Origin of the sequence: Rhizobium sp. WYCCWR 11152, from assembly GCF_013087615.1 — a bacterium.
Taxonomy (GTDB): Bacteria; Pseudomonadota; Alphaproteobacteria; order Rhizobiales; family Rhizobiaceae; genus Rhizobium; species Rhizobium indicum.
Genome location: NZ_JABFCP010000019.1, coordinates 1 through 42,699, shown reverse-complemented (window position 1 = coordinate 42,699; position 42,699 = coordinate 1). Strand labels below are relative to the sequence as shown.

The 42,699-nt window shown below is 61.5% G+C and carries 42 protein-coding genes and 1 tRNA gene; 24 read left to right on the top strand and 19 right to left on the bottom strand.

From position 1 onward, the window contains the following. The 5 genes from G9X67_RS27460 to G9X67_RS27440 all read right to left on the bottom strand — a co-directional run. A partial coding sequence (locus G9X67_RS27460) for an electron transfer flavoprotein subunit beta/FixA family protein (protein ID WP_171600141.1) occupies window positions 1-539 on the bottom strand: 539 nt, incomplete at its 3' end. Window positions 540-725: 186 nt separating this feature from the next. Then, window positions 726-1,511, bottom strand: a complete 786-nt coding sequence (locus tag G9X67_RS27455) for a rhomboid family intramembrane serine protease (protein ID WP_138331687.1) — start codon at window positions 1,509-1,511, stop codon at window positions 726-728. 33 nt (window positions 1,512-1,544) lie between these two features. Further along, complete coding sequence (locus G9X67_RS27450) at window positions 1,545-2,123, bottom strand: cob(I)yrinic acid a,c-diamide adenosyltransferase (RefSeq protein ID WP_138331686.1); 579 nt, start codon at window positions 2,121-2,123, stop codon at window positions 1,545-1,547. A 21-nt stretch (window positions 2,124-2,144) separates the two neighbouring features. Further along, on the bottom strand, window positions 2,145-2,348 hold the full coding sequence (locus tag G9X67_RS27445; RefSeq protein WP_138331685.1) for a twin transmembrane helix small protein: 204 nt from the start codon (window positions 2,346-2,348) through the stop codon (window positions 2,145-2,147). Between the two features lie 18 nt (window positions 2,349-2,366). Beyond that, window positions 2,367-3,200, bottom strand: coding sequence for an SDR family oxidoreductase (locus G9X67_RS27440; protein WP_138331684.1), 834 nt, complete (start codon window positions 3,198-3,200; stop codon window positions 2,367-2,369). A 76-nt stretch (window positions 3,201-3,276) separates the two neighbouring features. On the opposite strand from G9X67_RS27440, the gene G9X67_RS27435 reads away from it, so the two are divergent. Beyond that, window positions 3,277-4,200 carry a YihY/virulence factor BrkB family protein gene (locus tag G9X67_RS27435; RefSeq protein WP_029871104.1) on the top strand — a complete coding sequence of 308 codons (924 nt, stop codon included), beginning with the start codon at window positions 3,277-3,279 and terminating at the stop codon, window positions 4,198-4,200. On the opposite strand, the gene gluQRS is transcribed toward G9X67_RS27435, so the two are convergent. Further along, complete coding sequence (gene gluQRS / locus G9X67_RS27430) at window positions 4,165-5,046, bottom strand: tRNA glutamyl-Q(34) synthetase GluQRS (protein ID WP_138331683.1); 882 nt, start codon at window positions 5,044-5,046, stop codon at window positions 4,165-4,167. The genes G9X67_RS27435 and gluQRS overlap by 36 nt on opposite strands. On the opposite strand from gluQRS, the gene G9X67_RS27425 reads away from it, so the two are divergent. Together G9X67_RS27425 and G9X67_RS27420 are read left to right on the top strand one after the other, a co-directional pair. Continuing rightward, window positions 5,045-5,737: a DNA-3-methyladenine glycosylase gene (locus G9X67_RS27425; RefSeq protein WP_138332021.1), complete on the top strand. Its 693-nt coding sequence runs from the start codon at window positions 5,045-5,047 to the stop codon at window positions 5,735-5,737. The genes gluQRS and G9X67_RS27425 overlap by 2 nt on opposite strands. Window positions 5,738-5,848: 111 nt before the next feature. Then, window positions 5,849-6,406, top strand: coding sequence for an HNH endonuclease (locus tag G9X67_RS27420; RefSeq protein ID WP_012759160.1), 558 nt, complete (start codon window positions 5,849-5,851; stop codon window positions 6,404-6,406). A gap of 74 nt (window positions 6,407-6,480) precedes the next feature. Here the strand turns inward: G9X67_RS27420 and G9X67_RS27415 are convergent, their stop codons facing one another. Then, window positions 6,481-6,996: a disulfide bond formation protein B gene (locus G9X67_RS27415; protein ID WP_138331682.1), complete on the bottom strand. Its 516-nt coding sequence runs from the start codon at window positions 6,994-6,996 to the stop codon at window positions 6,481-6,483. Window positions 6,997-7,074: 78 nt separating this feature from the next. Continuing rightward, entirely contained in the window at window positions 7,075-7,665 is a 591-nt protein-coding gene (locus G9X67_RS27410) for a YqaA family protein (protein ID WP_017995313.1), read from the bottom strand. A gap of 197 nt (window positions 7,666-7,862) precedes the next feature. Between G9X67_RS27410 and G9X67_RS27405 the strand changes: the two genes are divergently transcribed. Continuing rightward, window positions 7,863-8,153: a hypothetical protein gene (locus G9X67_RS27405; RefSeq protein ID WP_138331681.1), complete on the top strand. Its 291-nt coding sequence runs from the start codon at window positions 7,863-7,865 to the stop codon at window positions 8,151-8,153. A gap of 37 nt (window positions 8,154-8,190) precedes the next feature. Here the strand turns inward: G9X67_RS27405 and G9X67_RS27400 are convergent, their stop codons facing one another. Beyond that, window positions 8,191-9,939, bottom strand: a complete 1,749-nt coding sequence (locus tag G9X67_RS27400) for a cation:proton antiporter (protein WP_138331680.1) — start codon at window positions 9,937-9,939, stop codon at window positions 8,191-8,193. A 212-nt stretch (window positions 9,940-10,151) separates the two neighbouring features. Here G9X67_RS27400 and G9X67_RS27395 point away from each other — a divergent pair, with 212 nt between their 5' ends. Together G9X67_RS27395 and G9X67_RS27390 are read left to right on the top strand one after the other, a co-directional pair. Beyond that, the gene (locus G9X67_RS27395; RefSeq protein WP_105007503.1) at window positions 10,152-10,436 is read left to right on the top strand and encodes a hypothetical protein; all 285 of its coding nucleotides are present in this window, start codon (window positions 10,152-10,154) and stop codon (window positions 10,434-10,436) included. Window positions 10,437-10,605: 169 nt separating this feature from the next. Beyond that, the gene (locus tag G9X67_RS27390) at window positions 10,606-10,893 is read left to right on the top strand and encodes a hypothetical protein (RefSeq protein ID WP_003543268.1); all 288 of its coding nucleotides are present in this window, start codon (window positions 10,606-10,608) and stop codon (window positions 10,891-10,893) included. A 195-nt stretch (window positions 10,894-11,088) separates the two neighbouring features. On the opposite strand, the gene G9X67_RS27385 is transcribed toward G9X67_RS27390, so the two are convergent. Then, window positions 11,089-11,173: transfer RNA gene (locus tag G9X67_RS27385), tRNA-Leu, on the bottom strand. A gap of 124 nt (window positions 11,174-11,297) precedes the next feature. Further along, window positions 11,298-12,593 (bottom strand): MFS transporter, encoded by a 1,296-nt coding sequence (locus tag G9X67_RS27380; protein ID WP_138331679.1) that lies wholly within the window; start codon window positions 12,591-12,593, stop codon window positions 11,298-11,300. 129 nt (window positions 12,594-12,722) lie between these two features. Between G9X67_RS27380 and G9X67_RS27375 the strand changes: the two genes are divergently transcribed. Then, the gene (locus G9X67_RS27375; RefSeq protein WP_138331678.1) at window positions 12,723-13,301 is read left to right on the top strand and encodes a TetR/AcrR family transcriptional regulator; all 579 of its coding nucleotides are present in this window, start codon (window positions 12,723-12,725) and stop codon (window positions 13,299-13,301) included. 90 nt (window positions 13,302-13,391) lie between these two features. On the opposite strand, the gene G9X67_RS27370 is transcribed toward G9X67_RS27375, so the two are convergent. Continuing rightward, window positions 13,392-14,372 carry an aldo/keto reductase gene (locus G9X67_RS27370; protein ID WP_138331677.1) on the bottom strand — a complete coding sequence of 327 codons (981 nt, stop codon included), beginning with the start codon at window positions 14,370-14,372 and terminating at the stop codon, window positions 13,392-13,394. A 224-nt stretch (window positions 14,373-14,596) separates the two neighbouring features. Between G9X67_RS27370 and G9X67_RS27365 the strand changes: the two genes are divergently transcribed. Then, window positions 14,597-16,225, top strand: a complete 1,629-nt coding sequence (locus G9X67_RS27365) for an AMP-binding protein (RefSeq protein ID WP_171600140.1) — start codon at window positions 14,597-14,599, stop codon at window positions 16,223-16,225. Between the two features lie 44 nt (window positions 16,226-16,269). Here G9X67_RS27365 and G9X67_RS27360 read toward each other — a convergent pair whose 3' ends face one another. From G9X67_RS27360 to secA, 3 genes are all read right to left on the bottom strand, one after another. After that, entirely contained in the window at window positions 16,270-17,547 is a 1,278-nt protein-coding gene (locus G9X67_RS27360) for a GNAT family N-acetyltransferase (RefSeq protein WP_138331675.1), read from the bottom strand. Between the two features lie 11 nt (window positions 17,548-17,558). After that, a complete protein-coding gene (locus G9X67_RS27355) occupies window positions 17,559-18,962 on the bottom strand; it encodes a lipopolysaccharide biosynthesis protein (protein WP_171600139.1) in 1,404 nt (467 codons plus the stop codon). Window positions 18,963-19,143: 181 nt separating this feature from the next. Continuing rightward, window positions 19,144-21,861, bottom strand: a complete 2,718-nt coding sequence (gene secA / locus G9X67_RS27350; protein WP_171600138.1) for a preprotein translocase subunit SecA — start codon at window positions 21,859-21,861, stop codon at window positions 19,144-19,146. A 246-nt stretch (window positions 21,862-22,107) separates the two neighbouring features. Between secA and G9X67_RS27345 the strand changes: the two genes are divergently transcribed. From G9X67_RS27345 to G9X67_RS27320, 6 genes are all read left to right on the top strand, one after another. After that, on the top strand, window positions 22,108-22,989 hold the full coding sequence (locus G9X67_RS27345; RefSeq protein WP_072640438.1) for a peptidylprolyl isomerase: 882 nt from the start codon (window positions 22,108-22,110) through the stop codon (window positions 22,987-22,989). 112 nt (window positions 22,990-23,101) lie between these two features. Beyond that, window positions 23,102-24,343 (top strand): bifunctional glutamate N-acetyltransferase/amino-acid acetyltransferase ArgJ, encoded by a 1,242-nt coding sequence (gene argJ, locus G9X67_RS27340; protein WP_171600142.1) that lies wholly within the window; start codon window positions 23,102-23,104, stop codon window positions 24,341-24,343. Further along, entirely contained in the window at window positions 24,324-25,130 is an 807-nt protein-coding gene (locus G9X67_RS27335) for a GNAT family N-acetyltransferase (protein ID WP_171600137.1), read from the top strand. Before argJ ends, G9X67_RS27335 begins: the two co-directional genes overlap by 20 nt. Further along, window positions 25,127-25,540: an 8-oxo-dGTP diphosphatase MutT gene (gene mutT, locus G9X67_RS27330; RefSeq protein ID WP_012759141.1), complete on the top strand. Its 414-nt coding sequence runs from the start codon at window positions 25,127-25,129 to the stop codon at window positions 25,538-25,540. The genes G9X67_RS27335 and mutT overlap by 4 nt, the downstream gene beginning before the upstream one ends. Before the next feature lie 126 nt (window positions 25,541-25,666). Continuing rightward, window positions 25,667-25,984, top strand: a complete 318-nt coding sequence (locus tag G9X67_RS27325) for a hypothetical protein (protein WP_003543245.1) — start codon at window positions 25,667-25,669, stop codon at window positions 25,982-25,984. 74 nt (window positions 25,985-26,058) lie between these two features. After that, window positions 26,059-26,226 (top strand): Flp family type IVb pilin, encoded by a 168-nt coding sequence (locus tag G9X67_RS27320; RefSeq protein ID WP_138332020.1) that lies wholly within the window; start codon window positions 26,059-26,061, stop codon window positions 26,224-26,226. A 15-nt stretch (window positions 26,227-26,241) separates the two neighbouring features. Here G9X67_RS27320 and G9X67_RS27315 read toward each other — a convergent pair whose 3' ends face one another. After that, window positions 26,242-27,126 (bottom strand): methyltransferase domain-containing protein, encoded by an 885-nt coding sequence (locus G9X67_RS27315; protein ID WP_171600136.1) that lies wholly within the window; start codon window positions 27,124-27,126, stop codon window positions 26,242-26,244. A 77-nt stretch (window positions 27,127-27,203) separates the two neighbouring features. Here G9X67_RS27315 and G9X67_RS27310 point away from each other — a divergent pair, with 77 nt between their 5' ends. The 4 genes from G9X67_RS27310 to G9X67_RS27295 are packed head-to-tail and all read left to right on the top strand — an operon-like array spanning window position 27,204 to window position 29,562. Further along, entirely contained in the window at window positions 27,204-27,980 is a 777-nt protein-coding gene (locus tag G9X67_RS27310; protein WP_171600135.1) for a ComF family protein, read from the top strand. Window positions 27,981-28,011: 31 nt separating this feature from the next. Then, window positions 28,012-28,269, top strand: a complete 258-nt coding sequence (gene grxC, locus G9X67_RS27305) for a glutaredoxin 3 (protein ID WP_171600134.1) — start codon at window positions 28,012-28,014, stop codon at window positions 28,267-28,269. A 10-nt stretch (window positions 28,270-28,279) separates the two neighbouring features. Beyond that, window positions 28,280-29,137, top strand: a complete 858-nt coding sequence (locus G9X67_RS27300; RefSeq protein WP_171600133.1) for a carbon-nitrogen hydrolase family protein — start codon at window positions 28,280-28,282, stop codon at window positions 29,135-29,137. After that, complete coding sequence (locus G9X67_RS27295; protein WP_171600132.1) at window positions 29,134-29,562, top strand: DUF1178 family protein; 429 nt, start codon at window positions 29,134-29,136, stop codon at window positions 29,560-29,562. Before G9X67_RS27300 ends, G9X67_RS27295 begins: the two co-directional genes overlap by 4 nt. An 82-nt stretch (window positions 29,563-29,644) precedes the next feature. Here G9X67_RS27295 and ubiG read toward each other — a convergent pair whose 3' ends face one another. After that, entirely contained in the window at window positions 29,645-30,391 is a 747-nt protein-coding gene (ubiG, locus tag G9X67_RS27290) for a bifunctional 2-polyprenyl-6-hydroxyphenol methylase/3-demethylubiquinol 3-O-methyltransferase UbiG (RefSeq protein WP_171600131.1), read from the bottom strand. Between the two features lie 298 nt (window positions 30,392-30,689). On the opposite strand from ubiG, the gene G9X67_RS27285 reads away from it, so the two are divergent. From G9X67_RS27285 to clpB, 6 genes are all read left to right on the top strand, one after another. After that, on the top strand, window positions 30,690-31,964 hold the full coding sequence (locus G9X67_RS27285) for an aspartate kinase (RefSeq protein ID WP_011653679.1): 1,275 nt from the start codon (window positions 30,690-30,692) through the stop codon (window positions 31,962-31,964). An 88-nt stretch (window positions 31,965-32,052) separates the two neighbouring features. Further along, window positions 32,053-34,320 carry a phosphoenolpyruvate--protein phosphotransferase gene (ptsP, locus tag G9X67_RS27280; RefSeq protein ID WP_138331665.1) on the top strand — a complete coding sequence of 756 codons (2,268 nt, stop codon included), beginning with the start codon at window positions 32,053-32,055 and terminating at the stop codon, window positions 34,318-34,320. Between the two features lie 29 nt (window positions 34,321-34,349). Then, a complete protein-coding gene (prfA, locus tag G9X67_RS27275; RefSeq protein WP_138331664.1) occupies window positions 34,350-35,429 on the top strand; it encodes a peptide chain release factor 1 in 1,080 nt (359 codons plus the stop codon). Further along, window positions 35,426-36,286 (top strand): peptide chain release factor N(5)-glutamine methyltransferase, encoded by an 861-nt coding sequence (gene prmC / locus G9X67_RS27270; RefSeq protein WP_138331663.1) that lies wholly within the window; start codon window positions 35,426-35,428, stop codon window positions 36,284-36,286. Before prfA ends, prmC begins: the two co-directional genes overlap by 4 nt. 342 nt (window positions 36,287-36,628) lie before the next feature. Continuing rightward, window positions 36,629-37,396, top strand: a complete 768-nt coding sequence (locus tag G9X67_RS27265) for a DUF4167 domain-containing protein (RefSeq protein ID WP_171600130.1) — start codon at window positions 36,629-36,631, stop codon at window positions 37,394-37,396. Between the two features lie 252 nt (window positions 37,397-37,648). After that, window positions 37,649-40,249, top strand: a complete 2,601-nt coding sequence (gene clpB, locus G9X67_RS27260; protein ID WP_171600129.1) for an ATP-dependent chaperone ClpB — start codon at window positions 37,649-37,651, stop codon at window positions 40,247-40,249. 98 nt (window positions 40,250-40,347) lie between these two features. On the opposite strand, the gene G9X67_RS27255 is transcribed toward clpB, so the two are convergent. Further along, the gene (locus G9X67_RS27255; RefSeq protein WP_033182109.1) at window positions 40,348-42,288 is read right to left on the bottom strand and encodes a M23 family metallopeptidase; all 1,941 of its coding nucleotides are present in this window, start codon (window positions 42,286-42,288) and stop codon (window positions 40,348-40,350) included. Between the two features lie 231 nt (window positions 42,289-42,519). After that, window positions 42,520-42,699, bottom strand: a 180-nt coding sequence (locus tag G9X67_RS34760) for a hypothetical protein (RefSeq protein WP_210259006.1), incomplete at its 5' end; no start/stop codon positions are given.

The window sequence follows — 42,699 nt, the reverse complement described above, 5'->3', positions numbered from 1 at the left end:
AGACGCAGATCGGTGGTCACAACAGCCGGCAGCTTGATCTCGATCGTCTGCAGGCCGCCATCGACTTCACGGGTGACTTGAGCTTTGCCATCCCCGATCTCGATCTTCGAGGCGAAGGTCGCTTGGGCCGAGCCCAGAAGGGCCGCCAGCATCTGGCCGGTCTGGTTTGAATCGTCATCGATCGCCTGCTTGCCGACGATGATGAGGCCCGGCTGTTCGGCGTCAGCCACAGCCTTGAGGATCTTGGCGACAGTTAGCGGCTCGACCGCATCGTCGGTCTCGACCAGGATCGCCCGGTCGGCGCCCATGGCAAGTGCGGTGCGCAGCGTCTCTTCGGCCTTGGCCGGACCGATCGACACCACCACCACTTCCTCGGCCTTGCCGGCTTCCTTCAGCCGCAACGCCTCCTCCACCGAGATCTCGTCGAACGGGTTCATCGACATCTTCACATTGGCAAGCTCGACACCCGTGCCGTCCGGCTTCACCCGGATCTTCACGTTGTAGTCGACAACCCGTTTGACTGGCACGAGTATCTTCATGGGGTCCTTCCTTCAGGAGAAACTGGCTTCGGAGACTTTTTTAGAAAATGCGCGTTCGGACGCCGCTCCGATTGTCGAATGGCGACATGGATACGCGCTTTTCCTCCAAATTCAACGCTTCGATGACGCCGGGAGGCGATTTGCCTCGGCAATATATGGACGTTTACGTTCACGTCAATGTCGTCGTTAGCGTCGACCCCAGGGAAAGCGCTGCGCCGTCCGCCCGTCCGTGCCGGCCGCAATGGCCGGGCCGCCGCCTGCGTCGTTTCTCACGGCGCGGGGCGTGACGATCTGCCGGTCGAAGAGCGGCACACCAGGCCGGCGCAACAGCAGGATCAGTAAAGCGCCGGCAAGGATGCCGCCAACATGCGCGCCCCAGGAAACGTCGCCGTCAGGTGCAATCGCCAGCATGAAGAACTGCTGCCCGATCCACAAAAGCAGCGGCACGAAGGCCGGCAAGGGCAACGGCACACGGAAAAACACCAGCACCCAGACCCTGACGCGCGGATGAAGCATGACATAGGCGGCAACGACGCCGGAGACCGCCCCCGATGCGCCGACCAGCGGCGCTTCCGAGGTCATGGTCAGCAGGCCGTGGCAGAGCGCGCCGGCGGCCGCGCAAACGAGATAGAAGATCAGGAAGCGCAGATGCCCCATCGCATCCTCGACATTGTCGCCAAAGACCCAGAGGAAGATCATGTTGCCGGCCAAATGCCAAAACCCGGTATGGACGAAGGCGTAGGTGAGGTAGGTCAGCGGTTCCGGCACGATTTCGAGCCCCTGCGCTAGCATCGCATGGCCGAAGGCAATCGCCGGGATGTAGCCGAGCCCGACAGTCGTCGCCTGGGCTGCCTGTTCGCTCTCCAGGCTGGTCAAAAGCCAGACCGCGATATTCAGCGCGATCAGTGCGAGCGTCACCCACTGAACCTTGATATGTTTCAGCGTATTGGCATCGTGAAGTGGTATGAACATAAAGGCCCCCCGGCGATCGTGAACGCGGCAAGCCTATCTGTTTTTTCCCGGAACCCAAAGTACATCCGCATGGCCCTGGTCATTTGCATGACGCGCGGCGACGAAGAGGAAATCGGAGAGCCGGTTGACATATTTCATCGCCGGCTCGCCGACGATTTCGCCGTCGGTGCGGGCAAGCGCCACCATCAAACGCTCGGCTCGGCGCGCAATCGTGCGGGCAAGATGCAGATGGGCGGCGGCCGGACTGCCGCCTGGCAGGATGAAGGATTTCAGCGGCTCCAGGCCGGCGTTCAACTGGTCGATATCACGCTCGACGCGGTCGACCTGCGTCTCGATGATCCGCAGGGGCTCGTAGGCCGGCGGCTCACCAGTGTCGGGGGTAGCGAGATCGGCGCCGAGATCGAAGAGATCGTTCTGGATCGACATCAGCATGGCGTCGAGTTCGGGCAAGCCTGATGTGTGCAGCCGCGCCAGGCCGATCGCGGAATTGGCCTCGTCGATCGTACCGTAGGCCTCGACGCGCAGATCGTCTTTGAGCCGGCGCGGGCCGGACACCAGCCCGGTCGTGCCGTCATCGCCTGTTTTCGTGTAGATCTTGTTGAGCTTGACCACGGTTTCCCCCTTGAAGTCCGGTCACGTCGGACGGCCGCCGCCGGTCCACCAGAGCGTTATCATGATCAGGATGACGGCGATCGCCTGCAACAGCACACGAAGCTGCATCAGCTTGTTGGAACGGTTGGGATCGCCGCCCTTCATCATGTTGAAGAGGCCGCGGATCAGGACGAGGGCGACGAGGCCCATGACAATGATCGCGAGGATATAGGTGACCGTGGACATGGCGTTCAACTTTCTCAGTCAGTCCGTCCAGCGCATCAGGCGGTAGAAGAGGTCTGCCGGAAGCAGCCGCTTCAGGAACATGCCCTGCTTAGCCGGAGTCGTTACAGGATAATGTGGCCTCGGATTTTTCGAGTTCAATGCGTGTTTCAACACGGAATAGACCGCTTCCGGGCCGAGTTTATGGCGGTTGACCGGCCCCGATCCGTCGAGTCTCGCCAATTGTCTGATGTAATCGACCGCGTGCGGCGAATTCTCGAGGTCGATATGCTCCTTGATCTTTGCGAGCGCATTGGCGGTGAACCGCGTAGTGATCGGTCCCGGCTCGATCAGACTGACATGGATGCCGCTGCCCTGCAGCTCCATGCGCAGCGTAACGCTGAGGCCTTCCAGCGCGAACTTGGACGCGGTGTAGGCGCCACGATAGCGATAGGGGACGACGCCGAGGATCGACGAGCATTGCACGATCCTCCCCTCTCCGCGCTTGCGCATCGGCGGAATGACCTGCCGCGTCAGTTCATGCCAGCCGAAGAAATTCGCCTCGAACTGCGCGCGCAGCGTTGCCGTCGACAGATCTTCGACGGCGCCCGGCTGGCCATAGGCGCCGTTATTGAAGAGTGCGTCGATGCGACCGCCGCTGCGTTCCAGAACCGCGCCGACCAGGTCGGAAATCGTCTCGGTCCTGGCATAGTCCATCAGGAAGGCTTCGATGCCGTCTGCTTCCAGCCCCGAAAGATCGTCCGGCTTGCGCACCGTTGCGAAGACACGCCAGCCATCGGCTTTCAGCGCCCGCGCGCAATGAGCGCCGATACCGGACGAACATCCGGTCACGACGATGGTGCGCTCTCCCGCCATGGAATGATTCCTGTACAAAATGGGACTCGTTTCCCATATTCGGCCAGAGGATACAATCTGGAAAGCCGGAGACGGAATGCCGAAGGTGCTGCGCACGATCTACGACGTGGTCTATGACGCGATCTGTCACATGGTCGAGGACGACGGCTTTGCCATGGCAAGCCATGTGGCGCTGTCGAGCCTGCTTGCGGTTTTCCCCTTCCTGATCTTCGGCACGGCGCTTGCGAGCTTCCTCGGCGCCGATCAGTTTTCCTCGACCGCCATCCACCTGATCTTCGACACATGGCCCGAAGCGATCGCCAAACCGCTCGCCGACCAGGTGCTGCAGGTGCTGACCATTCCGCGCGGCGGGCTGCTGACGATCTCGGTGCTGGCGGCCGCATATTTCGCCTCGAACGGTGTCGAGGCGCTGCGTATTTCGCTCAACCGCGCCTACCGGGTACAGGAAACACGGCCTTGGTATTTCACGCGTCTCGCCAGCCTGGGCTACGTGCTGATCGCGGTCATCATCTTTACGGCCATCAGCATCCTGCTGGTCGCCCTGCCGCTGGCGCTCGACTATTCGAGGAAGTGGTTTCCGCTGTTTGCCGATACGCTCGACATCGTCTTCAGCTGGCGCATCTACGGCACGCTGGTGGTTCTGACTGTCGGACTGCTGGTCATGCATCTCTGGCTGCCGGCCGGCAAGCGGCGGGTCTTCGACGTCATTCCCGGCGTGCTGCTGACGCTGCTTCTCTGGCTCGCCGGCGCGCTGATCTTTGCCTATTATCTCGCGACCTTCGCCAATTATACGGCAACCTATGCCGGTCTCGCCTCTGTCATGATCGTGCTGATCTTCCTCTACATGGTCGGCGTCATCTTCATCATCGGGGCGGAGATCAATGCAGCGCTGATCAAGTTCCGCGTCTTCCGGATGTTCTCCCACACGCTGTCGATCGTCGGCAGAGAGCGTGTCGAAAGGCAATCAGAGCCCGACAAGGCGGCGAATATCCGCCCCTGACATGCCCTGGGCGCGCAATTCGCCAAGCCCGGTGTCGCCTTGGCTTTTCGAAAGCTTGCGGCCATCGGCGCCGAGAATGAGACGATGATGGTGATAGACCGGCTGCGGCAGGCCGAGCAGCACCTGCAACAGCCGGTGCACCGATGTGGCGTGGAAGAGGTCGAGCCCGCGCACGACATGGGTGACGCCCTGCAGCGCATCGTCGACGACCACGGAAAGATGATAGCTCGATGGCGCATCCGAGCGCGACAGGATGACGTCGCCCCAGACGTCGGGTTCTGCGGCAATCTCGCCTGTCCTGCCGTCGCCGGTTTCCGTCCAGAACAGCAGTTCGCCGATCAGGTCGAGCGCTTTGCGCATATCGAGCCGCCAGGCATGTTTCTTCCCCGAGGTCAGTATGTCCCGCCATTCGTCTGCCGGACGCTCGCGATCACTTGCGGGATAATGCGGGGTGCCGTCGGGATCGCGCGGCCAGAGTTCACCCGCCGCCTCGTAGGCGACGACGCGGGCCTTCACCTCGCCGCGCGTCAGAAAGGCCGGATAGACCAGCCCGCGCTCGATCAGCGTGTGCAGTGCCGCCTGATATTCGGGAAAATGTTCCGACTGGCGCCGCACCGGGCTTTCCCAGCCGATATCAAGCCATTCGAGATCCCTGAGAATGCCGGCCTCGAACTCCGGCGTGCAGCGTGTCTGGTCGATATCCTCGATGCGCAGCAGCAAGCGCGCTTGTTCGGCCTGCGCCATGTCGCGGTTCATGAGGGCCGAGAGGGCATGTCCGAGATGCAACGGTCCGTTGGGGCTCGGCGCAAAACGAAAGACAGGTTTTTGACGCTCACTCGTGGTCATGCTTTCTTCTGCCATGGATTCGGTTTTTGAACCACTGCGAGGCAAAGTGCAGATCATCCGCAACGAAGATGACGTCAAACAGGGGCTCGAAGCGCTGCTTCGCCTCGATCCGCGTCTTGCGACGATCGTTGCGGAGGCCGGGCCCATTCCGCTCAGGTTGCGCGAACCCGGCTTTGCCGGCCTTGCCCATATCATCGTCTCGCAGATGGTGTCGCGCGCCAGCGCCGAGGCGATCTGGCGGCGCATGCTGCCGGAGGACGGTTCGCTGACGGCCCAAGGCTACACGCTGCTTCACGCCGATGCGTGGCGCGAATTCGGTCTGTCGCGCGCCAAGGCCGAGACGCTGTCGCGGATTGCCGAAGCGGTCGCCTCCGGCCGTCTCGATCTCTCCGGGCTCTGCCTGAAGCCGCCGGGCGAGGCGCTTGGCGAACTGACCGCGTTGAAGGGCGTCGGGCCGTGGACGGCAGAGGTCTATCTGATGTTTTGCGGCGGCCACGCCGATGTTTTCCCGGCCGGCGATGTCGCGCTGCAGAATGCCGTCGGGGCGGCATTCGGTCTCGCTGCACGGCCGCAGGCGAAGACGCTTGCTGAGCTTTCGGCAGTCTGGTCGCCGTGGCGCTCGGTAGCGGCACGGCTTTTCTGGGCCTACTACGCCACGAAGATGCGCCGTGACATGGTGCCGATCGGCTGATCGGCAACACTCTTCAAATTGCCTTTATCCTCTGAATTTATTGGACTTCACAATCCTGTAACAACCGGCCTAATATACAGGTGCAGATGCCGAATCGATCAGGAGAGTCCCTTGACGATTGCAGTCTCCCCACAGGCCCTGCCGGCGCTCGTCCTGAACGCTGACTACCGGCCGCTGAGTTATTACCCCTTGTCGTTGTGGTCCTGGCAGGACGCGATCAAGGCGGTATTTCTCGACCGTGTGAACATCATTGCAGAATATGAACATTCGGTTTCCTCGCCGAGCTTTTCGATGCGGCTTCCGAGTGTCGTGTGCCTGAAGACTTACGTTCAGCCGTCCCGCAATCCCGCTTTCACCCGGTTCAACGTCTTCCTGCGCGACCGGTTCGAATGCCAGTATTGCGGCGCCCATGACGACCTGACCTTCGACCACGTCATCCCGCGCGCCCATGGCGGCGAGACCACGTGGGAGAATGTCGTGGCAGCCTGCTCGCCTTGCAATCTGCGCAAGGGCAGCAAGCTTCCGAAGCAGGCAAGCATGTTCCCGGCGCAGAAGCCCTATCAGCCGACGGTGCAGGATCTGCACAATAACGGCCGGCTGTTCCCGCCGAACTATCTGCATGAAAGCTGGCTCGACTATCTCTATTGGGATACCGAACTGCAGCCCTGATCGAACGGCCTGCAGCGCCGCGCATCTTTTCAGAGGCGGCAAGGACGCTGCAGCACTTCGAATGCTGCATAATTTTATGAGGCGGCCTTGCGAACGCCGACAAAGGCGAAGGCTGCGAGCAGGATTCCGGCAATCACGTTCCAGCCCGCAAAAGACAGGCCGAGCACGCGCAGTGCCGCGTCGGTGCAGGACGGGCCCTTGATGGTGTTGAGCTCACCGAGCAGATCGCCGGCATTGGTCGTCATGCTGCTTGCCGTCGTTGAGCAGGTGGCCGGGCCGGGCCAGAAGTGCCATTCGACGCCGGCGTGATAGACGCCCATGCCTGCCGTCACCAGCATCAGGATGCCGGCCGCGAGAATGAGCGCCCGGGTGATCCAGTTCGGAAGTCCGACGAGCTCGGAGATGGCGGCCAGGATCGCGATCGGGATGGCGTAATAATAGGGCTGCCGTTGCAACAGGCAGAGGGCACAGGGAATATAACCGCCGATATACTGGAAGCCGAGCGCGGTGCCGACCGCCGCAGCCATGCCGATGGCGAGCAACATGGAATAGACAAAGCCGGGGCGGGCGAGCGGCGAGGAAATAGTCATGGCGGAGCTCCGCGAGTTTAGTAGAGCATGAGATGCAGATTGAGATTTTAGGCCTGCGCGGCCGAAAATCATCCTCGCCTAGTGAGCGAAAGAGCGGTAGCCGACATATAGCACGATCACGGTAGCGGCACCGATGCCAACGATTTGGCCGAGGCGCTTCTCGATGAAGTCACGGATCGGCTCGCCGTAGCGGCGCAGCAGCCAAGCGAGGAAGAGGAAACGCGCGCCGCGTGCAATAATCGCCGAAACAATGAAAAGGCCCAGATTGACGTGGATGACGCCAGACAGAATCGTCACGATCTTGATCGGCGGCAGATGCGCAAGACCTGATGTGACAAGCAGCAGCAGGATCCACTCGTAGGTGACATAGGCCTTCATCTGCTCAAAGGCATCGAGCTTGCCATAGAATTCGAGAACCGGCCGCGCGACCGTCTCATAGGCGTAAAAGCCGAGCGCCCAGCCGGCGATGCCGCCGAGTACGGATGCGACGGTCGCGACCAGCGCGTAGCGATAGGAGCGTTCCGGCCTGGCAAGCGCCATCGGCAGGAAGAGCACATCGGCGGGGACGAGAAAGATGGAGCTTTCGACGAAGGCGATGACGGCGAGCCAGATTTCGGCCGATTTGCGCGCGGCCAGAGACATGGTCCAGTCGTAAAGTCTGCGGAGCATTCCGTTTCCTTCCTGTTGCAGTGCAAAAGAGCTTTAGGGGCCGTGCGCGGCGCTGTAAATGCTCGCCCGTGTCCTTCCTGCCACCGCCGTCGAAAAATTTTCGTGATGACGGGTGTCAGCGCCTCTCCCAAGATTTCGCAGGATTGCGAATCGGCCATTCTGCGGCAAGCTGATTTAGGGTCGACGTGCAAGGTGGCATGAGAATGTTCAAAGTGATCGAAGGCGGCCGTGGGCGGGCCGTGCAAATGGATGACTGGTCCGAAGAGGGGCGCGGACCAAGCAAAGAGGACGTGCGCCGGGAGGCTGCGCGACGGATCAGCGAGAGCGGTTATCATCTGTCCCGCATCCGGGAATTCGCGACCGGTGTGCCAATGCTGGCGTCTCTCAAACACTTGTCGCTGCAGATCGATTTCGCAGCCGAGACGTTGTCGCGGCTCGATCCGATCCCGGAGGATTTCCGCTCCGACGGCTATTGGCCGGCGGGCTGAGGCAATCACGGTCGCGTGACATGCGGCGCTGTTTGCGTCAGGACAGGTCCATCGACTTTTCCCATTGCTGCCGCAGGACGTTCATTTCCGTCCGCTTCTGGGCCATTTCGCTAACGGCAGCGCGCAGATGCGGATGGTGCGACATGAACATGTTGAAGTCGCGCCGTTCGAGCACCTCGAACTGGCAGAAGTCGACGGCGATGACGTCGGCGGTGCGCCGTCCGCCGGTCAGCAGCGCCATTTCCCCGAAGAAGGCTCCCGGCTCCAGGCGGATCGCGCCGCTGGCGAGCCGCACTTCCACCGCGCCCGAGGAGATGAAATACATGCTATCGCCCCGGTCACCACGGCGGATGACGCGCTCGCCCGGCGGCGCGGATTTCGCCTTGAAGAGCAGCAGCAGCTCCTCCTGCGCGTTCTCATCGACCTCCGAGAACAGCGGGAAAGTCTCGATCAGCTGCTGCATCTTCAGTTGATGCTGGCGCTCGCGCTCTTCGCCGAGCGCCCTGATCTTTTCCAGTTCTTTGCCGAGCGCCTTCTGCCTGCTCCTACCGTAGCTTTCCCAAAGGGAGGGCCATTTCGAATGGATGTATTTCTTCAGGCCGTCGGTTGCGAAGATCACGATCGGGTTGAGTGTGATCGACAGGATCGCGGCGGCCAGGATCAGATCCTGGCCCTCATGCGGCAGGAGCCCGAGTGAGACGCCGAGGCCGGCGAGGATGAAGGAAAACTCGCCGATCTGGGCGAGGCCGCCGGCCAATGTCAGTCCCATGCTGATAGGGTATCTGAGCAGGATGACGATGAGGAAGGTGATGATGCCCTTGCCGAGGATGACGAGCGCCAGTGCGCCGATCACGGCCAGCGGCTGGCGCACCAGGATGGAGGGATCGAAGAGCATGCCGACGGAGACGAAGAACAGCACAGAGAAGGCATTCTGCAGCGGCAACGAGTCGGCGGCGGCCCTGTGGCTGAGCTGGGATTCGCTCATGACGACGCCGGCGAAAAATGCGCCGAGCGCAAAGGAGACGCCGAAGATCGCCGCCGAACCGAAAGCGATGCCGAGTGCGATCGCCAGCACCGTCAGCGTAAAGAGTTCCCGCGAGCCGGTGCGGGCGATCATCGTCAGCAGCCAGGGCACGATGCGAGGGCCGAGGAAGATCGCCATGGCGGCGAAGGCAACAACCTTCAGCAGTGTCAGGCCGATCGTCAGCGCCAGTGGCAGGTCACCGAGGCCGTGATTGGTCGTATTGCTGGCGTTGCCACCCAGAAGCTCTGCCAGCGCCGGCAGCAGCACCAGCGCCAGCACCATCACCAGATCCTCGACGATCAGCCAGCCAACGGCGACGCGTCCGCTCGCCGCGTTGACGAGATTGCGCTCTTCCAGCGCCTTCAAGAGAACGACGGTGCTCGCCACCGACAGGCTGAGGCCGAGGACGATGCCGGCGCCGAGGCTCCAGCCCCAGAGTTTGCAAAGGCCGATGCCCAAGAGGGTGGCGAGGATGATCCGCCCGATCGCGCCAGGCACAGCGATGCCGCGCACGGCGAGCAGGTCGGAGGCGGAAAAATGCAGGCCGACGCCGAACATCAAAAGGATAACGCCCATCTCGGCGAGCTGGCCGGCAAGGGCGGTATCGGCGACGAAGCCCGGTGTGAACGGCCCCATCAGGATGCCCGCCATCAAATAACCGACGAGTGGCGGCAGCCGAAGCCGGTCGGCCCCATAGCCCAGGATCGCTGCGAAAACGAAACTGACGGCGACCGTCGCGATAAGTCCTACTTCCTGATGCACGTCCGCCCTCTCTTGTGATAGCGGCGGCCACTTTGGACGAAGTGCAAGCAAAATTAAACAGTTGATTTGGGGATGGGCTGCTGTTCGGGCTTTCGTTCTCAGTCCTGGCTGGTGTGGCGCAGACGTCGTCCGCGGCACGGTCGGGCCGTCACCGATGTTGGAACCACTTGCGTCTTGCCTCGTTGCCCTTTCATCAGACAAGGAGAAACGACATGCGGAAGATGATCTTGAACTGTACTGTGGCGGCCCTTGCCGCCTGCTCGTTTGCAGCGCCTGTTCTTGCCGACAGCGTCTATGTCAGGGAGCGTTCTTATGACGACGGCTATCGCCACGAGCGGGTACGACCCGGCATCACCATCAGCGAACGTGGCGTCACGTTCGGTGCCGTGCGTGAACGTGAGCACCGCCGCTATCGCGATAATGGCTGCGAAACCAGGAGCGTCACCCGACAGACCGACGAAGGCGAGGTCACCAAGACGGTCCGTCGCTGCAATTAGCGAAAAAATATGCGATAAGGACGAAGCCCGGTTCCGACGAGCCGGGTTTTCGCCTTTTGTGGCAAGAATATCTCAATGCGGTGGTGAAAGTCGTCTGTCGGTGTTATGAGCACGCCTTTGGTAAAAGCGCGTTCCCAGCGCAAACACCGCCCGCACAGGATCTTTTAGTATGATTGAGCTTACGCCGTCCCAGATCGCCGCACTTAAACTCGCCAGGGATGGAGACCTTTATCCTCAGCCAGCCAATAAATGGACGCACGAGAATGCGACAGTTACTTATGCAAAAACTGACCGGTGGAAAGAGCGGCCTCAGAAAATAAAGTCGGTCACTGCCAAGACGTTGGGCGAATTGAAGGAGCCGGGTTTTCTCGAAAGGCGGCACCTGGATGACGACGCATCAAAAGACGTCTACGGCATCACGATGGCCGGCAAGATGTGGCTGCTGAAGAATAAGTAAGCTTCGCTTAGATGCGAAATTCCTTCCGTAGGGCCATCGATTCTTTGAGGCAAGGCAAGGCATTTGAGATGATGGTGCAGCCAACCGGAGCATTATAGAACCCGTCCGCCTTCGTTCCTGACGGAACTACGGCGCGACAGCCTCCGCTTAGCTGCTCTCTTCGGCTTGCCGAGCCGAAGCTCACAGAGCGAAGGCTGGTGCCCCATGCCGGAGTCGAACCAGCACTTCTTTCGAAACTCGATTTTGAGTCGAGCGCGTCTACCAATTCCGCCAATGGGGCAACGGATATGAACGGGCGGCTGTCTAACATGCGAGCGCCCGGACGCGCAAGACGGGCAAGCGAAGTTATCGGACTGATCCGTAGAGAGATCCGGCCTCGCGTCGAGGCCGGATCCTGTCTGATATCAATGGGCGGCGGCCGGTGCCGGGCTGCTCAGGCCGGACTTCTTCAGCGTGATCGCCAGGATCGAGGCCAAGAGGCAGAAGGCGCCGGCGACGAAGAAGGCGGGCAGGTAGCTCGAAAGTTCCGTACGCGAGAGGCCGGCGCCATAGGCGGCGGTGGCTGCTCCCAGCTGATGGCCGGCGAAGACCCAGCCGAAGACGAGGCCGACCTTTTCGGGGCCGAAGCGATCGGCGGCGATCTTGACGGTCGGCGGCACGGTGGCGATCCAGTCGAGGCCGTAGAAGATGGCGAAGATGGAGAGGCCGTAAAAACTGAAATCGCTGAAGGGCAGGTAGAGCAGCGACAGGCCGCGCAGGCCGTAATACCAGAAGAGCAGCCAGCGATTATCGAAGCGATCGGACAGCCAGCCGGAGCCGATGGTGCCGAAGAAATCGAAGATGCCCATGACGGCCAGCACGCTGGCGGCGGCCACCGGCACGATGCCGAAATCGCCGCAAAGGGTGACGAAATGAGTCTGGATCAGGCCGTTGGTGCTGAGGCCGCAGATGAAAAAGGTGGCAAAGAGGATCCAGAAGGTCGAGGTCTTCGAGATTTCCTTAAGCACGGTGATCGGCGTCATCAACGCGACGCCAAGCGAGGTGCTTGCCGGTGGCGGCGTCACCTGCGTCTCACCGAAGGAGGGCAGGTTGAGGTCGGCCGGACGGTCGCGCATGAAGGCCAGCACGGCAAGGGCTGCGACCATGATCATGGCGCAGACGAAAAACACCGTCGAGCGCCAGCCGTAGCGCTCCGTCAGCTCCGCCATCAGCGGCAGGAAGACGAGCTGGCCGGTGGCCGAGCTTGCCGAGAGCATGCCGACGACGAGGCCGCGATGCTTGGTGAACCAGCGGCTGGAGACCGTTGCGGCGAGCACCATGGCCGTCAGACCCGTGCCGAAACCAACGACGATACCCCAGAGCAGCAGCAGCTGCCACAGCGTCGTCATGAACAGCGAACCGACGAAGCCCGCGCCAATCAGCGCCAGTGCGAAGACGATGACCTTGCGCACGCCGAAATAATTCATGAAGGCGGCGGCGAACGGACCCATGAAGCCGAAAAGGATCAGGCGAATCGCAAGGGCCGAGGAAATCTGCGAGGTCTCCCAGCCGAATTCGTCCTGCAGCGGCTTGATGAGTACGCCAGGTGCGCCCATGGCGCCGGCGGTGACCAGCATGGTGAGGAAGGTCGCGGCAACGACGACCCAACCGTAATGGATGTTGCGCCGGGCAAGGGTGGAGGCGAGGACGGTGGAAACCATGGGCAAGATTCCGTTTGAATTCAGGTTTTAGGAGATACTGGACCGATTTACATGATGGCCATCATATTTCTTGCGTATTGATGATGGACGTCATATATTTTGTCAAGCGACTATTTCTGGAGATGACAAATGCGGGTCAGCCGCGAAAAATTTGCCGAAAACCGCGAAAAGATCCTGATCGTTGCCGGCGTGCTTTTCCGCGAAAATGGCTTCGACGGGGTCGGCGTCGCCGACATCATGAAGGCGGCCGGGCTGACGCATGGCGGCTTTTACGGTCATTTCGGTTCGAAGGACGACCTGGCGCTTGAGGTCAGCCGCAAGCTGATCGACAAGGTCGAGACGCGCTGGAAGGAGCATATCGCCGAATCGCCGGACCGGCCGCTGGCAGCGCTTCTCGATCATTATATCCACTGGCGCACGGTTGACGATCCGGGCGGCAGCTGTGTCTTCGCAACGCTGATCCAGGAAGTCAGCCGCAGCCGCGGCGCGGTCCGCGCGGTCTTCAGCGACGGGCTGTCCGTGCTGGTCGACACGCTTGCCGATATCGTTCCCGGCGAAACGGAAGAAAAGCGCCGCGCCAATGCGACGACTACACTGTCATCGATGATGGGGGCCGTCATTCTTGCCCGTGCGGTCGAGGACAGGGCGCTTGCCGAGCAGTTTCTGGTGACGATGCGCCGGCAGCTCGATCCTGAAAGCCAGACATAATCTCAGTCGCGAATGGCGATGGTTTCGATCTCCCTCTCCACGTGGAGAGGGATCTACCTTGCATATGCCTGAGGACCGAGAAGCCAGCGGCTACTTGAAGCCGGCGATGGCGTGCGGGATGTAGGGTGCCTCCAGTGCCGCGATTTCCTCGGCGGTAAGCTTGACCGAGAGCGAGGCAACGGCGTCCGTGAGGTGGTTCGGTTTGGACGCGCCGATAATTGGGGCGGTCACCGCACTTTTCTGCAGGATCCAGGCAGTTGCGACCTGGGCGCGGGAGATGTTGCGGGCCCTGGCGATTTCGGCCACGGCCCCGACGATCTTGCGGTCGGCATCGATGGACTGGGTGTAGAGCGTCTTGCCGAATTCGTCGGTTTCGCTGCGTGCCGTCGTCTCGTCCCAGTCGCGGGTCAGGCGGCCGCGGGCAAGCGGGCTCCAGGGGATGACGGCGATCTTCTGATCCTCGCAAAGCGGCAGCATTTCGCGCTCTTCCTCACGGTAGAGCAGGTTCAGGTGGTCCTGCATGCTGACGAATTCGGTCCAGCCGTTCAGCCTGGAGACGTAAAGCGCCTTGGCGAATTGCCAGGCATACATGGAGGAGGCGCCGATATAACGGGCCTTGCCCGATTTGACGACGTCGTGCAGCGCTTCCAGCGTTTCCTCGATCGGCGTCGTGTAGTCGAAGCGGTGGATCTGGTAGAGATCCACGTAGTCGGTGCCGAGGCGACGCAGGCTGTTGTCGATCTCGTCGAAGATCGCCTTGCGCGACAGGCCGGCGCCGTTCGGGCCCGGCCGCATGCGGTTGAACACCTTGGTCGCCAGCACGATGTCCTCGCGTTTGGCGAAGTCTTTTATGGCCCGGCCGACGATCTCCTCTGATGAACCATTGGAATAGGTGTTGGCGGTATCGAGGAAATTGATGCCGAGGTCGATCGCCTGCTTGATCATCGTCCGGCTTTCTTCTTCCCGCAGGCTCCAGGCATGATTGCCGCGGCCGGGATCGCCAAAGGTCATGCAGCCCAAGCAGATCTTCGATACTTCGAGACCGGTCTTGCCAAATTTTGCGTATTCCATGAAACGACTCCGTGATGAATTGGATGACCCCAGGCGGCTTTCCATGATTTAGCGCGAGATGGCCAAAGTCGCAGGGCGGCAAATGAAGAATCTATGCTGCATGCGCACAATGATCCGTGATCGAGACTTCTGAAGCCGCGCTCATCGCCGTCGATTCTGGCTGCAGCTTGCACATCCGCGCCGCAAGATGTTAGCTGATGCAGCATTTTTATCGGAATCCGACCATGCAACTGCCGTCCCACGATCGCTATGACGATCTTTATCGCGATTTCTCCTGGCGGATTCCGGAGGATTTCAATATCGGCCGCGCCGTCAGCGACGACTGGGCGGCGAGAGATCCGGAGCGTGTCTGCCTTGAGCATTTCAGCCCCGATGGCGATCATCTTTCGCTGACTTACGGTGAGCTTGCCGGCGCCTCGTCCATGTTCGCCAATGCGCTGGCTTCGCTCGGCATTAAGCGAGGCGACCGCGTCGCGCTGCTGATGCCTCAGTCCTTCGAGACCGTGGTCGTTCATGTCGCGATCTACAAGATGGGCGCAATCGCCTTGCCGCTGGCGCTGCTCTTCGGCGTCGAGGCGCTCGAATACAGGCTGAGGACCTCAGGTGCGGTGGCAATCGTCACCAATGATTTCGGCCTTGATCGCGTCCGGAAAATTCGCGATCGGCTGCCGGAGCTTCGGCATGTGATCAGCCTCGATAGTGCTCTCGATGCTCTCTCCTTTGCCGATCTGATCGTGTCATACGAGCCCTTCTTCAAGGGAGAAAAGACGTCTCCCGACGATCCAGCGCTGATGATCTTCACCTCGGGAACGACGGGGCCACCCAAGGGCGCGTTGCATGGCCATCGCGTCCTGCCCGGCCATGTTCCCGGCATGCAGTTCGCCCATGAGGGTTTTCCGCAACCGGACGATAAGGTCTGGACGCCGTCCGACTGGGCCTGGGCCGGCGGGCTGCTCAACGCGCTGCTGCCGAGTCTTCTGCTCGGTATTCCCGTCGTTTCGTCGCCGGCGCAGAAATTCGATGCCGGCATGGCCTATCGCATCATGGCCGAAATGAAGGTGCGCAATGCCTTCATTCCGCCGACGGCGCTGAGGCTGATGAGATCCGTTGCCGATCCGCGCTCGAAATATGATCTGGTGCTGCGCACCATCGGCTCGGCCGGGGAGGCGCTCGGGCGCGAGACCTATGAATGGGCGCGCCATACGCTCGGCATCACCGTCAACGAATTCTACGGCCAGACGGAGTGCAATTTCGTGCTTGCGTCGAGCGCTGCCTATGGCGTCACTAAAGCGGGCGCCATAGGGCGGGCGGTGCCCGGGCATCGCGTCGCGATCGTCAGCGAGACGGGCGACGAGTTGCCCGTCGGCGAACCGGGCCAGATCGCCATCGCCAGTCTCGATCCTGTCATGTTCCTCGGCTATTGGGACGACACGGTGGCGACGGACCGAAAATTCGCCAAAGGCTGGCTGCTCACCGGCGATATCGGCCGGCAGGACACCGAGGGATATGTGACCTTCGAAGGGCGCGACGACGATGTGATCACCTCGTCGGGATATCGCATCGGCCCGGCCGAGATCGAGGACTGCCTGATCGGTCATCCCGCCGTGCAGCTTGCCGCCGCCGTCGGCAAGCCCGATGCCGTGCGCACCGAAGTCGTCAAGGCCTATATCGTGCTTTCACCAGGCCATCATCCAAGCGAGGCGTTGGCTGCCGACATAAGGGAATGGGTGAAGACGCGGCTTTCGATGCACGAATATCCGCGCGAAGTGGAATTCATCGATGCATTACCGCTAACCACCACCGGCAAGGTGATCCGCAGGCTGCTGCGCGAAAAGGCCGCCAGCGAGGGATAGAGCATTTCCGGACGCAAAAACACTAGGCACTTTTGCTGGAATGCTTAGCCTCGACCGGCAAGCGACATGATCTTCTCGCGCAGCATCTTCGCCATATTGCGGGTGCTGCGGTACATGTGGAGCTGGGCGGTGACCTGGCGCATGTCGCGGTCGCTGTTCTGCGTCAGGCCGATCACCAGCGTTCCCATTTCCTCGCGCTCCTGCCAGAAGCGGCTCATGATCGGATGATCCGAGACGGCGCAGGAATCCGAGCGGACGATATTGGCGTCATCGAGATGCCATTCGGTGAGTTCGCTCATCAGCAGCTTGCCTGGCGAATAGCGGGCATAGTTTTCGTCGTAGGCGGTCTTCCAAGTATAGGCCTCGCCGCCCATCATCAGCACGACGATGGCGGCGATCGCCTTGCCGTTGAGGTCGATCGTGTGAATACGCACGGCATCGACGGCGGCAAGGTTCGACACCGCCTCGCGGGCGAAGGCCGTGTGATAACGATCGGTGACGAGAGCGCTTCGCCGCTTGCCCTTCCAACCGCCGGCTTCCATCGCCAGGAATTCCTCGAAGCGGGTATGGATTTCGCGCGGCTGGCGGGCGACGGCATAGACCGCGGTTCCCTGTTCCTCCAGCAGGCGCCACTGGCGGCGCATCTCGCGCATATGCGAGGAGGAGATGGTTTTGCCGAGATAGACCGGCGCCTCTTCCTCGCTCTGCAGCATCGGGCGCAGGTAGGGATTGGTAACGGTGACGGGAAGATTGCGGCTGAGCGCAACGGCCTTGACCATGCGCACGAAGATTCCGTTCAGCCTGAGATCCGGCAGGACCATTATGGCGGGCAGATTGAGATCACGGGCGGTCAGCCCCTCGAAGAGATTGTCGAGGGTTTCGGCGGCATCCTCGCCATCGACGAGCGGCGTGCCGAGCGGACCGAAACTGTTTGACCAGCCGCGGATGATCGACGGGCCGACGGCAAAGCCCGGCTTGTCGACCGAAAACGGCAAGAGGAAGCGCATGCGGCTGCGACCGGCATTGTGGTCGCGGATCAGGGCGAAGTTCACCTGCCGGTCTTCGAGCCGCGGCATGGCGGGGGCGAGGAAGCGGCCGGAGAAAAAGACATTCGGTTCCATCGCCCGGTTGGAGAGGAAATCGAGCTCATCCTGAAGCTCATAGCCGAGTTTGCCGGGATAGAGGCAGAGCTCGCGCCCCGGCCGGCCGATCTCGGCGCGAGCCTCGGCCTGCGGCGCTTCGAAATGCAGTGCTGCGAGATCATGCACCATGCGGTTTGCGGCGCTGTCGGTGCTTTCGGTAACGGGGGGAACACGCACCATCTATCGAACTCTCATTTCTGGCGTTGCGGCGGAGGGCTGGCGAAGGCGAAAAGAACGATGGCGAGGGTGCGGCGCACGGCGACATGCAGCAGGATTGCCTCGACTGCCATGGCAGAGGCCGTGGCGATCGCCGTGCCCTCGATGCCGTAATGCGGGATCAAAGCGAGGTTGAGGCCGACATTGGCCGTCAGTGCGCCGGCATAGAGCGCGACGCAGAGGTTCTGCTTGCCTGCCATCATCAGCAGCGTTTCGGCCGGGCCGACCAGCGATTTGGCAAGGATGCCGGCGAGCAGGATCGCCATGACCAGATAGCCCGATGTGAAGGCGCCGCCGAAGAGCGACAGCAGCAGATGACCGGCCGCAAGCACGACAAGGCCGACCCCGAGCGCCGGCCAGAAGGTCCAGCGGGCGGCGTCGATGGCTGCGGCTGCCAGCTGGGCGTGGTCGCCTTCGGCGATGATCGAGGAAAAGCGCGGGCCGGAGGCCGCCTTGACCGAGAAATTGATGAAATGTACCAGCGCCATCGTTTTGGCGGCGGCGAAGTAGATGGCGACGTCATGCGGCTCGAGGAAGATGCCGACGACGACGACGTCGGAATTGGTCAGCAGGAAGCTCACGCCCTCGATCAGGAAAATCGGAAAGGCGACGCTGAACCAGGCGAGGAAATCGACCTTGCGTGGGCCGTCGTCATAATGCCGGCGAAGGCGGTAAAGCGTTGCGGCATACTGGCCGAGAGCGGTGACGTAGGTGGCGGCGAGCGCTGCCTGCATCGCGGTGACGGCTGTGTGCTCGGCGCCGATGGCAATCGCGATCAGCATGAAGAGGATGATGAGGATCGGGCGGACGATATAGACCGGGCTCAGCGCCATCACCGGCCAATGGTTTGCCCGTGACGTGCCTTCGAGAATGTCGCCGAGCGCGATCATCGGCATGGCGAGCAGGCCGATGAAGATCGGGATGAGATAATAGACCTGGATCATATCGCCGAAGAAATGCAGCCCGAGCATGCCAGCGGCGAGCACCGCCGTGCCGGAGAGCAGCGCAAAGATGCGCGCCGTGCCGGTCAGGCCGCGGATTTCCTCGAAAGCGCCCGCTGCTCTGTATTGCGGCAGGAAGCGGACAATCGCGGTGTGGAAACCGAGGCATGAGAGATCGCCAAAGACGACGACCAGCACCCAGACGAAAACGAAGATGCCGTATTCATATTCGCCCATCAGCCGGGCAAGCACGATCTGGGAGACGAAGGCAAGTGCCGCGCTGAGGATACGGATCGAAAAGGCCGTCAGCGCCATGCGCTGGGCGGCCGCCCTCTCACCGCGTTCGGTGAGCACGGCAGCAAGCAAACGCAGCGTGCGGCCACCGATCGGGCGCAGGCCCGCGGGCAGCATCTTCTCCGCTGTTTCTATGACCGCCATGATGAACACGCAAAACTCTGAGGTCAGGCAAATCGCCCCTGAAGTCTTGACAGAACAGGGTTAAGAAACGGTTCCGGATCGGGTCTGCCGTCCGAGGCTGAAATTCCGGCTTTCCGGCGTTGCCGTAGAAAAGAAAATGCCGCCCGGAGGCGGCATTTTCGCGGATCTTTGCGGGCTTGCCTCAGACCTGCTCGAAGGCGCCGTGGCAATGCTTGTATTTCTTGCCGGAGCCGCAGGGGCAGGTCTCGTTGCGGCCGACCTTGCCCCAGGTGGCTGGGTCATCCGGGTTGCGGTTTTCAGGAGAAACGATGACTTCCGATGCCTGGTAGATCGCCGGCGCGAAATCGTCTTCGCCGGTCGTCGGATCCAGGTGATGGGCCTGCATCAGCGGCGGTTCAGGCTCGGTAGGGGCCTGCTGCACCAGTTCGACGCGCATCAGCTGGGCAGTGACGGCCTCGCGCAGATTGTTGAGCAGCGCCGTGAAGAGCTCGAAGGCTTCCGACTTGTATTCCTGCAGCGGATCGCGCTGGGCATAGCCGCGGAATCCGATGACGGAGCGCAGATGGTCGAGGTTGACGATGTGCTCGCGCCAGAGATGATCGAGCGTCTGCATGACGATCGAGCGTTCGACATAATGCATGATGTCGTCACCGAAACGCTCGGCCTTTTCCGTGAAGGCGGCATTGGTGGCTTCCGTCAGGCGCTCACGGATATCGTCTTCGCCGATACCTTCTTCCTTCACCCAGTCCTCGATCGGCAGGTCCAGATTGAGAATGTTCAAAGCACCGGTCTTCAGACCGGCGGCATCCCATTGTTCGGCATAGGCGCGCTCGGGGATATGCTTTTCGACCATGTCCTCGATCACCTCACGGCGCATGTCGGAAACGGTTTCGGAAATATTGGTCGATTCCATCAGTTCGAGGCGCTGCTCGAAGACCACCTTGCGCTGATCGTTGAGAACGTCGTCATACTTCAGGAGGTTCTTGCGGATGTCGAAGTTGCGGGCTTCGACCTTCTTCTGGGCGCGCTCCAGGGCCTTGTTGATCCAGGGATGGACGATCGCCTCGCCCTCCTTGAGGCCGAGCTTGGTCAGCATGCTGTCCATGCGGTCGGAGCCGAAGATGCGCATCAGGTCGTCCTGAAGCGAGAGGTAGAACTTCGAGCGGCCGGGGTCGCCCTGACGGCCGGAGCGGCCGCGCAGCTGGTTGTCGATGCGGCGGCTTTCATGGCGTTCGGTGGCGATGACGTAGAGGCCACCGGCTTCGAGCGCCTTTTGCTTGAGTTCCTTGATCTCCTCGATGATTGCCTGGATCCGGGCGTCACGCTCCGGACCGGCTTCGACTTCGCCGAGTTCGCGCTCGATGCGCATATCGAGGTTGCCGCCGAGCTGGATGTCGGTACCGCGGCCGGCCATATTGGTGGCGATGGTGATGGCACCCGGCACGCCGGCCTGGGCGACGATATAGGCTTCCTGCTCGTGGTAGCGGGCGTTCAGCACCTTGAAGTCGTCGAAGCCCTGCTTGCGCAGGCGCTCGGCGAGCAGTTCCGATTTCTCGATCGAGGTGGTGCCGACCAGCACCGGCTGGCCGCGCTTGTGGGCGTCGAGGATCTCTTCGATGATCGCCTTAAACTTCTCGTCGAAGGTCCGGTAGACCTCGTCGTCCTCGTCGAGGCGCTTGATCGGCAGGTTGGTCGGGACCTCGATGACATCGAGATTGTAGATGTTGGCGAATTCTTCCGCTTCCGTCTGCGCCGTACCGGTCATGCCGGCGAGCTTGTCGTACATGCGGAAGTAGTTCTGGAAGGTGATCGAGGCCAGCGTCTGGTTTTCCGGCTGGATCTGCACCTTTTCCTTGGCTTCGAGCGCCTGGTGCTGGCCTTCCGAATAGCGGCGGCCGGGCATCATGCGGCCGGTGAACTCGTCGATGATGACGACTTCGTCGTTGCGGACGATATAGTCCTTGTCGCGCTGGAAGAGCTTGTGGGCCTTCAGCGCGTTGTTGACGTGGTGGACGATCGCAACGTTCTCGATGTCGTAGAGCGCGTTGCCCTTCAGGAGGCCGGCCTGGCGGAGCAGGTTTTCCAGCTTCTCGGTGCCCTCTTCGGAGAAGTTGGCGGAGCGCTGCTTCTCGTCGATCTCGTAATCGCTGGGCGCCAGCAGCGGTATGTAGGCGTCGATCGTATTATAGAGTTCGGAGCGGTCGTCGAGCGGACCGGAGATGATCAGCGGCGTGCGCGCCTCGTCGACGAGGATCGAGTCCACTTCGTCGACAATTGCGAAGTTGTGGCCGCGCTGAACCATCTGGTTCTTCTCGTACTTCATGTTATCGCGCAGATAATCGAAGCCGAGTTCGTTGTTGGTGGCGTAGGTGATGTCGCAGGCATAGGCCGCGTGGCGTTCCTCGTCGGAAAGGCCGTGGACGATGACGCCGGTGGTCATGCCGAGGAAGCCGTAGACGCGGCCCATGGTCGCGGCATCGCGCTGGGCGAGGTAATCGTTGACGGTGACGACGTGCACGCCCTTGCCGGAAAGCGCGTTCAGATAGACCGGCAGGGTGGCGACGAGGGTCTTGCCTTCGCCGGTCTTCATCTCGGCGATCGCGTTCGAATGCAGGATCATGCCGCCGACCAGCTGTACGTCAAAAGGTCGCAGGCCGAGAACGCGGCGAGAGGCTTCGCGCACGACGGCAAAGGCCGGGATCAAAATGTCGTCGAGCGTCTTGCCCTCGGCGAGCAGGGCGCGAAACTCCACGGTCTTTGCCGCGAGCTGCTCGTCCGTCAGGGCCTTCGTCTTCTCTTCGATAGAGTTGATGGCAGTGACGTTCGGCTGATAGGACCGCACGCGGCGGTCGTTGGAAGACCCAAATAACTTGCGGGCTATACCGCCAAAGCTGACCATATGACTGGCCCTTTCTCAATATTCATCCCCGGCGTTTCTTGTCCGCGGCCCAGCCGAAAATCAGGCGCGCGCCTTAAAACGCCCGGAAACTGTTCTGGACGCGAGGTTGCGTGACAGATAAGAGGGGGGTCGAATGATGTCAACGGATTTGGCGGATACAGAAAGGCCACAATCCGGTGTTGATGGCTATTTTGGGCTGGATTCAGGGGATGCTGAAACCGGCAATGTAACTGTGAAGGGTATTTCATGTTGAGCACCAACAAACTTGCCGTTCTGGCGTTTGCAACCTTTGTTGCGCTCCAGGCCCCGGCCTATGCCGATGACGCCGTCATCGCCAAGGTCGGCACCCTGGAGATCCACCAGTCGGAACTCGACCTTGCCGTCGCCAATCTCGACCCCCAGTTGGCGCAGCTTCCCGATGACCAGAAGAAGGTCGCAGCCCTTTCCGCCGCCATCGACGTGAAGCTGCTTGCCGCCGACGCTGCGGCCGAGAAGCTTGATCAGACCGACGAATTCAAGAAGCGCATGCAGTATCTCTCCGACCGCGAGCTGCACAATGCCTATTTCAAGAAGCATGTCGTCGACATCGTGACGCCTGAAGAAGTCAAGGCCCGTTACGACAAGGAAGTCGCCGCCCTGCCGAAGCAGGAGGAAGTCCACGCCCGTCATATCCTCGTCAAGACCGAGGACGAAGCCAAGGACATCATCAAGCAGCTCGACGCCGGCAAGGATTTCGCCGAACTCGCCAAGGAAAAGTCCACCGATCCGAACAAGTCGGAAGGCGGCGATCTCGGTTATTTCTCGCGCGGCCGCATGGTCAAGGAATTCGAAGACGCAGCCTTTGCGCTCGAGAAGGGCACCTATTCCAAGACGCCGGTGAAGACCGATTTCGGCTTCCACGTCATCAAGGTCGAGGATAAGCGCGACGCTCCGCCGCCGCCCTTCGAGCAGGTGCAGGATCAGGTTCGTCAGCTCGTCATGCGCGACAAGTATCTTGAGCTTCTGAACAAGGCGAAGGCCTCGGCCAAGATCGAGATCACGGACGAGACGCTGCGCAAGGGTTACGACCAGGCCAACAAGCAGCCCGAGCCGGGCAGCGAGCCCGTTGCGCCGGCACCGCAGCAGTAATAATCGCATCAGGGCCCGGTTCTTCCGGGCCCTTCACTATCGTGGTTGTCGCATTTCCGGACGGCGAACCGGTTTCCATTTCGCCTGGAAATGCTCATTGGCAGGTCTCATCATGTCCGGTTCCGTCTCTCCGCTTGCTCCGAAATCCTTCGTCTCGATGCCACCGCTACGCGGCGTGCGCATGGCGACGGCTTCCGCCTGCATCAAGTACAAGAACCGTACCGACGTGCTAATGATGGTCTTCGACAGACCGGCGACTGTTGCGGGCGTTTTTACCCGCTCGAAGTGCCCGTCGGCGCCGGTCGATTTCTGCCGGGCCAATCTCCCCCATGGCAGCGCCCGCGCCGTCGTCGTCAACTCAGGCAATGCCAATGCTTTCACCGGCCTGAAGGGCCGCCAGGCGACCGCACTGACGGCGAAGTCGGCTGCCGCTGCCGTCGGCTGCGCCGAAAACGAGGTCTATTTGGCCTCGACTGGCGTCATCGGCGAGCCGCTCGATGCCACCAAATTCGCAGGCGTTCTGGATCGGATGCAGGTCGAAGCGACCGGCGATTTCTGGTTCGAGGCCGCCAAGGCGATCATGACGACGGACACCTATCCGAAGGTTTCGACCCGCAGCGCCGAGATCGGCGGCGTGGCCGTGACGATCAACGGCATCGCCAAGGGCGCCGGCATGATCGCGCCTGATATGGCGACGATGCTCTCCTTCGTCGTCACCGATGCCGACATTGCGCCTGCCGCGCTGCAGGCGCTTCTGTCCGACGGCGTCGGCCCGACCTTCAATTCCATGACCGTCGACAGCGACACCTCCACTTCCGACACACTGATGCTGTTTGCAACGGGTGCCGCAGCCGAGGACGGCCAGGCCCGCATCGAGCGCGCCAACGACCCGCGGCTTGCCGCCTTCCGGGCCGCACTCAACGAAGTGCTGAAGGATCTGTCGCTGCAGGTGGTGCGGGACGGCGAAGGTGCGACCAAGATGCTCGAAATCACCGTGACGGGTGCCGAGAGCGATGCCGCCGCCAAGCGCATCGCGCTGTCGATCGCCAATTCGCCGCTGGTCAAGACCGCGGCCGCCGGCGAAGACGCCAATTGGGGCCGTATCGTCATGGCCGTCGGCAAATCCGGCGAGATGGCCGACCGCGACAGGCTTGCCATCTGGTTTGGCGATATCAGGGTCGCCGTCAATGGCGAGCGTGATCCCGATTATTCCGAGGCGGCCGCCTCAGACGTCATGAAGGCCCAGGATATCTCCGTCAAAGTCGATATCGGGCTCGGTGCCGGCACGGCAACGGTCTGGACCTGCGACCTCACCAAGGAATATGTTGCGATCAATGGCGACTATCGGAGCTGATCGTTCGTTGGAGCAGGCATCCATTTCCTCACACAATCTGCCGCTGGTGCGCAGGCTGGAGGCCGTCGGCTTCCGCGCCTGGCCGGCGGCTTCCGTGCAATATGACGGCAGCTGGCAGGTGCGGCTGACGGCCGGTCACCCGTCCAACCGGCTGAACTCGATCGTGCCGCTCGATCCCTCGGATCATCGCGACGTCGAAATCCGCCTGGAAAAGGCGAGCCGGAAGTTCGAGGCCTATGGCCGCGCCGCCGTGGTCCGCCAGACGCCGCTTGCTTCGCCGGTGCTGATCGAACTTCTGCGCGCGCAGAACTGGACGCGCTTCGACGATACGGTGGTGATGACCTGCGACCTTGCCGAGGCGGAGCTGCCGGATACGCTCGATCACCTGCCGACCCATGATGTCGGCCGTTTCGTCGACGCCAACCTCGCCGTCGACCAGTCGCCACTGAGGCTGAAGCCGGCGCTTGCCGAAATCATTTCGGCGATCAAGCCGCCATCCGGCCTGTTCATGATCGAGAACGCGGTGGACGGCCCGCTTGCGACCGTGCTCTGTGTCCAGGACAACGACCTCGCCGGCATCATGTCGCTTTCGGTCTCCGAGGCGCGGCGGCGCGAAGGACTCGGCACCGAAATCCTGACCTCGGCGCTGCGCTGGGCGCGCATGCGCAGCGCCCGTTCGGCCTGGCTGCAGGTGAAGCTGTCCAACCGTCCGGCCATCGCACTTTATGAGCGCCTCGGTTTTCGCGACGCCTATCATTATTGCTATTGGCAGCAGGAGCCGCGATGAGCGAGGCGGGCCGGAAGATATTGCTGGTCGCCGCCTGTGCGCTGATCGATGCCGATGGGCGTATCCTGTTGGCACAGCGCCCCGAGGGAAAGTCGCTCGCCGGGCTCTGGGAGTTTCCCGGCGGCAAGGTCGAGCCGGGTGAGACGCCGGAGGAAACACTGGTGCGCGAGCTCGAGGAAGAGCTCGGCATCAACACCAAGATCGCCTGCCTCGCGCCGCTTACCTTTGCCAGCCACTCTTACGAGACCTTCCACCTGTTGATGCCGCTTTATATCTGCCGGCGCTATGAGGGCATTCCCCAGGGCCGCGAGGGCCAGGCGCTGAAATGGGTGCGTCCGCAGGCGCTGCGCGACTATCCGATGCCTCCGGCCGACGAGCCGCTCATCCCGATGTTGCAGGATTTACTTTAGCATTATCTGATTATTATTGTGCCACACCATTTTCGGCTGTGGATATTAATGGATCGTTTAACACCTTCTGCCAAAGATCGGCCTCAATCAAGCATCTGGCGTGCGTGTATTAAAAGGCTTGACCTCATGGACGATGATTTCTGGAAAGCTGTCCGGGAAAAGGAACGGGCCTCGTCTGCTTCGCGCAGGACGGGTGCGCTGAATATCGCCCTCCTGTTCGGCACGGCGGTAGTCGCGCTGACGCTTATCCTGACGCCAATGCTTGCGGATTCCTCGAAGAAAAGCGTCTTTGCCAGTGCTCCGGCGGATTTCGATACGATCACGACGGGATCGATCCCCAAGAGTGAAAGCGGCAAGCGTTATACGATCCGCCGCAGCGTCCTCCAGGATACGCCCGGCTCGGTCTGCGTCGTCCAGGGCTATGGCGTCGGCGCCGGTTGCTGAAAAATGCCGGCCGTCGCCCGATGGTCGTGGAATTGGTCGTTTGCCGTCGGTTTCGCTCAGAGGGTCGCGAAATAATGCGTATTTTGAAAGCATTTCTTGCAGATAACAGAGCTGCGACGGCAATTGAGTATGGCTTGATCGCCGCCCTCATTTGTGGCGCGCTCGTCTCCGGTCTCGGGGTCTTCACCGGCGCCTTGCAAGGCGTCTTCAACGTGATCAATAACAATATGACGGTGAATTGAAGAAGCCGCCGGCCCTCACTGTTTGAGCTTGTGTTCGTCCACCTTCAGTGCATCGGCAAGGCGCGCCTTGGCCGAACCCGGCTTGAGCGGCTTTTGCTGGCTCTCGTGGGCAGCCCATCCCGAGACATAGATGATCGAGAAGGTGGCGCGGATACGTCCGTCGGGATCAGAATAACGTTCGGCGTAGATCTCCGCTGCGCGCAGGAAGAAGGCGCGCGTCAGTGGCATCCGGGCGCGGGCTGCAAGCGGATTGCTCATGCCCATCGCTCTCAGATCCCGCATCAGCGGAAAGAGCGAATCATAGCGCACCGTATAATTCTCCGCATCGATCACCGGCAACGTGAAGCCGGCGCGCTGCATGAGGCTGCCGACATCGCGCACATCGGCGAAGGGAATGACACGCGGGCTTGCGCCACCTGTCATCTCGACCTCGGCGGTCAGCAGCACGTCGCGCAGTTCCTGCAGGGTGCCGGCGCCGGGGATCGCGGCCAGGAACAAGCCGTCCGGCTTCAGGGCGCGGCGGATCTGGATGAAGACACCCGGCGTATCGTTGGTCAGATGCAGGCTGAGCGGCGCAAGGATGAGATTGGCCGATTGCGGTTCGAGCGGCACGTCCTCGAGCGGCGCCTCGATCAAGATTTCGTCCGGCCCGGCATAGGCCTTCTCGCTTTCAACGCGGATCATCGTGCCGATCTTGCCCGTTGCCAGCGCGGCCCGGGCGGTAGCACCGGTCGCGCCATGCAGTTCGACGGCGGTCCCGAAAGTCCGCTCGACCACGGAAAGCCTTTCGCCCATTTCCTCAGCGGCGATGTCGAGCAGGAAGGCGGCTTTCGGATCGTTGTTGGCAAGCGCGCGATGGCGATGTGCGGCGATCAGGGCTCTGTCGAAGATCGTTTCCATGGCGATGTCCTTAGTCCCGCGCCGCCCGTGCGGCAAGACGATTTTCCTTTCGTGGAGAACGCGCTAGTCTCTGCGGCATGGGGCCAATCGAATTGAAAAGACCGGCAGAATTCTTGCGCACGCATCTCTTGCGGCCGTTTTCGGCGCTTGCCGATTTTTTCTATCCGCCGGCCTGTTCCGTCTGCTGCATTTCGACCGGCGGCCATCGCGGGCTCTGCGCGAAATGCTGGTCCGGTATCCGCTTCATCGAGCGGCCCTATTGCGAGGTGCTCGGCATTCCCTTCTCGCATGATCTCGGCACCGGGATACTCAGCGCCGAGGCGATCGCCAACCCGCCGCCCTTCGACCGGCTGCGGTCGGCTGCGACCCACGACCATGCAGTCCGCGATCTCGTCCATGGGCTGAAATATCGCGATCGCACCGATCTGGCGCCGATGATGGCAGCCTGGATGCTGCGTGCTTCCGACGGGACGGTCGAAAGCTGCGATGCGCTGATCCCGGTGCCGCTGCACCGTAGCCGTATGCTGGCGCGCAAGTTCAACCAGGCAGCCGAGCTGGCCCGCCATATGGCAAGGCTCTCGGGCAAGCCGCTGCTTGCCGCCACGCTTATGCGCGTCAAGCGCACCAGCCAGCAGGTTGGCCTTGGCGCCAAGGCGCGCGAAGACAATGTCAGGGGCGCTTTTGCGATCGCCAAGGGTTGCGAAAACGACATTTTCGGCAAGCGCATCGTCCTGGTCGACGACGTCTATACAACAGGGGCGACGGTCGCTGCGGCAAGCCGGACGCTGCGCAAGGCGGGTGCGACCGACATAACGGTTTTGACCTTTGCAAGGGCTCTCTCCGAGCCTATATGACAGAAATACCCGGCATCGGTCTGGAGAGATTATGGTACCCGTCACAATCTATACACGGCAGTTCTGCGGCTATTGCACCCGCGCCAAGTCGCTTCTCGAAGAAAAGGGTGTCGAATATATCGAGCACGACGCGACCTTTTCGCCGGATCTTCGCCAGGAGATGATCGGTAAGTCGAACGGGCGTGCCACTTTTCCGCAGATCTTCATCGGCGCCGATCATGTCGGCGGTTGCGACGATCTCTTTGCGCTCGATCGGGCCGGCAAGCTCGACCCGATGCTGGCAGCCTGAGGAAGAACCGATGAGCTTCAAGGCCGCCATCGTCCAGATGTGTTCCGGGGTCGATCCGGTGAAGAATGCCGCCGCCATGGCACGGCTGGTGCGCGAGGCCGCTGGCCAGGGCGCGACCTATGTGCAGACGCCCGAGATGACCGGCATGCTGCAGCGCGACCGTACAGCGGCACGCGCCGTGCTTGCCGACGAGGCGCATGACATCATCGTCAAGACCGGCTCAGAACTCGCCAGGGAACTCGGGATCCACATGCATGTCGGTTCGACGGCGATCGCCCTTGCCGACGGCAAAATCGCCAATCGCGGCTTCCTCTTCGGTCCCGACGGCAGGATTCTCAATCGCTACGACAAGATCCATATGTTCGACGTCGACCTCGACAATGGCGAGAGCTGGCGTGAAAGTGCCGCCTATACGGCCGGCTCGGAGGCCCGCGTCCTGTCGCTGCCCTTTGCCGAAATGGGCTTTGCAATCTGCTACGACGTGCGGTTTCCCGCACTCTTCCGCGCCCAGGCCATGGCCGGCGCCGAGGTGATGACGGTTCCTGCCGCCTTCACCAAGCAGACCGGCGAGGCGCATTGGGAGATCCTGCTCAGGGCACGCGCGATCGAGAACGGGGTCTTCGTCATCGCCGCCGCGCAGGCCGGCCGGCATGAGGATGGGCGCGAGACTTTCGGCCATTCGATGATCATCGATCCCTGGGGCACGGTGCTGGCGTCGGCCGGCGCCACCGGCGAGGCGGTCATCGTCGCCGAGATCGATCCGAGTGCGGTCAAGGCTGCGCATGACAAGATCCCGAACCTGAGGAATGGGCGAGAATTTTCGGTCGAGAAGATTGCGGGCGCAATCGCCGGAGGCGTCGCCGCTTGATCCGCTATTCCCTCACCTGTGACAATGCCCATGAATTCGAAGGCTGGTTTTCGGAAAGCGCCGATTTCGATCGTCAGATCGAAACCGGTTTTCTGACCTGCCCGGTCTGTCATTCCGCCGCCATTTCGAAGCTGTTGATGGCGCCTTCGGTGTCGACGGCGCGGAAGAAGGACGAGATCCAGACGCTGGCGATGGATGCCATGCGCCGCGAGGCCCTGCAAAAACTCAAGGAGGCCGTTGCGGCGGTCAAGGCCAATTCCGAGGACGTCGGCACGCAGTTTCCCGAGGAAGCCCGCAAGATCCATTACGGCGAGGCGGATGCCCGCGGCATCATCGGCCAGGCGACAGTCGACGAGGCGCAGGCGCTCCTCGAAGAGGGCATCGAGATCGCAGCCATTCCCGTCTTGCCGGAAGACGTAAACTGACATGAAGTTCACGTCGCTTGCTGCCCATGATTTTGGCCTGCGTATCGCGCTGAAAATGTAGCCGGCTTATTGATGGCGGGAGCTATGCCGGTCGCTTCGCCAGCAGCATATAATTTACGTCCATATCCTTGGACAGGTTCCACTGGTTCGACAGCGGATTGAAGAAGACGCCCGTGCGGTCGGTGATCTCAAGGCCGTTTGCCACCAGCGGCTTTTCCAGTTCTTCCGGGCGTACCAGCTTTTCATACTGATGTGTGCCGCGCGGCAGCCAGCGTAGAATGTTCTCGGCGGCGAAGATGGCAAGCGCTGCCGCCTTCATCGTGCGGTTGATGGTGGCAACGAAGATCAGGCCGCCGGGGCGGACCATTCTCGCGCAGGTGGTCATGAAGAATTCGACATCGGCGACGTGTTCCACCACCTCCATGTTCAAGACGATATCGAAGGTCTCGCCAGCCTCAGCGAGTTCCTCGGCGGTGACGGCGCGATAGTCGACCGAAACGCCGGAGGCCTTCGCATGGGTGGAGGCGATGCCAATATTCTTCTCGGACGGATCGGCGCCGACGACGGAAGCGCCCATGCGGGCGACAGGTTCGGACAACAGACCGCCGCCGCAGCCGATATCCAGCACACGCAGACCCTCGAGCGGGCGCGCGCTTTTCGGATCACGGCTGAAATTCTCGCAGGCCTGGTCGCGGATATAGGCGAGTCGGACGGGATTGAACTTGTGCAGTGGTTTGAACTTGCCGGTCGGGCTCCACCATTCCGCCGCCATCGCCGAGAAGCGGTCCACTTCGCCCTGGTCGATCGTGCTTTTGGCGCCTTCCGTCATTGTCCACTCCTTCATTCGTGACATGTGAAGTCGGATGATCGGGGGCATAAGTCAAGGGGCGCAGATCAGGGGATTGGCGAGTGCGGAACCGCTCGCCAATAGCTTTTATCGCGTGCGCTTGCCTCCCCCCGCCAAACTCGCTAAGAGACGCCGCAACTTGGGGCCTTTGGGGCCTGGGCTTTTAGAGCGGTTCCAGAAGTTGGGAGCCCGGCTCTCTGGCCCAAGCGGTCTGCCCCAGAGCTTTCGTGATGCCGGGTCCGGTTTTCCGCTTTCCCGGCGCCAGTCGTGGTAGAGGCATATGGCACGCATCGTAATGAAATTCGGCGGCACGTCCGTCGCTGACCTGGACCGCATCAAGAACGTCGCCCGCCACGTAAAACGCGAAGTCGATGCCGGGCACGAGGTGGCGGTGGTCGTCTCGGCCATGTCCGGCAAGACCAATGAACTGGTCGGCTGGGTCCAGGGCACGCCGAAGGTGATCGGCGCCAATTCTCCATTTTACGATGCGCGGGAATATGATGCGGTGGTCGCATCCGGCGAGCAGGTGACCTCGGGGCTGCTGGCAATCGCATTGCAGGCGATGGATATCAATGCGCGTTCCTGGCAGGGATGGCAGATCCCGATCCGCACCGACAATGCGCATGGCGCGGCACGGATCATGGAGATTGACGGCTCAGACATCGTCAAGCGGATGGGCGAGGGGCAGGTCGCCGTCATCTCCGGCTTCCAGGGGCTGGGACCCGACAACCGGATCGCGACGCTCGGACGCGGCGGATCGGACACTTCAGCCGTCGCAATCGCGGCAGCTGTCAAGGCGGATCGCTGCGATATCTATACTGATGTCGACGGCGTCTACACGACCGACCCGCGCATCGTGCCGAAGGCGCGCAGGCTGAAGAAGATCGCCTTCGAGGAAATGCTGGAAATGGCCTCGCTCGGCGCCAAGGTACTGCAGGTGCGCTCGGTCGAGCTTGCCATGGTACACAAGGTGCGCACCTTCGTGCGCTCATCATTCGAAGATCCCGATGCTCCGGGCATGGGCGATCTGCTGAACCCGCCCGGAACGCTGATTTGTGACGAGGATGAAATCGTGGAACAGGAAGTAGTCACCGGCATCGCCTATGCCAAGGATGAGGCTCAGATCTCGCTTCGCCGTCTTGCCGATCGGCCGGGCGTCTCCGCGGCGATCTTCGGGCCGCTCGCCGAATCCCATATTAATGTCGACATGATCGTCCAGAATATTTCCGAGGACGGGTCGAAGACCGACATGACCTTCACCGTGCCGTCAGGCGACGTCGAGAAGGCGATCAAGGTGCTCGGCGACCATAAGGAGAAGATCGGCTACGACGTCGTGCAGAACGAATCGGGGCTGGTGAAAGTATCGGTCATCGGCATCGGCATGCGCAGCCACGCGGGCGTTGCCGCTACCGCATTTCGTGCACTTGCCGAAAAAGGCATCAACATCAAGGCGATCACCACCTCCGAGATCAAGATTTCCATCCTGATCGACGGGCCCTATGCAGAACTCGCTGTCAGGACTTTGCATTCCTGCTACGGTCTGGATAAGAATTGATTCCCAGCGGGCGGCCTGCCCCTTCAGGTTGAGGAGATGAGGCCGGCCCGCCGGGACTAAGTGCGTTGTTTCGGGAGCTTGAGACGCCATGAGAGACCTTTCCGGCGGTCCGCGCGTGCTGCTCAGGCGGCTGCGCGAGTTGATGGCGGAGCCGCTGGAGCCGCAGGATCGTCTTGACCGGATCGTCCGCCAGATCGCCGGCAACATGGTGGCGGAGGTTTGCTCCGTCTATGTGCTGCGCGCCGACGGCGTCCTCGAACTCTACGCGACCGAAGGCCTCAACCGCGAGGCCGTGCATCTGGCGCAATTGAAGATGGGGCAGGGCCTGGTCGGCACCATCGCGGCCTCGGCCCAGCCGTTGAACCTTTCCGACGCGCAGTCGCATCCTGCCTTCCGCTACCTGCCGGAAACGGGTGAAGAAATCTACCATTCCTTCCTCGGCGTGCCGATCCTCAGGACCGGGCGCTCGCTTGGCGTTCTCGTCGTGCAGAACAAGGCAAGCCGCAACTATCGCGAGGAAGAGCTAGAAGCGCTCGAGACGACGGCGATGGTGCTGGCAGAGATGATCGCCACCGGTGAGCTCAAGAAGATCACCAAGCCGGGCCTCGAACTCGACCTGACGCGTTCGGTCACCGTCGACGGCGATACTTATAATGACGGCATCGGCCTCGGTTACGTCGTGCTGCACGAGCCGCGCATCGTCGTCACCAATCTGCTGAACGAGGATGCCGAGAAGGAAATCCGGCGGCTGGCCGAAGCCATGGGCTCGCTCAGGATCTCGATCGACGATATGCTGTCGCGCCGTGACGTCTCGATGGAAGGCGAACATCGCGAGGTGCTCGAAACCTATCGCATGTTCGCCCATGACCAGGGCTGGGTGCGCAAGCTCGAGGAGGCGATCCGCAACGGCCTGACGGCGGAAGCAGCAGTCGAGAAGGTGCAAAGCGACACCAAGGCGCGGATGATGCGGTTGACCGACCCTTATCTGCGCGAACGCATGCATGATTTCGAGGATCTGGCGAATCGGCTGCTCAGACAGTTGACCGGTTATACCGGCCGGACGACCGGCGAAGGTTTCCCCAGCGATGCGATCATCCTGGCGCGCGCCATGGGAGCAGCCGAACTGCTCGATTATCCGCGTTCCAATGTCCGCGGGCTAGTGCTGGAAGAAGGGGCGGTAACGAGCCATGTGGTGATCGTCGCGCGCGCCATGGGCATTCCGGTCATCGGTCAGGCAGCGGGCGTGGTGGCGCTCGCCGAGAACGGCGATGCGGTGATCATCGACGCCGACGAGGGACATGTGCATCTGCGGCCGATGGCCGATCACCGGCGTTCCTACGAGGAAAAGGTTCGCTTCCGCGCCAGGCGGCAGGAGCAGTTCCGGGCGCTGCGTGCCGTCGAGCCGGTGACCAAGGACGGGCAGCGGATCGCGCTGATGATGAATGCCGGCCTGCTGGTCGACCTGCCGCAGCTTTCGGAATCGGGCGCCGAGGGCATCGGCCTGTTCCGCACCGAGCTGCAGTTCATGATCGCCTCCACCATGCCGAAGGCGGAGGAGCAGGAGCAGTTCTATCGCAATGTGATAAAGCAGGCGGCGGGCCGCACCGTCACCTTCCGTACGCTCGATATCGGCGGCGACAAGGTGGTGCCCTATTTCCGCGGCCATGAGGAAGAAAATCCCGCACTTGGCTGGCGCGCCATCCGGCTGTCGCTCGACCGGCCGGGATTGTTGCGCACCCAGTTGCGCGCCCTGCTGAAGGCATCGGCCGACACCGAGCTGAAGCTGATGGTGCCGATGGTGACCGAGGTTTCCGAGCTGAAGATGGTGCGTGAGCTCTTGCAGAAGGAAGTGCAGCATCTGTCGCGCTTCGGCCACGGGCTGCCGCGCAAGCTGCAATTCGGCGCGATGCTGGAGGTGCCGGCACTGCTTTGGCAGCTCGACGAGCTGATGGAGGCGGTCGATTTCGTCTCGGTCGGTTCGAACGATCTCTTCCAGTTCTCGATGGCGGTCGATCGCGGCAATGCGCGGGTCTCGGACCGCTTCGATCCGCTCGGCAAGCCGTTCTTGCGCATCCTGCGCGATATCGTGCGGGGGGCGGAGCGGAACAAGACGCCGGTGACGCTCTGTGGCGAGCTCGCCAGCAAACCGATCTCGGCGATGGCGCTGCTCGGTATCGGCTTCCGCTCGATCTCGATGTCGCCGGCCTCGATCGGACCGGTGAAGGCGATGCTGCTCGGGCTCGACGTCGGGGCGCTGACGAAGGCGATGGATGAGGTGCTGGACGATCACCACGCCTTGATGCCGATGCGCGAAGTGCTTGCCCGCTTCGCCGAGAGCCACAATATTCCCCTTTAGACAGAGATTAAGAAGAATCGGAGTGAAGGGTGGCGAAGCTTCCCGTTGAAAAGATGCGCGAGCTGGAACGTCGTTTCGGCGAGATCGAGGCGCGCATGTCGGCTGGCCCGGCTGCCGATGTCTATGTGAAGCTCGCATCCGAATATTCCGAGCTGCAGCCGGTCGTGACGAAGATCCGCGTCTATGAAAAGGCGGTCGCCGAGCTTGCCGATCTCGAAACGCTGCTCGAGGACAGGTCGGTCGACCGCGAAATGCGCGACCTCGCCGAGCTGGAGCTGCCCGATGTGAAAGAGCAGATCGAGTCGCTCGAGCAGGAGATGCAGATCCTGCTTCTGCCGAAGGACGCAGCCGACGAAAAGAGTGCGATCCTCGAAATCCGAGCCGGCACGGGCGGCTCGGAAGCGGCTCTTTTCGCCGGCGATCTCTTTCGCATGTATGAGCGCTTTGCGGCGGAAAAGGGCTGGAAGGTGGAGGTGCTCTCGGCAAGTGAGGGCGAAGCCGGCGGCTACAAGGAAATCATCGCGACGATCACCGGCAGGGGGGTCTTTGCCAAGCTGAAATTCGAATCCGGCGTGCATCGCGTGCAACGCGTGCCGGAAACCGAGGCGGGTGGGCGTATCCATACGTCGGCCGCAACGGTTGCGGTGCTGCCGGAGGCCGAGGAGATCGACATCGAGATCCGGGCCGAAGACATCCGCATCGACACGATGCGCTCTTCGGGTGCTGGCGGCCAGCACGTCAATACGACGGACTCGGCAGTGCGCATCACCCACCTGCCGAGCGGCATCGTCGTCACCAGTTCGGAAAAATCGCAACACCAAAATCGCGCCAAGGCGATGCAGGTGCTGCGCTCCAGGCTTTATGATGCCGAGCGGCAGAGGGCCGATAGCGAGCGCTCTGCCGATCGCAAGAGTCAGGTCGGCTCCGGCGACCGCTCGGAACGTATCCGTACCTATAATTTCCCGCAGGGGCGGGTGACGGACCATCGCATCAATCTGACGCTCTATAAGCTCGACCGGATGATGGAAGGCGAGATCGAGGAGGTTGTCGACGCGCTGATGGCTGATTACCAGGCGAGCCAGCTGGCGCAGCTCGGCGAGCAACAATGAGCTCGACGGTCGCCGATATGCTTGCCGATGCGCGCCGCCGCTTCACCGAAGCAGGTATCGTCGACCCGGCGACCGATGCGCGGCTGCTTGTCGCGGGTCTTCTGACACTGTCGCCGACCGAGCTGTTGACGCGATCGGCCGAAAGGCTTTCTGCCGAGCAGGCCGAAGTGATTTTCAAGGCGCTGGAGCGGCGGCTTGGTCATGAGCCGGTGCATCGCATTCTCGGCGAGCGTGAATTCTACGGCCTGCCGCTTCGGCTCTCGGCTGAAACGCTGGAACCGCGGCCGGATACGGAAATCCTGGTCGATACGGTTCTCGTCTATCTCAAAGACCTTGCAAAGGCGCAAAACCGTCTCCATATCCTTGACATGGGAACCGGGACCGGGGCGATATGCCTTGCGCTTTTGAGCGAATGTCCTCATGCATCAGGTGTCGGCAGCGACATATCGGCGGATGCACTTTTGACGGCAAGATCGAATGCAGAAAGAAACGGGTTGCAGGATCGTTTTGAGGCCGTACAGTCAAGTTGGTTCGAGGACATCCAGGGATCCTTTCACGCGATTGTCTCAAATCCGCCCTATATTGCTTCCAATGTCATTCACGATCTCGCTCCCGAAGTGACGAAATTTGATCCGGCGGCGGCTCTGGATGGCGGCCCGGATGGGCTTGACGCTTACAAAGCCATAGCCAAGGATGCGGCAAGGTTCATCAGGCCCGATGGGGTCGTCGGACTGGAGATCGGCTACGATCAGCGAAACGACGTGACGGCGATCTTTGAAGCGAAAGGCTTCAGGTGCCTCAAATCCGTGAAAGATTATGGTCAGAACGACAGGGTGCTCGTGTTCGCGCTCGCGTGAAAGACGATAATGCGGCATTGGACGAGACATTATTGTTATTGCGAAGAAAAGGCTTGGATTTCCCGGTGAAGCAATATAGGTTGCGGTCACGTGTTGGGCAGATAGGAATGAACGAGATTCGTTCGGTACTTGGTTTGCCTCGGGGGTCCGCTCTTTTAAACGAGAGTTTCAACGGTTGAACACGACCCAATGCGTGAATCAGTCAAACTGACTTGAGAACCAAGCGGCAGGTCGGCGCAAAGGCGCAGTATGCTCGCGGCACAAAGGTCCTGATCCGGTTTTCCGGTCATGGCGGTTGGTGCCATGTATCCATCACAAACAGAGAATTCAGGTGAACGATCTATGAGGCCAGGACAGCAGAACAAGCGCGGTCGAGGGCGTGGTAACAATAATAACGGCGGCGGTGGCGGCGGTGGAAATAACAATAACAACAATTTCAACCGCAAGGGCGGCAATCCGCTAACCCGGACTTATGACAGCTCCGGCCCCGATGTGAAGATTCGCGGTACTGCGCAGCATATCGCCGAAAAATACGCGCAGCTCGCCCGCGACGCCCAAAGCTCCGGCGACCGCGTGATTGCCGAGAACTATCTCCAGCACGCCGAACATTATAATCGTATCATCGCCAGCGCCCAGGCGCAGATGCAGGAACGCTTCCAGCGCGACGACCGCGGCGAGTATAATGATCGCGACGGTGCGGACCGTGATGGCGACGATATGGACAACAATGACAATGAGAATGACAATGACGGCGACGATGTCGTTATCGTCCAGCCGCCGCAGAGCAGGCCGCACCAGCCGCAACAAAGCAGACAGCACCAGCCGCAGGCACAGCCGAAGCCGGTAGCCGCTCAGGCGCCTGCACCGGCACCCCAGTCCGAACTCATCGATGGAACCGGCCCGCAGCCGGAGATCGAAGGCATTCCGGCCGAAGTCGCGATGGACGAGGAAGGTGCCGGCGGCCAGCCGCGTGAACGCCAGCCCCGCCGCCGCAGCACCGGTAGCCGTCCCCGACGCCCGCGTCGTGGTGCTGAGGGCGAAGAAGCCGCCGCTGAAGGCGAGGGCGCCTCTGCCGAGGCGCCAGTGCTGGCTGACGTCACATCGGAATGAGGATTTCGCTTTCCCTTCAGGGGAGAGCGTGACGTTCATGCCATCTACTCGAATTAGCTTGAAAATCCCCGGCCTTGTGCCGGGGATTTTCATTTTATGGGCTCTTTAAACTCGCAGAACAGGCTACCATATTCTCTTCGAACTGCTTCGCCCGAATCCCAGCCGGGCCAAGCGCGACCTGCCTTTTCAGGGGGTCGATCTCAATCATCGGTCTGCGCCTCGTCAGGGCAGGGCGATCCATGGAGGTAGAATATGAATATCGAGAAATATTCGGAGCGGGTGCGCGGTTTCATCCAGTCCGCCCAGACCTATGCGCTGGCGCAGGGTCACCAGCAATTTACACCGGAACATGTGCTGAAAGTCCTGCTCGACGACGATCAGGGCATGGCGGCGTCGCTGATCGAGCGCGCCGGCGGCGATGCCAAGGCCGCCCGCCTTGCTAATGACGCGGCTCTCGCCAAATTGCCGAAGATCTCCGGCGGCAACGGCAATATCTATCTGGCACAACCACTCGCCAAGGTCCTTTCGACCGCCGAAGAAGCGGCGAAGAAGGCCGGCGACAGCTTTGTCACGGTCGAGCGCCTGCTGCAGGCGCTGGCGATCGAATCCTCGGCCTCGACCTTTTCGACGCTGAAGAACGCAGGCGTGACGGCCCAGGGCCTCAACCAGGTCATCAACGACATCCGCAAGGGCCGGACGGCGGATTCCTCGAATGCCGAGCAGGGTTTCGACTCGCTGAAAAAGTTCGCACGCGATCTCACTGCCGAAGCCCGCGACGGCAAGCTCGACCCGGTGATCGGCCGCGACGACGAAATCCGCCGCACCATCCAGGTGCTTTCGCGCCGCACCAAGAACAATCCAGTGCTGATCGGCGAACCCGGCGTCGGCAAGACGGCGATCGTCGAGGGCCTGGCGCTGCGCATCGTCAACGGTGACGTGCCGGAATCGCTCAAGGACAAGAAACTGATGGCGCTCGATATGGGCGCGCTGATTGCCGGTGCGAAATACCGCGGCGAATTCGAGGAGCGGCTGAAGGCCGTGCTCAACGAGGTCCAGGCGGAAAACGGCGAGATCATCCTGTTCATCGACGAGATGCACACGCTGGTGGGCGCCGGCAAGGCGGATGGAGCGATGGACGCCTCGAACCTCCTGAAGCCCGCCCTTGCCCGCGGTGAGCTGCATTGCGTCGGCGCGACCACGCTCGATGAATATCGCAAACATGTCGAGAAGGATCCGGCCCTTGCCCGCCGCTTCCAGCCGGTCGTCGTCGACGAACCGACGGTCGAAGACACGATCTCGATCCTGCGCGGCCTGAAGGAAAAATACGAGCAGCATCACAAGGTGCGCATCGCCGATGCGGCGCTGGTGGCGGCTGCGACACTTTCCAACCGCTATATCACCGACCGTTTCCTACCCGACAAGGCGATCGACCTGATGGACGAGGCGGCAGCGCGGTTGCGCATGCAGGTGGATTCCAAGCCGGAAGAGCTCGACGAACTCGACCGCCGCATCATGCAGCTGAAGATCGAGCGCGAAGCGCTGAAAAAGGAAACGGACGTCGCGTCCGCCGACCGTCTGAAGCGGCTGGAAACCGAAGTGACCGATCTCGAGGAACAGGCCGATGCGCTGACGGCCCGCTGGCAGGCGGAAAAGCAGAAACTCGGGCTTGCCGCCGATCTCAAGAAGCAGCTCGATGATGCCCGCAACGAACTGGCGATCGCCCAGCGCAAAGGCGAATTCCAGCGTGCCGGCGAGCTGACCTACGGCGTCATTCCCGATCTTGAAAAGCAGCTCGTCGATGCCGAGAAGCAGGATGGCGACCGCGGCGCGATGGTGCAGGAGGTGGTCATCCCCGACAACATCGCCCATGTCGTGTCCCGCTGGACCGGCATTCCGGTCGACAGGATGCTCGAGGGCGAACGCGATAAGCTGCTCCGGATGGAAGACGAACTGGCGAAATCGGTGATCGGCCAGGGCGATGCGGTTCAGGCCGTGTCGCGCGCCGTTCGCCGCGCGCGCGCCGGCCTGCAGGATCCGAACCGGCCGATCGGCTCGTTCATCTTCCTCGGTCCGACCGGCGTCGGCAAGACGGAGCTCACTAAGGCGCTCGCCCGCTTCCTCTTCGACGACGAAACGGCGATGGTGCGCATGGACATGTCGGAATATATGGAGAAGCACTCCGTTGCCCGGCTGATCGGCGCGCCTCCCGGCTATGTCGGTTATGACGAAGGCGGAGCGCTGACGGAAGCCGTGCGCCGCAGGCCCTATCAGGTCGTGCTGTTCGACGAGATCGAAAAGGCGCATCCCGACGTCTTCAACATCCTGCTGCAGGTGCTGGACGATGGACGCTTGACCGACGGTCAGGGCCGGACGGTCGATTTCCGCAACACGATGATCATCATGACCTCGAACCTCGGCGCCGAATATCTGACGCAACTGAGGGACGGCGACGACAGCGACACGGTTCGCGAGCAGGTGATGGAGGTCGTGCGCGGGCATTTCCGGCCGGAATTCCTGAACCGCATCGACGAGATCATTCTGTTCCATCGCCTGAAGCGCGAGGAGATGGGCGCGATCGTCGATATCCAGCTGAAGCGGCTGGTGGCTCTGCTGTCAGAGCGCAAGATCGTCATCGATCTCGACGAGGAAGCCCGCCACTGGCTGGCGAACAAGGGTTACGATCCGGTCTACGGCGCAAGGCCGCTGAAGCGGGTGATCCAGAGGTTCGTGCAGGATCCGCTGGCCGAGCAGATCCTGTCTGGCCAGGTGCCGGATGGATCGACGGTGACGGTGACGAGCGGTTCGGACCGGCTGCAGTTCAGGACGAGGCAGACGGTGAGCGAAGCAGCATAAATAGGTTTGCCGGATGAATGAGAAATGGCGGCTTCGGCCGCCATTTTTTATTGAATGATCGGGGCCGTCTGTTGGAAGGGAAGCAGCGTAGATGGACGCTACTTGCTCGCCACCTGGTCCGGCGTCTGGTTGTTGAGCAGCGTATCGATGCGTTTGCGCTCGTCTTCGAATTTCGCCAGCGCCTCGCCCTGCAGCGATTTGCCGCCCGGCAGGCGGATGCGCAGCGGATCGACCTTGGTGCCGTTGACGATCAGCTCGTAATGCAGGTGAGGGCCGGTGGATTCGCCGGTCGTGCCGACCCAGCCGATCACCTGACCCTGGCGGATCTTGGCACCGGGGACGACGCCCTTGGCGATGGCGCTCTGGTGATTGTAGGAGGATTCATAGCCGTTGGCATGGCGCACGATCGTCTGGTTGCCGTAACCGCCGGAATCCCAGCCGGCTTTTTCGACCGTACCGTTGCCGGCGGCGATGATCGCCGTGCCGCGCGGTGCTGCCCAATCGACGCCGGTGTGCATGCGGGCGAAACCGAGGATCGGGTGGCGGCGCATGCCGAAGCCGGATTTGAAGATGCCGTTCGGAACCGGGTTGCGCAGCAGGAACTGGCGGATGCTCTTGCCGTTCTCGTCGAAATAATCGACCGTGCCGTCGTCGGGGTCCTGGAAACGGTAGAAGCGCGTCTGCGTATCGCCGAAACGGGCGTTGACATAGAGCAGTTCGGAATCCTCGGTCGCCTGACCGGCGCTGTCGGCGACGGAGAAGAAGGCTTCGAGACTGTCGGTCGGCCTCAGCTGCGCCTGGAAATCGACATTGCTGGCGAGCAGCTTGATGATCAGCGCCGTCATATCCTTGGTCATGCCGTAGGAAAGGGCAGCACGATAGATGCCGTCATAGACGCGCGGCAGGTTCTGGCCGGGGGGCGGTGCGAAGGAATTGTCATCGAAGGCGGTGGCGATGGCATCCAGCATCGGCGGCTCGCTGCCGGGCACGTACCTGCCCTTGTCGTCGACGGCCACGGTGACGAGATGGCGCGTGCCGCGATAGACGCTGGCTCGGATGATCTTTGCCTGTTCGCCCTTCTGAATGATGCCGATGCGCAGTACGTCGCCCTTGTCGAGATCACCGGAACCCAGCTGCTGCGCGATATAGCCGGCAATGCCATCGGCATATTGCTGCGGATAGCCTGAATCCGTCAGCGCCTTGGCGATCGGCGTGTCGACGCGCACCGGCAGGATGTCGTCGGCGAATTCTTCGGTCTGCGGCGTGATCGATTCCGATGCGGAGACCGTCATGTTCTGTTCGAGCACGCGGGCGGACAGACCGGCGGTCAGATCGACATCGGCGTCCTCGTTGGAGAAACGACGCGGATCGACGTAATAAAGGGCTGCCAGCTGAGTGTTGCCGTCGGTCAGCACCGAGCCGTTCGAGCGCACATTCTCTTCGACCTCCTCGAGCGACAGGCCGGATGCCATCTGCATGCTGGTCTTGCCGGTCGGGAAGGGAATGGTCTTCAGGCTGACTTCGGATTCGACGTCGGAGCCGTAAAGCGCGCCGGTGCGGCTTTGCGGCGCGGGCTGCGGCTCGTCGGCGGAAAAGATCGCCAGGGGATCGAAGTCGGGATAATCTTCCGTCGCCACATGGTTGGCGGCCAGCGTCATCTTCACATGTGCGAAGGGCTGGCGGCGCACGACTTCCTTTTCGCCGTCGTGGACGACGGTTGAGACTTCCATGATGGCACGGTCGGACGGCTTTGCGGCGATGGCGGGCGCGATCAGCCGGCCACCGCGGACCACCGTCGTATCCTCATGCGCGTCTGCCGCAACACTTGCATAGGCTTCGGCTGGGATTGCCAATTGCTGGCGGCCGTCAAGGGCGGCAAAAAGTGCAACCCCCATCAGGACGGAAGATGTAATGCCGGTGAGGAACGTGCCCGAGAGCCAACGCAAGGAAACTTCGCGCCGGTCGGGCGCGCGTCTGCCGTCGGCCAGAAGCGGAGGCTCGTTGCCTAACGAGCGGATCATCATTTTCTCCGTCATCATGGCAGTCGGGTCCGCGTCCTTACATCAGGCGTCTGTGGGAGCATGTATCGGCCATCCTGGCTGGGGCGAAAGATGTGCATATTTTGGGCACGGAAGTCAAATCACTCAGGAAAAGGCAGTCTGCCTGCATTTGCCTGTGTGAATCGTGTGTCTCTTAAGACCAGCAGATTGTGATAATGTCGGGGCGCTGGGGACAAAACAGCGTTCTTTTCACGAAAAGTCGAAAGACGTTCATCTTTCCTGGCCGTGTAAAGGCCGGACGGAATCCGGGAAATGATCGCACTTGAAATTTTCCCTGGAAAAACAATGCCTTGAAAGAAAAATCAGTTTTTTCGAAAAGCGCTGTTGACTGTTTCGGTGGGTTAGTTCTATAAGCCCACTCACTGAACGAGGGCGGCGGCGCTGCTGGCG

What these genes read in the sequence shown, in the direction of transcription:
- G9X67_RS27455 (WP_138331687.1), bottom strand. Translation starts at nt 1,511, where the DNA reads ATGTTCATACCACTTCACGATGCCAATACGCTGAAACATATCAAGGTT.
- G9X67_RS27445 (WP_138331685.1), bottom strand. Translation starts at nt 2,348, where the DNA reads ATGTCCACGGTCACCTATATCCTCGCGATCATTGTCATGGGCCTCGTC.
- G9X67_RS27440 (WP_138331684.1), bottom strand. Translation starts at nt 3,200, where the DNA reads ATGGCGGGAGAGCGCACCATCGTCGTGACCGGATGTTCGTCCGGTATC.
- G9X67_RS27435 (WP_029871104.1), top strand. Translation starts at nt 3,277, where the DNA reads ATGCCGAAGGTGCTGCGCACGATCTACGACGTGGTCTATGACGCGATC.
- G9X67_RS27425 (WP_138332021.1), top strand. Translation starts at nt 5,045, where the DNA reads ATGCTTTCTTCTGCCATGGATTCGGTTTTTGAACCACTGCGAGGCAAA.
- gluQRS (WP_138331683.1), bottom strand. Translation starts at nt 5,046, where the DNA reads ATGACCACGAGTGAGCGTCAAAAACCTGTCTTTCGTTTTGCGCCGAGC.
- G9X67_RS27415 (WP_138331682.1), bottom strand. Translation starts at nt 6,996, where the DNA reads ATGACTATTTCCTCGCCGCTCGCCCGCCCCGGCTTTGTCTATTCCATG.
- G9X67_RS27410 (WP_017995313.1), bottom strand. Translation starts at nt 7,665, where the DNA reads ATGCTCCGCAGACTTTACGACTGGACCATGTCTCTGGCCGCGCGCAAA.
- G9X67_RS27405 (WP_138331681.1), top strand. Translation starts at nt 7,863, where the DNA reads ATGAGAATGTTCAAAGTGATCGAAGGCGGCCGTGGGCGGGCCGTGCAA.
- G9X67_RS27395 (WP_105007503.1), top strand. Translation starts at nt 10,152, where the DNA reads ATGCGGAAGATGATCTTGAACTGTACTGTGGCGGCCCTTGCCGCCTGC.
- G9X67_RS27390 (WP_003543268.1), top strand. Translation starts at nt 10,606, where the DNA reads ATGATTGAGCTTACGCCGTCCCAGATCGCCGCACTTAAACTCGCCAGG.
- G9X67_RS27380 (WP_138331679.1), bottom strand. Translation starts at nt 12,593, where the DNA reads ATGGTTTCCACCGTCCTCGCCTCCACCCTTGCCCGGCGCAACATCCAT.
- G9X67_RS27375 (WP_138331678.1), top strand. Translation starts at nt 12,723, where the DNA reads ATGCGGGTCAGCCGCGAAAAATTTGCCGAAAACCGCGAAAAGATCCTG.
- G9X67_RS27370 (WP_138331677.1), bottom strand. Translation starts at nt 14,372, where the DNA reads ATGGAATACGCAAAATTTGGCAAGACCGGTCTCGAAGTATCGAAGATC.
- G9X67_RS27365 (WP_171600140.1), top strand. Translation starts at nt 14,597, where the DNA reads ATGCAACTGCCGTCCCACGATCGCTATGACGATCTTTATCGCGATTTC.
- G9X67_RS27360 (WP_138331675.1), bottom strand. Translation starts at nt 17,547, where the DNA reads ATGGTGCGTGTTCCCCCCGTTACCGAAAGCACCGACAGCGCCGCAAAC.
- G9X67_RS27355 (WP_171600139.1), bottom strand. Translation starts at nt 18,962, where the DNA reads ATGGCGGTCATAGAAACAGCGGAGAAGATGCTGCCCGCGGGCCTGCGC.
- secA (WP_171600138.1), bottom strand. Translation starts at nt 21,861, where the DNA reads ATGGTCAGCTTTGGCGGTATAGCCCGCAAGTTATTTGGGTCTTCCAAC.
- G9X67_RS27345 (WP_072640438.1), top strand. Translation starts at nt 22,108, where the DNA reads ATGTTGAGCACCAACAAACTTGCCGTTCTGGCGTTTGCAACCTTTGTT.
- argJ (WP_171600142.1), top strand. Translation starts at nt 23,102, where the DNA reads ATGTCCGGTTCCGTCTCTCCGCTTGCTCCGAAATCCTTCGTCTCGATG.
- G9X67_RS27335 (WP_171600137.1), top strand. Translation starts at nt 24,324, where the DNA reads ATGGCGACTATCGGAGCTGATCGTTCGTTGGAGCAGGCATCCATTTCC.
- mutT (WP_012759141.1), top strand. Translation starts at nt 25,127, where the DNA reads ATGAGCGAGGCGGGCCGGAAGATATTGCTGGTCGCCGCCTGTGCGCTG.
- G9X67_RS27325 (WP_003543245.1), top strand. Translation starts at nt 25,667, where the DNA reads ATGGACGATGATTTCTGGAAAGCTGTCCGGGAAAAGGAACGGGCCTCG.
- G9X67_RS27320 (WP_138332020.1), top strand. Translation starts at nt 26,059, where the DNA reads ATGCGTATTTTGAAAGCATTTCTTGCAGATAACAGAGCTGCGACGGCA.
- G9X67_RS27315 (WP_171600136.1), bottom strand. Translation starts at nt 27,126, where the DNA reads ATGGAAACGATCTTCGACAGAGCCCTGATCGCCGCACATCGCCATCGC.
- G9X67_RS27310 (WP_171600135.1), top strand. Translation starts at nt 27,204, where the DNA reads ATGGGGCCAATCGAATTGAAAAGACCGGCAGAATTCTTGCGCACGCAT.
- grxC (WP_171600134.1), top strand. Translation starts at nt 28,012, where the DNA reads ATGGTACCCGTCACAATCTATACACGGCAGTTCTGCGGCTATTGCACC.
- G9X67_RS27300 (WP_171600133.1), top strand. Translation starts at nt 28,280, where the DNA reads ATGAGCTTCAAGGCCGCCATCGTCCAGATGTGTTCCGGGGTCGATCCG.
- ubiG (WP_171600131.1), bottom strand. Translation starts at nt 30,391, where the DNA reads ATGACGGAAGGCGCCAAAAGCACGATCGACCAGGGCGAAGTGGACCGC.
- G9X67_RS27285 (WP_011653679.1), top strand. Translation starts at nt 30,690, where the DNA reads ATGGCACGCATCGTAATGAAATTCGGCGGCACGTCCGTCGCTGACCTG.
- ptsP (WP_138331665.1), top strand. Translation starts at nt 32,053, where the DNA reads ATGAGAGACCTTTCCGGCGGTCCGCGCGTGCTGCTCAGGCGGCTGCGC.
- prmC (WP_138331663.1), top strand. Translation starts at nt 35,426, where the DNA reads ATGAGCTCGACGGTCGCCGATATGCTTGCCGATGCGCGCCGCCGCTTC.
- G9X67_RS27265 (WP_171600130.1), top strand. Translation starts at nt 36,629, where the DNA reads ATGAGGCCAGGACAGCAGAACAAGCGCGGTCGAGGGCGTGGTAACAAT.
- clpB (WP_171600129.1), top strand. Translation starts at nt 37,649, where the DNA reads ATGAATATCGAGAAATATTCGGAGCGGGTGCGCGGTTTCATCCAGTCC.
- G9X67_RS27255 (WP_033182109.1), bottom strand. Translation starts at nt 42,288, where the DNA reads ATGATGACGGAGAAAATGATGATCCGCTCGTTAGGCAACGAGCCTCCG.